Here is a 57,671-nt window from a genome sequence, read left to right on the forward strand (position 1 = left end):
TCACTGAAGGACTGACCTGGTTGAGTACAGGCGTCAGTGTCGGCATCGCGATGGGTGGGGCAGTCGCCGGTATGGTCATCGACCACTTCGGTACTCGCGCCGGATTCGCCGTTGCCATCGGTGCCGGGCTGTTGATGCTGACCGCCGTGCTCACAGGGCTGCGTACGCTGCAGGCAACTTCGGCGAGCGAAGTTGTTACGTCTGGCTGACACCGCATGAAGGGTAATGGGCAACTAGCTGGTAACCGAGCGATTGCCCCGAACCGCTGCGGTGCTCCGGCTAGGGTGGGCCAGCATGACGCCTGTGACCGCGAGAAATAAATCGGAAATTTCGATTGTATATTTATATTCAGCCGCGTAGTGGTGATCTGGACGGTCGAGGACAACTCACACAGTCGGGGTTACTGGAGTTCGTCGAGTTCGTGTTGCAGGTCTGTCTCGACCAAATGGTGTACGTCGAGCACGCCATGGGTCTGGCAACACTGCGCCAGCGCCTGGAACGCGCTGTGACTTTCGAACCACGTTTCGAGCACGCGGGTGTAAAACAAGAAATGGCAAGGGCGCTGCATATTCTGCTTACGCAAGGGGAGGTGTCACGGTCTGACTTCAAGATCTATACAGGCTTGCATGACCGCGTTGCCAGTGGCCAATTGAACAAGCTGGTGACAATGGGCTTGATAGATGCACCGTCAGTCAAATCGAGACAGCTGCATCCAGGCCTTCCCGTCTGGTTTGCGCAGTTGTTGTTCCCCGAACTGCATCGACGGTTCGACCAATGACCGATCGGTGCATTCAATACCAGCCTGCCGGCCGCAGAAACTGTCACACCACAGAACTGCGCTGACCTTCACGCACCTGTCACATCCCCACGCTTACATAGCCCTTTCACTTTCCAAGGGCTATGCCATGACCATGTTCGATCTCAAGCGCCGTCGCCTCGTGCAAGCCGTGGGGGCAGGCTTTCTGTTGCCTGGGCTGGCGCCAGCGGTGATCGCCTCGGTCAAGGACCGGCCGCAATTGACTGACGGCGTGCAGTCCGGCGACCTGATGGGCGACAGGGCCATGGTCTGGAGCCGCTGCGACCGCCCGGCACGCATGGTGGTGGAATGGGATACGCGGAGCATGTTCACCAACCCTCGCCGTTCGGTATCGCCACTGGCCGACGTGGGCAGCGATTTCACCGCGCGGGTCGAACTTAGCGGCCTGCCGGTGGACCAGGCGATCTTCTATCGCGTGCAGTTCGAAGACGCGCAGACCGGCGTCAGCAGCGAGCCGTGGTTCGGCCATCTGCGCAGCGAGCCTTCGCAGCGTCGCGACATCCGCTTCGTGTGGAGCGGCGACACAGTGGGCCAGGGTTTCGGTATCAACCCTGATATCGGCGGCATGCGCATCTACGAAGCCATGCGTCTGCGCCTGCCGGATTTCTTCATCCACAGCGGCGATACCATCTACGCCGATGGGCCGGTGCCCGCCACGGTGACCACCGAGAATGGCCGCGTATGGCGCAACATCACCACCGAAGCCAAGAGCAAGGTGGCGGAAACTCTGGACGAGTACCGCGGCAACTACCGCTACAACCTGATGGATGAAAACGTGCGGCGCTTCAATGCCGAGGTGCCGCAGATCTGGCAATGGGACGACCACGAGGTGACCAATAACTGGTCGCCCAGCAAGCAACTCGACGCGCGCTACCAGAACCGCGACATCCGTCATCTGGTTGGCAACGCGCGTCAGGCATGGCTCGAGTACGCGCCCATGCGCCTGCAGCGCGCCGACAACGGCGGGCGTATCTACCGCAAGCTCAGCTATGGGCCGATGCTGGACATCTTCGTCCTGGACATGCGCAGCTACCGCAGTGGCAACGACGACAACCTGGCGGCCAAGCCCGAAGCCCGCACGGCGTTTCTTGGACAGGCGCAACTGGACTGGCTGAAGTCCGGGCTCAAAGGGTCGCAGGCCCAATGGAAAGTCATTGCCGCCGATATGCCCATCGGCTTGGGTGTCCCGGATGGAGAAATGAGCCCGGGGGTCGGGCGCTGGGAGGCGATCGCCAATGGCGATGATGGGGCCGCCAAGGGGCGCGAGCTGGAGATCGCCGAGCTGCTCGGCTTCGTGCGCCAGCAGAAAGTGGTCAATACGGTCTGGCTGACCGCCGACGTGCACTACTGCGCAGCGCATCACTACCATCCGGACCGCGCCGCCTTCCAGGACTTCGAACCATTCTGGGAATTCGTCGCCGGGCCACTGAACGCCGGCAGCTTCGGCCCCAACCCGTTGGACGCCACCTTTGGCCCACAGGTGGTGTTCCAGAAAGCACCACCGGCCCAGAACACCTCACCGTTCGCAGGTTTCCAGTTTTTCGGCGAAGTACAGATCGAAGGCCAGAGCGGGGAAATGACCGTGCAACTGCGTGATCTGGATGGCGTGGTGGTGTTCGAGAAGAAGCTGCAGCCGGTTTGACGCCCATTGCACCGCACACATCCGGACAAATAGCCGCGGCGGAGGTGGTGCAATGGCTCAACTGCCAAGGCCCGGCAGTACCAGGCACGCGGCCAACCCTATGAGGGCGGTGCCGATCACCCGATCGACAACGTGTTGTTTCTCCAGCATCCGCCGACGCAGCGGCCCGGACGAGAAGAACAGCGCCACGATGCTGAACCACACCCAGTGCGAGAACGACATGAACAAGCCATAGGCAAAGTTCGTCATTATCGAACTGCCCGCCTGTACGACCTGACTGTAAGTGGCTACCACGAACAGCATGGTCTTGGGATTGAGGGCATTGGTGAAGAAGCCTGTCCGAAATGCGCTGGACAATGACGGCGCCCCGCCTCCCACGTTGGCCAATGCCAACTTGGAGGTGTTGAGCAACGAGCGCACGCCTAGGTAGATGAGATAACCGGCACCCAGCCATTTCATGCCCATGAACAACAGTGGCGACTGAGTGATGATCACGGCGATGCCGAACACGGTGTAGAACACATGCACCTGTACACCGCAAGCAATGCCCAAAGCCGCGATCAAACCACTCTGACGCCCGTAGGCATAGCTGTTGCGGGTGACCATGGCAAAGTCCGGGCCCGGGCTGATGACGGCCAATACGGTAATCAGGGCGACTGCCAATAATTCGTTCATGATCACGTCCCGTCAACGTTTCTTGAAAGTGACGACCAGGACATCCCGGTGGGCAGGTCGATCGGGGTGTATGGGGATGACGGCGCTGACGCCGTGTCGAACCTGCTCATCGTTGAGCAGGGCGGCTTCCAGTTCATGGATCATCGAGTGCCTTGCCAGCAGCCGCAGGTCATTGTCGTAGATGGACGTCTCGCCCTCCATCACGTTGACTCGATTGACCAGCAGCATGAACACGAAGTCGACGCCATCGCGGTGCACACCTTCAGGTGTCGGAGACGCCGCTCCGCGGGATGCATAGATACGGAACTGATGCGCTTCGATATGCCAGGCACTTTGCCCAGCGAGGACGCCGAGAAAGGCGCAGCACAGGTCCATCACTGCCGAAAACACCTTGCCTGAGCAGACCTCGGTCGTGAACGGCGCGTAATGCCGGACGATGCCGCCGTTGAGGCCGTTGTGCTCGACGTTCTGGTAATGCGGTCGATGAGCGCAAGCCTGCCAGTGGCGACTGCCTTGCTCGATGGAGAGGGTCGCATGGCGACGCAGGCGATAGGTGCCGCCATCCCCCATGAATGTATCCTGCTGCAGATGATCCCAGCTTTGCCGAAACTGTTCCCAGTCCTGGATGAAGCCAGGCACGACGGTGTCCAGCAAGTGAGCGACCGTGGGAGGCTGCAGAAAGGCGAAGCCACTGTGAGCCACGCTTTCACATACATCGTTGATTGACGGCTCGAAAAGCCTCAGTCCAATGGCGCTGCTCGGCATTGCACGCTTATGCATATCTTCCATGGATTCTCTCCATTTTATTGGTAAGGCTGCCAAAATGCCCGGCAACGAGCGCAATCATGGAGTTTTGCGCAGGCAGGAAAAAACGATTTATAGTCGTCGAAACCTGTGAGATTTCGTCGTTCGTATGAGCCTTCCGCCCCTCGCCTCTTTCCGCTTTTTCAACGCCGCTGCGCAGAACCAAAGCTTCATGAAGGCGGCCGAGCAACTGCACGTGACGCACGGCGCGGTCAGCCGCCAGATTCGCTCGCTGGAAGACGCGCTAGGGGTGGAGCTGTTCGATCGGCGCAATCGTGCGGTCTTTCTCTACCACGCAGGACGGCTGCTGCACGACGTCACGCAGCCGATGTTCGAGCAGTTGGAGCAGGCGGTCCGCCAGGTGCAGCAAAAAGCGCGCGAAGACACGCTGGTAGTGTCCTGCGAACCGACGATTGCGATGAAATGGCTGATTCCCCGCCTGCCTGCCTTCCATCAGGCGCACCCGCAGATCCAGATTCAATTGCTGGCGGCGGGTGGGCCGATCGACTTTTCTCGATGCGGCGCTGACCTGGCCATTCGACGCGACGATTTTCGCTGGGACGATTCAGTCGAAAGTGCTGCGTTGTGTCCTGAATGGGTCGGTCCGGTTTGCGCGCCCGCCTTGGCGGAATCGGTGAGGCGATTGAGTGGTGTGCACGTGCTGCGCAGCAGCACACGACCGGCTGCCTGGGAGCAGTGGCTGCGACTGGCGAAGAAAGTGCCAGGGGAAGTGGCAACCGTCGAGTACGAGCATTTCTACCTGTGCCTGCAGGCCGCTACTGCTGCGTTGGGCGTGAGCGTGGCGTCACTGTTGATGGTTCAAGAGGAACTGGCATCCGGGCAACTGGTAGCGCCCTTCGGCTTCACTCGCGATGGTTCGAAGTACGTGGTGCTGTACCCGCGATTGCCGGAAGAAAGCACGAAGTGCGCCGTCTTCAGACAGTGGCTGAACGAGCAGGCAGAGGCATCGGTTGCCCAGACACTTTCCGACGGACGCTGATCCGGTTTCACCCCACCCTGCACGAATTAAAGGTGACCTCAACGACCTTGGGCTACGCTTTGTCTTATAACGCCCACCGTGGCTGGTTGGGCGTTGCGCTGTGCAATCAGCCTGGCGACAACAACCGCGCTAGCAAGCGTGCGAGGGCGAACATGAGCAATTTCGACAAAAACAGTAGCACCACAAACCCCAAGAGCTTGACCGAAAAACTTCTCAAACTCCTTCCATCGACGGCTGTAAAAGGCTATCTGCAGGGTGCCAGCTCATTCGACAAGGGGCGCCCGGACTACCCGAAGGAACTCGACAACTGGCTGCGCGAGATCATGCAGATCAAGCCGCACAGCAAATGGGACCCACCCCATACAACGGTACTCGACCTGGGCTCGGGGACTGGCAAGTTCATTCCGCGGTTGGTCGACATCGGCGCCGAGGTGTTCGCGGTGGAACCGGTTGCCGCCATGCGCGAAAAGCTGCAGCTCAACTGGGGCGACAAGCCCTACGTGAAGATACTCGAAGGTGCCGCCGAAGAGATCCCGTTGAAAAACGAATCAGTGGATGCAGTGATCTGCGCGCATTCCTTCCACTGGTTTGCCAAACCCGAGGCCATGAAGGAAATCCACAGGGTGCTCAAGCGCGGCGGACGCCTGGGAATGATCTGGAACCTGCGCGATACCCGCGAGGACTGGGTACGTCAGGTGGCGGACGTGGTCAGCGCGGTGGCCGGTGACAGCCCGCGGTTCTACACCCAACAGTGGCGTGAAATGTTCCCGCACAAGGGCTTCGCCCACCCGCTGGTGGAAAAGCACTTCAGCCATTCGCACACCGGCACGCCGGAAGACGTGATTCTCAACCGGGTGCGCTCCATCAGCTTCATCGCCACCCTCCCCCCTGAACAGCAAGAGCCGATTTACCAGAGAGTCCGCGAAATCATTGCCACCCACCCCCAGCTCAAGGACAAGCAGGAAGTAACCGTGCCCTATGACACCGTGGCCTTTCATACCGTGAAGATTCTTTAGACCACCGTTGGCGCCCGGCGTGATCAATGCACCGGCGTAAGCCCGCTTTCCTGAATGGCGAGACGGGCTGCCGGTGTGCTCAGGTACTGCAGCAATGCGGCGGCCTCTTCAGGGTGGGCGCTGGTACGCGTGACACCGCCCGAATACAAAGTCATCTTCTGCACCGCATCTGGAATCAGGCCGACGATATCGATGCCCGGTACCGCCTTGAGCTCGCTCAATTGCTGGAAACCCAGCTGCACATCGCCCCGAGCAACCACGGCACCCACGGGCTCGCTGTCTACCAGGCTGCTTTTGTCGCGAAGCTGTTCGGCCAGTTTCATGCGCGGAAACAGCAGGTGCGACAGGTACAGGCCGCTGGTGCTGTTGGAGTAGGCCAGCGAGCGGGCGTCTATCAGCGTCTTGCGAAAGGCGTCGACACTGCCGATGTCTGGCTTGGCCTCACCTTGGCGTACGGCCATGGCGATGAAGGACTTGCCGACATCCACGCGGGGTTCGCGCTGCACTTCACCCAATTGAATGAGTTTATTCAACGCGGCGTCCTCGGTGAGCACCAGATCGGCTCGCTCACCGCGCTCCAGTCGACTGGAGATGGCCATGGGGTTGTCGCCGATGGCAGGCGAAGGCAGCACGGTGACCTTGATGCCGGTGGCTTTTTCGTATTCGACGACGATGGTCTGCATGGCACTGACCACGCCGCCAGACCCGAGCAGGGATAGCTGCACCGGTGGTGGCGCCTTCTGCGCGTGGGCAGCGCTGGAGCCGAGCAATACACAAGCCAGCAGAGCGCTGGTGAGCCGTTTGGTCATGACGATATGATCCTGAAAGTGAAGATGAAGCCTGGCCGATGACTGGCCAGAGGCACAGCGGACGAGTGCGGTGATGGTCGACCGCCTCGCGAAGAAGGATAAGTTTACGCGCAATCGGCCAAAAGCCAGGATCAGGTTGCCATTTAAAAAGGTGATGTTCGGCAATTGCAACGTCGAGAAACAATTTCAGCCCTGGCCGCGCAAACGTGCGATGCAAGCAATCACGACACTTTGGCAGGATCTGTGGGGTAACTGTCATTTACCCTTTTACCGTTCAGCTCGATGATGCGTGCTCCAGACTGGAGTGACCGTATGTCCAAGGCCTTGCCCCCCGAATTGCAGATTTTCGACCGCCCCTTGCAGGTTGTCATCCTGCTCTACCCCGGCATCGAGATTCTCGACTTCGCCGGGCCGTACGAAGTGTTCAGCGTTGCCAGCCGCGTTGCGCTGCGCGACGGTTTGAGCATTCACGCGCCATTCGTGGTCAGCACGGTTGCGGCCAGTCGCGACCTGCTCACCGCCCGCTACGAGCTGCGGGTGCAGCCCGACGCCCAGTTCGATGAAGAGGTACACAGCGATGTGCTGATCGTGCCGGGGGGCGTGATCGATCAACCTGTAAATGACCCGAATACCCTCGCGTGGGTGCGGCGGATGGCGGCGACGACCGGGTTGCTCACTTCGGTATGCAGTGGCGCGTTGATCCTGGCCAAGGCTGGCCTGCTGGAGGGGCAGAGCGTCACCACCCATTGGGCCGACATCCAGGAGCTGCGCGAGAGCTACCCGGACCTCGATGTGCGGGAGAATGTGCCCTATGTCGATGCTGGCAGCCTGGTCACCAGCGCCGGGATTTCCGCCGGCATCGACATGAGCCTGCATCTGGTGGCACGCCTGCTCGGTGCCGATGCGGCGCGCCTCACCGCTCGGCAGATGCAGTACGAGTGGCACGATATGCCAGGGTAAAGCGTCAGCTCTTGTCGTTGCGAAACATCTGGCGAATGCCACGCACGGCCTGCCGAATGCGATCCTGGTTTTCGATCAGCGCAAAACGTACGTGGTCGTCGCCATAGTCACCGAAGCCGATGCCGGGCGAGACGCAGACCTTGGCTTCGGCCAGCAGCTTCTTGGCAAACTCGAGCGAGCCCATGTGCGCGTAGGCCTCCGGAATCTTGGCCCAGACATACATCGACGCCTTGGGGTTCTCGACCATCCAGCCCAGTTCGTGCAAGCCTTTGACCAGCACGTTGCGGCGCTGGCGGTACTGCTCGGCGATGTCCTTCACACACTGTTGATCGCCTTCGAGCGCGGCGATGGCTGCGACCTGCAACGGCGTGAACGTGCCGTAATCGTGGTAGCTCTTGATGCGTGCCAACGCATTGACCAGCTCGGGATTGCCGACCATGAAGCCGATCCGCCAGCCAGCCATGTTGTAGCTCTTGGACAGGGTGAAGAATTCGACGGCGATGTCCTTGGCGCCCGGCACTTGCATGATCGACGGGGCTTTCCAGCCGTCGTAGACGATATCGGCATAGGCCAGGTCATGCACCACCAACACGTCGTAGCGCTTGGCGAGGGCCACCACCCGCTCGAAGAAATCCAGTTCCACACACTGCGCGGTCGGGTTGGATGGAAAGCCCAGGATCATCATCTTCGGCTTGGGAATGGATTCGCGGATCGCCCTCTCCAGCTCGTTGAAGAAGTCCACGCCCGGCACCAGCGGCACCGAGCGCACCTGGGCGCCGGCGATCACCGCACCGTAGATATGAATCGGGTAGCTGGGGTTGGGCACCAGCACGGTATCACCCTGGTCGAGCGTGGCCAGCATCAGGTGCGCCAGGCCCTCTTTCGAGCCAATGGTGACGATGGCTTCGTCTTCAGGGTCGATATCGACCGCATAGCGGTCCTTGTACCAGCGCGAAATGGCCCGGCGCAGCCGCGGGATGCCGCGGGAAGTGGAGTAGCCGTGAGTATCTTCGCGCTGGGCAACGGTCACCAGCTTGTCGACGATATGGGGTGGCGTGGCGCCGTCGGGGTTGCCCATGCTCAGGTCGATGATGTCTTCGCCGCGCCGACGCGCAGCCATCTTCAACTCGGCGGTGATATTGAACACATAGGGGGGGAGACGATCGATGCGCGCAAAGCGGCGCGGGCGAACAGGTTCGGCCATGACTTCCTCGGATACGTAAGCGCCCGGAACCGTCCGAGCGACGTTGGCCACTGCGGTGGCCAGCCCGAAAGATAACGGGGCCGATGCGGGGATGTAAAGCGCAATATGCGGTGCGGATCCAACCTTTGCCCCAAAAAAAGCCCCGGAACTGTTCGGTCCGGGGCGTTTTTATCGCTGCAGCAGGATCAATGCGCGTAGGTCAGCAACAGCTCGCCCGGCGCCTTGAAATCCAGGGACATCATTACGCTCAACGCGGTGATGGTGAAGATCGAGAACACGAACAGCTTGCGCGCCCAGACCTTGTCATCGACCGCCTTGTAACCTGTCCAGGCCATGTACAACCAGTACATGCCCATGGCTGCGGCAACTGCGAGGTAGCTCATGCCGGCATAGCCACCCAGGGTCAGCATCAGCGTCGCCAGGAGGAAAGCCAGGATGTAGATCAGGATATGCTTCTTCGCCACCACGATACCCCGCTTGACCGGGAGCACCGGAATCGAAGCCGCCAGGTAATCGTTGAAGCGGAAGATTGCGATCGCATACGAATGGGGCATCTGCCACAGGCTGAACATCACCAGCAACGTCAATGCCGCCAGATCGAAGCTGTTGCTCACTGCCACGTAACCGATCACCGGAGGCATGGCACCGGATAGGCTGCCGACCAGGGTGCCGTGCACCGACTTGCGCTTCAGATAAAGGCTGTAGAAGCCCACGTAGATGACGAAGCCGATCAAGCCGCACAGGGCCGCCAGCGGGTTGGCCAATGCGTACAGCATGACCATCCCGGCAACCCCCAGCAGCGTGGCGAAGATCAGTGCGACCTTCACCGAAATCTGCCCCTGAACCAACGCGCGATTCTTGGTGCGCTCCATCTTCACGTCGATGTCACGGTCGATGCAGTTGTTGAATGCACAGCCCGACGCCACTACCAGCGATGTACCGATCACCGTGGCCAGAAACAGCCCGATGTCGACATGCCCTTGAGAGGCCAGGAAGAACCCACCTGCCACGGAAAGCACGTTACCGAAAATGATCCCCGGTTTGGTGATTTGGATAAAGTGCTTTACGGACATGTCCGGGTTCCTTACTTCGCCATCATGAAGTGATGGATGCTGAACATGATCCACAGCGACAGGCCTACCAAGAACGCGATGATCAACGCAGAGAACACGAAGGCAATCACGTTCCAGCGCTGTTCGGACGTGCGGTCCAGGTGCAGGAAGTAGACCAGGTGAACCAGCACCTGAATCACCGCGAAGATCATCACGATCCACAGGGTGGCTTCCTTGGACATGCTCGGAAACATCACCAGGCCGAACGGAATCGCGGTCAGGATGACCGACAGCACGAAACCGATCATGTACGACTTGTAGCTACCGTGGCTGCTACCGGCCGAAGTGGTATGAGGGTTTGCCATTTACAGAGCTCCCATCAGATAGACGACGGTGAACACGCAGATCCAGACCACGTCCAGGAAGTGCCAGAACAGGCTGAGGCAGCTCATGCGCGTGTTGTTGGTTGCGGTCAGGCCTTTGGATTTGACCTGGGCGATCAGCACCGCCATCCAGATCAAACCGCTGGTCACGTGCAGGCCGTGGGTACCGACCAGGGTGAAGAACCCGGTCAGGAAGCCGCTGCGCTGCGGGCCGAAGCCCTCTTCGATCAGCTTGTGGAACTCGTAGATTTCCATCGCGATGAAGCCTGCGCCCAGCAGGAAAGTGACGAACAGCCACTTCATCACACCGCTTTTGTCGTTGCTGTGCAGCGCCAGCATGGCGAAGCCATAGGTAATGGAGCTGAACAGCAGCAGTGCGGTTTCGGCTGCCACGAACGGCAGCTCGAAGATGTCGTGGCCCGAGGGGCCACCGGCAACGTTGTTAACCAGTACTGCGTAGGCGGCGAAGATCGACGCGAACAGGATGCAGTCGGTCATCAGGTAGATCCAGAAACCGAAGACAGTCATGCCCCCGGAATCGTGATGATCGTGATCGTCATGACCGTGCTCGTGCTCGTGAGCCACTTCCGCGTTTAGGGTTGCGTTAGACATTGTTTAAGCCTTCTCCACCGTGGAGTTCAGACGAGAATCAACTCGTGCGGCGTTTGCCAGGCGAGCCATGCGTTCACCTTCGATACGAGCGACTTCTTCAGCCGGTACGTAGTAGTCGATGTCATCGTCATAGCTGCGCACGATCAAGGTGATGACCATGCCGGCCAGACCGATCGCAGCCGCCCACCAGATATGCCAGATGGCAGCGAAACCCAGAATCAGACCGAAGAACGACATCAGCACGCCCATACCGGTGTTGCGCGGCATGTGGATCTGCTTGTAGTCCGCAGCGTTGGCAGTGGCTTCACCACGTTCCTTCATGCCCCAGTAAGCGTCCAGGTCGGAAACCACTGGTTGCTCGGCGAAGTTGTAGAACGGTGGTGGCGACGAAGTCGACCACTCCAGGGTACGGCCATCCCATGGGTCGCCCGAGACGTCCTGGTTCAGATGACGGTCGCGGATCGAGACATAGAGTTGCAGCAGCATGAAGCCGATACCGGCAGCCACGAACAGCGCGCCGACGAAAGCCACGTACAGCCACGGCGTCCAGTCTGGGTTGTCGGTGTGGTTCAGGCGACGGGTCATGCCCATGAAGCCCAGCACGTACAGCGGCATGAACGCCAGGTAGAAACCTACCAGCCAGCACCAGAAGGAGTACTTGCCCAGGCGCTCGTTGAGCTTGAAGCCGAAGGCTTTCGGGAACCAGAAAGTGAAGCCGGCCAGGTAACCGAATACCGCACCGCCGATGATCACGTTGTGGAAGTGAGCGATCAGGAACAGGCTGTTGTGCAACACGAAGTCAGCACCGGGCACTGCCAGCAGAACGCCGGTCATGCCGCCGATGCTGAAGGTCACGATGAAACCGATGGTCCACAGCATCGGAGTGGTGAACTCGATGCGGCCGCGGTACATGGTGAACAGCCAGGTGAAGATCTTCACACCCGTCGGGATCGCGATCACCATCGTCATGATGCCGAAGAAGGCGTTGACGTTGGCACCCGAACCCATGGTGAAGAAGTGGTGCAGCCAGACGATGAACGACAGCACGGTGATGGCGATGGTTGCCCATACCAGCGACACGTAACCGAACAGGCGCTTGCGACAGAACGTTGAAGTGACTTCCGAGAACACACCGAATGCCGGCAGGATAAGGATGTACACCTCGGGGTGACCCCAGGCCCAGAACAGGTTGACGTACATCATCGGGTTCCCACCAAGCTCGTTGGTGAAGAAGTGGAAGCCCAGATAACGGTCAAGCGTCAGCATGAACAGTACAGCGGTGAGGATCGGGAACGATGCAGCGATCAGTACAGCGGTGCACAGGCAGTTCCAGGTGAACACCGGCATTTTCATCAGGGTCATGCCGGGCGCACGCATCTTCAGGATGGTGACGATGAAGTTGACGCCCGTCAGCAATGTACCCAGACCGGATATCTGCAGTGCCCAGATGTAGTAGTCGACACCGACTCCGGGACTGTATTGGATGCCCGCCAGCGGTGGATACGCCACCCAGCCCGTCTTGCCGAACTCGCCGACCCCCAGGGAGATGTTGACCAGCAGCGCGCCGACCACGAACAGCCAGAAGCTGACCGAGTTCAGGAACGGAAAGGCTACGTCACGTGCGCCGATCTGCAGCGGCACGACGATGTTCATCAGACCGATCATGAATGGCATGGCCATGAAGATGATCATGATCACACCGTGAGCGGTGAAGATCTGGTCATAGTGCTCGGGCGGCAGGAAGCCGGTCGAGCCAGCAGTGGCCACAGCCTGTTGCGAGCGCATCATGATGGCGTCGGCAAAGCCCCGCAACAGCATGACCAGGGCAACGGCGATGTACATGACGCCGATTTTCTTGTGGTCGACCGACGTGAACCACTCGGTCCACAGGTACGTCCACTTCTTGTGATAGGTGATCAGACCGAACACCACCGCCCCGAGCAGCGCAACGACGGCAAGTGTCACCATCACTATCGGCTCGTGGAAGGGCACCGCTTCCAGACTAAGTTTACCGAACATCTTTTACTCCTCTGCCCCAGCAGCTGAATTCTTGCCCATGTCCATCCCTTCGTTCGAGGCCTGTTTCCCTTCGTGGCTGACGCCTTTGCCTGGGTTCATCCCTTCATACTTGTCGATGATGGTCTGGAACAGGTTCGGAACGTACGAGGAATACAGCTCGACCGGGTTTTTCTCGCTAGGTTTGGCCAGCGCTTCGTAGGTAGCTGCATCGAGCTGCTTAGGCGCGCTCTTCACTTCACTGACCCATGCATCGAAATCGGCCTGGGTCGTAGCGACTGCTTTGAACTTCATGCCGGTGAAGCCTGCACCACTGTAGTTCGCGGAAATGCCGTCGAACTCGCCATTTTCATTGGCGATCAGGTGCAGCTGCGTCTGCATGCCGGCCATCGCGTAGATCTGGCCGCCAAGCTGCGGAATGAAGAACGAGTTCATGACCGAGTCGGAAGTGATGCGGAAGTTGACCGGTACATTCGCCGGGAAGACGATCTTGTTGACCGTGGCGATGCCTTGTTCCGGATAGATGAACAGCCACTTCCAGTCCAGCGCCACGACCTGGATGGTCACCGGCTTGTGCTCGGATTCCAGCGGACGGTAGGGGTCCAGGTGATGAGTCGACACATAGGTCACGTAACCCAGCGCGATGATGATCAGCAGCGGGATGCCCCATACCACCAGTTCGATCTTGGTGGAGTGCGCCCATTCAGGCGTGTAGGTCGCTTCCTTGTTCGAGGCACGGTACTTCCAGGCGAACGCGAGCGCCATGACGATGACCGGGATCACCACCAGTAACATCAGCCCGGTGGCGATGTAGATCAGGTTGCGTTCGTCGATGCCCACCTGCCCTTTCGAGTCGATCAGGGTCCACTTGCACCCGCCGAGAAAAAGCATGCCTAAAAAGGGCAGTATGCCAAACAGTCTGGGGTAACGCTTTTTACTCATCTCACGACCTCTAGAGCAGCTTGCTTCAATGCAATTGTGTTTTGGTAGCCAACACTTCGACCTGCCAAGCGCCAGCATTTATATCGGGATTGAATACGGACATGCCAGGCTCGCAGTTGCTGCGGGATGACAAGACCGGTCTGGAGCGGTGCAGCTGTCATGACGTGCGCAGCCGAAGGGCTGCATACTCCTTCCCTTGAGTGCACGGACCACGCAAGGGTTCAGCCAGGCAGTGCCAACGGTACGAAAAGTGCCTGTCATTGGTGCATGCGACCACCTGACCTGCCCTTTTTGAGGCACTGACCCACTGAAATTTCCGCGATTGTAGTGAGCCTATTACCCATTGACTACGACTAATCCGGCAACAGGTATTTCCAAATTATGCAACAATCCGACGCACTTTCAAAGCCTTGCGACACGATGTCGCACCCCGGTCAACCCTTGCAAAGGCCCGTAATTACGAGGCTTTTGCAAACTCAAGGGCGACACGTTGCCACATTCGCGCCTTTACCCCATCAACGGGGAATCGGATTCCGGCACGAATAATGACCGGGCGTGCGTGCTGGAATACTCAGCGGCGAGTGCGATTGCGATAGATGCCCAGTGGTACAAGAATAGCCGTCATCACGAAAGCTACCAGCGCCCATTGCGCCAGCGACAGGCCCAGCACCGGTGGATAGGGCGTGGAGCAGAACCCCTGCACCTGAAACACGCTGGGCATCAGATTGGCCAGGGGCAGACCGTCGACGATGGGTTGCAACGTGTCGAGGCCGCAGCTGACCGCTGGATTGGCCAGCACCCACGCATGGCGGCCGGCGGCTGCGATACCGCCCAGCGCACTGAGCACCACCAGCCCTTCGCACAGGGTCACGCCGGTACGGCCGCGCATGGCCGCGCCGATGAACGCGAACAGGGCAATGAACAACAGGGCGTAGCGTTGCAGGATGCACAGCGGGCATGGCGCCTCGCCCAGCACGATCTGCATGTACAGCGCGCCGCCGATCAGGGCCAGGCAGATCACTCCCAGCAGCACCAGGAAACGGCGTTCGCGGTTCAGGCGCAAGTTGACTTCGTTCATTGCAGCTTTCCCTTCACAGGCCAAAACGGGCGGGTTTTCGATGGGCGCCAGTCTACACGCTGACTCGCGCGGACGACTGTAGGAAAAATCCGGAAATACGATGTAACCAGAGATTTCCGCCAACCTCGCTACAGTTATGCTCTGTCGATTAAACCGACGTTAAGACCCTGCTCGCAGCCTGTCGACGATCGCGTTAAAGCCTGCGCACGCCGAGTCGATACATAGGCAACGCACTCGATGGGTCGACTGTTCACGGCCCTGCATCGGTTTCATCAAGAAGGTTCACATGGCATCCCAGAACGCCCGCGCAGATTCCCTTTCGCTGTTGCTGTTCACCTTGCGCAGCGGCAAGTTGATGGCCATCAACCTGCTCAAGGTCAGCGAGATCATCCCCTGCCCTGCCCTGACCCGGCTTCCCGAAGCGCACCCGCACGTCAAGGGCGTGGCAACCCTGCGTGGCCAGGCGCTGTCCGTCATCGACCTGAGCCGGGCGATCGGTGAGCAGCCCTTGCTCGATCCTTCCGGCGGCTGCCTGATCGTCACCGACGTCAGCCGCTCCAAGCAAGGCCTGCACGTGCAGGCTGTCAGCCGCATCGTCCATTGCCTGAGCACCGATATTCGTCCGCCGCCCTACGGCTCGGGTACCAAGTCGTTCATCACCGGCGTTACCCAGGTGGACGGTGCCTTGGTGCAGGTGCTGGATATCGAGAAAGTCATCCACGGTATCGCCCCGGCGCGACTGCAGGGCGACCCTCAACGCTTGAGCGATGCCGACGCGCGCTGCCTTGCCAACGCCAGGATTCTGGTCGTGGACGACAGCCATGTGGCGCTGCAGCAGTCGCTCATCACCCTGCGCACACTGGGCATCGAATGCCGCACGGCGCGCAGCGCCCGCGAGGCGATCGATTGCCTGCTGGAGCTGCAGGGTACCGATGCGCAGATCAATGTGTTGGTATCGGATATCGAGATGTCGGAAATGGACGGCTATGCGCTGACCCGCACGCTGCGCGATACACCGGACTTCAAGGACCTCTACGTCCTGCTGCACACCTCGCTGGACAGCACGATGAACAGCGAGAAGGCGCGCCTGGCCGGTGCCAACGCGGTGTTGACCAAGTTTTCCTCTCCGGAACTCACCGGCTGCCTGATCACCGCGGCGCGCTTCGTCACGGAGCAGGCACGCTGAAACAGCCGGGGCCTGGCGCAGGCGTCCAGGTACGCATATGAACATCAGTTGGGCATAATGGCTGCCTGTTCACAAGGCGCAGGAACCACGACCATGAAAACCTACCTGACCCTGTTGCTCGCACTCGGCGGCTTCACCACCCACGCGATGGCATCGACCGACCAGGCGTGGGCGGAACACGACAAGCGCGTCGCCAGCACCTGCCTGAAAGCCACCACGCTGAAACAGGCCCGAGTGGCCAGCGCTCCCGCCGAGTTCGAAGACCGCGTGGGCTATACCGCAGTGCTCATTCAAGGCCGCTACCCGCAGGCGCACATGAAGAACCAGCCTGGCGCAGAACTCTGCCTGTACCAAAAACAGAGCCGCAAGGCGTTCGTGACCCCGTGGGATTCGGTACAGGGCAAGTAGCGTCACAGCAAAATGAATGCGTAGAGAATACTGATGAACGGCACGTTGCCAGCTTTCTCGTCGAGGGCCTCCAGGGCCGCGAACTTGAGCATGAACGAGGCGACCACCAGCACCCTTACCCACGGCACGCGTGTCGACAGCAACACCAGCATGCCCAGGGCGAGGGCCAGTTGAAATGCACAGCATTTGATCGCCGCCGGCAGCGTGCTGACGTACAGCAACGCCAGCATCACGGGAATCAGACTCGCCAGCAGCAATCCTTTGCCATACTTCACACAGTCCATAACGATCACTGGCCTTCCTTCATTTATCGACTTGTTGTAAGGAAGAAAGTCTCTGGTGATCAACTGGGCGGCGCTATAGGTCTATTCAGCGCAACTCGTAGGAAAAACCCGATAGATACTGTTGGTGTATTTCCAGCGAAGCCGAACGATTTTTTCCCTTCCGAATCAGGAGCGCGCGGCAGGCGTGGCCTGCGCACGACCAATCACGCCGGGGCTTGGGCTTGGCAAGGCGACGCGACTAAGGTCAAACTGCCAGCTCTTCCCCCTGCCGGTGCCCGATACGCATGCGCATAGCCATCCGACCGCTGTTACTGGCAGGCTTGCTGCTTGTCGTCGTGTCAGGCGCGGCCTGGCTGCTGCTTGATCGCACTGCAGCGAACAAGCCAGTGCCGGCAATGCCCATCCCGGTGCGTGTAATCACCGTGGTGCAGGCCGATGTGCCGCGTTATCTCACCGGTATCGGCTCGGTGCTTTCGCTGCACAGCGTGACCGTGCGCGCGCAGGTCGATGGGGTTCTGGCGCAGGTCGCCGTGAAGGAAGGCCAATGGGTGAACAAGGGTGATGCGCTGGCCAGCATCGACGATCGTGCCATTCGCGCCAGCCTTGCTCAGGCGCGGGCGCAAGCCAGCCAGAGCCAGGCGCAGTTGCAGGTGGCAGGGGTCAATCTGCGCCGCTACAAGGACCTGAGTCGCGACAATGGTATTTCGCGCCAGTTGCTCGACGAACAGCAGGCCCTGTTCGACCAGCTCACCGCGACCTTGCAAGGCAATCAGGCCGCCATCGCTGCCGCTCAGGTGCAGTTGTCCTACACCCAGATTCACTCTCCGGTGACCGGTCGGGTCGGTATCCGCCGTGTGGATCCGGGCAACTTCCTGCGTGTCAGCGATGCCGAAGGCTTGTTCACAGTGACCCAGATCGACCCCATCGCGGTGGAATTCTCGCTCCCCCAGCAGGAGCTGGCGACGTTGCAGTCCTTGCTCGACCGGCCGCAGCCGGCAGTGGTGCGCGCCTACCTCGATGGCGATACCGAAACGGGCAAGCTGGTGGGTGAGGGTCACCTGACGCTGCTCGACAATCAGATTGCCGCAAGCACCGGAACCATCCGCGCCAAGGCCGAGTTTCACAACGACCGACACACCCTGTGGCCAGGCCAACTGGTCAGTGTCGGCTTGCAGGTCGGCGTCGAACGCAACGCTCTGGTGGTGCCGTTGCCCGTAGTGCAGCGCGGTATCGAAGGCCATTATGTGTACCGCGTGACAGACGCCAAAGTCGAGCAGGTACCGGTGCAGGTGCGCTACCAGACGTCGACCCAAAGCTTGATAGACGGCGTCGCTGCGGGCGACGTGCTGGTCAGTGACGGGCAATCGCGGTTGAGGCCGGGAGCCCGCGTACAGGTGCTCGAGCCAACGGTGGACAACGCAGCGACCTTGCGATGAGCACCGGGCGCTCGATCAGCGCCTGGTGCATCGACCATCCGGTGGCCACCGTGCTGTTGACCCTGGCGCTGGTGTTGCTCGGTGGCCTGGCTTTCACCCGGCTGGCGATCGCGCCACTGCCCGAAGCGGACTTTCCGACCATCCAGGTCAACGCGCAACTGCCCGGCGCCAGTCCACAGACCATGGCGTCTTCGGTGGCCACGCCGCTGGAGGTGCAGTTCAGCGCCATTCCCGGCATGACCCAGATGACCTCCAGCAGCGCCCTGGGCTCGACCAACCTGATCCTGCAGTTCAGCCTGAGCAAAAGCATCGACACCGCCGCCCAGGAGGTCCAGGCGGCGATCAACACGGCAGCCGGACGCTTGCCGCAGGACATGCCCAACCTGCCTACCTGGCGCAAGGTCAATCCGGGGGACAGCCCGGTGCTGATCCTCAGCGTGAGTTCGGCGCAGATGCCCACCCACGTGTTGAGCGACTACACCGAAACCCTGCTGGCCAGGCAACTGAGCCAGATCGAGGGCGTTGGCCAGGTCTACATCACCGGCCAGCAACGCCCGGCGATCCGTGTGCAGGCAGCCCCAGAGCGCCTCGCAGCGCTGGAGCTGACGCTTGCCGACCTGCGGGGTGCCATCCAGCAGACCAGCCTGAACCTGGCCAAGGGTGCTCTGTACGGTGACACCAGTGTGTCCACATTGACCACCAACGACCAGCTCTTCGAGGCTCATGAGTACGCGCAACTGGTGGTGGCCTACCGTAATGGCGCACCGGTACAACTCAAGGACGTCGCAACCGTGATCAAGGGTGCGGAGAACGCCTATGTGCAATCCTGGTCGGGTGATCAGCCAGGCTTGAACCTGACGATCTTCCGCCAGCCCGGTGCGAACATCGTCGACACGGTTGACCGCATACTGGCCGCCATGCCACGCCTGCAGGAGATGCTGCCGGCAAGCGTGGATGTCACCGTACTCAACGACCGCACCCAGACCATCCGTGCATCACTGCACGAAGTGGAGCTGACGCTGCTGATCGCCGTGCTGCTGGTGGTGGCCGTCATGGCCCTGTTCCTGCGCCAGTTGTCGGCCACGCTGATCGTGTCCAGCGTGCTGGGCGTTTCGCTGATCGCAACGTTCGCCGCCATGTACCTGATGGGTTTCAGCCTGAACAACCTGACCCTGGTGGCCATCGTCATCAGTGTCGGTTTCGTGGTCGACGATGCGATCGTGGTGGTGGAGAACATCCATCGCCATCTGGAGGCTGGCGATGGCATGCGTGAAGCGGCGATCAAGGGTGCCAGCGAGATCAGCTTCACGGTAGTGTCGATCAGCTTTTCGCTGATCGCCGCGTTCATTCCATTGCTGTTCATGGGCGGCGTGGTCGGGCGCCTGTTCAAGGAATTCGCGCTGACGGCCACCTCTACCATCCTCATTTCGGTGGTGGTTTCCCTGACCCTGGCACCGACGCTATGCGCGCTGTTCATGCGCCGCCCCGCACACGCCGCGCGCGAGGGCTTCAGTGAGCGCCTGCTGGCCTGGTACGACAAAGGTCTGATCCGCGCACTGGCTCACCAGCGCGTCACCCTGGCCGTGTTCGGCTTGACCGTTGCCTTGTCGGTGGCGGGCTACGTGCTCATCCCCAAGGGGTTTTTCCCGGTGCAGGACACCGGCTTCGTTCTCGGCACGACCGAAGCGGCCGCCGACATTTCCTACAAAGACATGCAGGAAAAACACCTTGCCCTGGCCCGTATCGTCGGTGCAGATCCGGCGGTCAGGGCCTATTCCCACGCCGTGGGCGTAACCGGCAGCAACCAGACCATCGCCACCGGGCGATTCTGGATCGGCCTCAAGGAACAGAGCGAACGCGACGTGTCGGCCAGCGCATTCATCGACCGCTTGCGGCCCCAGCTCGCCCAGGTGCCTGGCGTGGTGCTTTACCTGCGCGCCGGACAGGACATCAACCTGAGCGCCGGGCCAAGCCGCAGCCAGTACCAGTACGTGCTCAAGAGCAACGACGGGCCGAGCCTGAGCCTGTGGACCGAACGCCTGACCGAACGACTGCGTGCCAACCCGGCCTTTCGCGACCTGTCCAACGACCTGCAGCTGGGTGGCAGCGTGACCCACATCAGCATCGATCGGGTGGCAGCTTCGCGTTTCGGCCTGACCACCAGCGACATCGACCAGGCGCTGTACGATGCATTCGGTCAGCGCCAGATCAACGAATTCCAGACCGAGACCAACCAGTACAAGGTCATTCTGGAACTCAAGGCCGATCAGCGCGGCAAGGCGCAGAGTCTGCAGTACTTCTACCTGCGCTCGCCCCTGACCAACGAAATGGTGCCGCTGTCGGCCGTGGCCAAGGTCGAGGCACCCACTCAGGGCCCGCTGTCGATCAGCCACGATGGCCTGTTTCCGGCAGCCAACCTGTCGTTCAATCTGGCGCCCGGCGTGGCCTTGGGCGAGGCCGTCGGTTTGCTCGAACGCACGCAAGCCGAATTGGCCATGCCCGCTTCTATCTCCGGCAGCTTCCAGGGCGCTGCCCAGGCTTTCCAGAGTTCGCTGGCCAGCCAGCCCTGGCTGATTCTGGCCGCACTGGTGGCGGTCTACATCATTCTCGGCGTGCTGTACGAAAGCTTCGTTCACCCGCTGACCATCATCTCGACCCTGCCATCGGCTGGGCTGGGTGCCTTGTTGCTGCTATGGCTATGGGGACAGGATTTTTCCATCATGAGCTTGATTGGCCTGGTCTTGCTGATCGGGATCGTCAAGAAGAACGGCATTCTGATGATCGACTTCGCCCTGCATGCGCAGCGCAGCGAAGGGCTGGACGCGCGTGAAGCGATTCACAAAGCCTGCCTGACGCGCTTCCGCCCGATCATCATGACCACACTGGCCGCACTGCTGGGCGCATTACCCCTGATGTTCGGCTATGGCGCCGGTGCCGAACTGCGCCAGCCACTGGGCATCGCCGTGGTGGGGGGACTGCTGATCAGCCAAATGCTGACGCTGTTCACCACCCCTGTGATCTATCTGCAACTGGAGCGGCTGTTCCATCGCACCGACGGTTCCAGAACACCGGCATTGCCGGCCAGCCACTGAACATCGACCAACAAAAAACGCCCGATGCGGGCGTTTTCTTTACAGCGACAGCGTGACTGCTCAGCTGCTGGCGCGAGCGATGTTGCGCAGGGCTTTGACCTGATCATGGTTGCGCTGCACACCTGCAAGCTGACGCTCGACGATGGTGAAGATGTTGGCCGGCAGCGCCTCGGTCAAGGCTTCCTTGTAAGCTTTCAAAGCCACATCTTCGCCGCGCTCGGCTTCGTTCAGCACCGCTTCTTCATCCTTGCCGGTGAAGATCGATTTGACGTCGACCCAGCGACGATGCAGGTCACCGCTCACGCTGGTGGAGTCTTCCGGAGTGCCGCCCAGTGCAATGACCTCGGCCTGCAGTTCACCGGCCGCTTCGGCGCATTCCTGCGAATGCTTGGTGAACAACGCCTTGAGTTCCGAGTTCTTGATGTCTTCGGCACAGGTCTTGAAGCCTTCCTCGCCGTCCTTGCAGGTCTCGATAAGCTTGTTCAGGATGGAAACAACCGTCTTGGCAGAATCATTCATCTTTTTGAATTCCTGTGGAAATCGGAAACCGCGTTGGGATGCTGTCAATACAGCAGCCTTCGTGCCAGCTTTCAAAGCAAACAAAAATCATCTATATCAAAGAGTTAACGTAGCCTGCGATTTCCCGAAGCTGTCTTTATGCATGATCGACGACTTTGTGACCGTGCAGAATGCATGTAACCTCGCGCAACGCCGTTTTTGCAGACCCACACCCTTGTGAATACTCAGTCATGAACCCCGAAAAACTTGAATCGCTGGTGACCTTCGTAATGCCCTTCGGCAAGTACAAGGGCCGAGTAATCGCCGACCTGCCGGGGCATTACCTGAACTGGTTCGCCCGAGAAGGTTTTCCTAAAGGTGAACTGGGTGGGCTGCTGGCGCTGATGCAGGAAATCGATCACAACGGCTTGTCCGACCTGCTCGATCCGCTGCGGGTCAAGCATGGCAAGCCGCGCATCGCCGATGGGCGCTGAACCGCCTGGCAACTTTCTTTCAGGCAAAAAAAAGTGCGCCGACCGAGCGCACTGAAAGACAACCGTGAAGCGCCTAACGAAGTCGAATCAGTCGAGCAGAGCCAGCGCCTGCGCGCTGCACTCCTGAATGCGTGCCCAATCGCGGTTTTCAATCCACTGGCTGTCGAGCATCCACGAGCCGCCCACGCACATCACATTGGATTGAGCCATGTAGCTGTTGATGTTGCCCGGGCCGACGCCGCCAGTCGGGCAGAAGCGCACTTCCGGGAAGGGCCCGCCGAGCGCCTTGATGGCAGCCACGCCACCGCTCACCTCGGCCGGGAACAGCTTGAAGCGGCGATAGCCCAGCGCGTAACCCATCATCAGTTCGGACGGGCTGCTGATGCCCGGCAGCAACGGCAACGAGCTTTCCACACCGGCCTCGAGCATGTCCTGGGTCACGCCGGGGGTGACGGTGAACTGCGAGCCGGCCTGCTCGGTTGCGGCGAGCATTTCGCGGGTCAGCACCGTGCCAGCGCCGACCAGCAGCTCCGGGCGTTGCTCGCGCAGCACCTGGATCGCCCTGAGCCCGAGTGCCGAGCGCAGGGTCACTTCTAGTACGGTCAGCCCCCCGGCTGCCAAGGCATCGGCCAGGGGCAGAATGTCTTCTTCACGGGCAATGGTGATGACCGGCAGAATTCGCGCACGCGCCGCCAGGGCGTCGATCCGGGCAACCTTGTCGACCATGCGTTGCTGTTGTTCGGTGGTGATCATAGCGGCGGTTCCTTGATTCATTGACACCAGTAGATATCCAGCGCGGAGTGCAGGAAGGCGCGGATAGGCATCTGCGCCACGTCGTCGCCGGCCAGTGCAGTGCGCAGCGTGGTCAACTTGCTTTCGCCCTGCACCGACAGCACTTTGAAGCGGGCCGAGGCCAGCAACGCACGGCTCATACTCAGGCGTTGATGCGGTACGCTCGGCGCCAGCATGGGCCAGCAGCGGCGCTCGCTGTTCAGCGCCAGAGCCTGTTCAAGGTTGGGGCTATCGGGAAACAACGAAGCGGTATGCCCGTCATCGCCCATGCCCAGTACCAGCACGTCGATCGGCGGCAATTGGCCGAGCAGGTCATCGGCGACTGCGGCGGCCTCCTCCTGGCTGGACGTGGTGTGGTACAGGCTGACGAAACGTGCCTGCTCGACCGCGCCTACCAGCAGGTGGCGCTTGAGCAGGCCGGCATTGCTGTCGGCGTGCTCGATCGGCACCCATCGCTCGTCGGCCAGGGAGATCACTACCCGTGACCAGTCCAGGCTCTGACGCGCCAGGCACTCCAGGAAAGCCACCGGGCTGCGCCCGCCGGAAACCACCAGGGTTGCCACGTTCTGGCGCTCGATCGCCTCGCGCAGTTGCTCGGCGACCTTGCCGGCCAGGGCTTCGGCCAGCAACGGTGCGCTCACGCAATCGTGAACCTTGATCCCCTCGGGGAACTGCAAATCAGATATCGCCATACCAAGATCTCCCATCGCGTGTGATCAGGGCAATCGAGCTCATCGGCCCCCATGAACCTGCCGCGTACGGCTTGGGAGCATCGCCGGATTTCTTCCAGCCGGCGATGAGCTGATCGCACCATGTCCACGCATATTCGATTTCATCTTTACGGACAAACAGGTTCTGATTGCCCTGCATCACCTCCAGCAGCAATCGCTCGTACGCATCTGGAATGCGCGCACTGCGATAGGTGTCGGAGAAATTCAGTTGCAGCGGCCCGCTGCGCAGTTGCATGCCCTTGTCCAGGCCTTGCTCCTTGGTCATCACGCGCAGCGATATACCTTCGTCCGGTTGCAGGCGGATGATCAGCTTGTTGCTGATCTGCAGGCGCTGCTCGGGCGCGAAGATATAGTGCGGCGGTTCCTTGAAGTGGATGACGATCTGCGACAGCTTCTGTGGCATGCGCTTGCCGGTGCGCAGGTAGAACGGCACGCCGGCCCAGCGCCAGTTGCGGATATCGGCACGCAGCGCGACGAAGGTCTCGGTATCGCTCTGGGTGTTGGAGTTTTCTTCTTCCAGATAACCCGGCACCGGACGGCCTTCGCTGTAGCCCGCGATGTACTGGCCACGCACGACCTGCTGGGTCAAGCCGTCGGCAGTGAATGGCGCGAGCGCCTTGAGCACCTTGACCTTCTCATCGCGAATGCTGTCGGCGGACAGGTCGGCCGGTGGGTCCATGGCGATCAGACAGAGCAGCTGCAGCAGGTGATTCTGGATCATGTCGCGCAGCTGGCCGGCCTGGTCGAAGTAGCCCCAGCGCCCTTCGATACCCACTTTTTCCGCGACGGTGATCTCAACGTGGGAAATGTAGTTCTGGTTCCACTGGGTTTCGAACAGGCTGTTGGCGAAGCGCAGGGCAATGAGGTTCTGCACCGTCTCCTTGCCCAGGTAGTGGTCGATTCGGTAGACCCGATTTTCCGGGAAGTACTGCGCGACGGCATCGTTGACCCGGCGCGAGGATTCCAGGTCGTGGCCGATAGGCTTTTCCAGCACGGCGCGGGTGCGCGCGGTCAGGCCGACCTTGTGCAGGTTTTCGCAGATGGCGCCGTAGACCGCCGCCGGTGTGGCGAAGTAGGCGATCAATTGTTCGGCGTCACCGACTTTCTCGGCCAGTGCGACGTAGGTGTCGGCATCCAGAAAGTCCACGTGCACATAGCTCAGCCGCGCCAGAAAACGCTGCACCGCGTCGGGCTCGAGCTGGGCGTCGGAAACGAACTTGCGCAACCCTGCCTCGATGACACCCAGGTGATGGGCTTCATCGCCGGGCTCGCGGGCCAGGGCGAGAATGCGTGTATCGGCGTGCAGCAACTGCGCGCGATCGAGTTGATATAGAGCCGGAAACAGCTTGCGCAATGCCAGGTCGCCCAGGGCGCCAAAAAGAGCAAAGGTGCATGATCCTGCGGTCATTGAGGGCATGATGTTTGTTCTTCTATCAAGTTGACGTAGAAATACCCTTTTTCAGGGGACGATTCAAGGCAGAATGTAGTAATAACCACAACATCTACCCATTCAGACAGATACGGGTGGTGGCGCACTGCGCCCCCCAGTAGGATAAGCCACCCGTGAAGACAGCCTGGCCAGACATGCTCGCTGGCGCTGCAGTAGACCCAAGGACATACCATGGACCGTGTGCGAAATCTTCTGGAACAGATCCAGAGCCGCCTCGATGAGCTGAACAAGGCCGAGCGCAAGGTGGCCGAGGTCATTCTGCTCAATCCGCAGCAGGCGACCCGCTTCAGTATTGCCGCTCTGGCGCAGGCCGCCAAGGTCAGCGAGCCGACGGTGAACCGCTTCTGTCGTTCCTTCGGCGTCAGCGGCTACCCCGAGCTCAAGCTGCAACTGGCGCAAAGCCTGGCCAGTGGCGCAGCCTACGTCAGTCGCGCGGTAGAAGCCGACGACGACCCGGCGGCCTATACCCAGAAGATTTTCGGCAGTGCCATCGCTTCGTTGGACAGCGCCTGCCAGCAACTCGATCCGGCGCTGGTCAGCCGCGCCGTGGACATGTTGATCCAGGCACGCCAGATCCACTTCTTCGGCCTCGGCGCGTCGGCGCCGGTGGCGCTCGATGCCCAACACAAGTTCTTTCGCTTCAACCTGGCGGTGTCGGCCCATGCCGATGTCCTCATGCAGCGAATGTTGGCGTCGGTTGCCCATACCGGCGAGCTGTTCGTGATCATCTCCTACACCGGGCGCACGCGCGAACTGGTGGAAGTCGCCCGCCTGGCACGGGAAAACGGTGCATCGGTGCTGGGGCTGACGGCAGCAGGCTCGCCCTTGGCCAAGGCCAGCAGCGTGAGCCTGAACATACCCCTGCCTGAAGACACGGATATCTACATGCCGATGACATCGCGCATCGTGCAATTGACTGTGCTCGATGTGTTGGCCACGGGCATGACGCTACGGCGCGGCGTGGATTTCCAGCCGCACCTGAGGAAGATCAAGGAAAGCCTGAACGTGAGTCGCTACCCGGCAGGGGATGGCCTGGACTGAATGCAGGCAAAGGACCTGAATCTGTAGGAGCGGTCAGTGGCCGCGAAAAAACGCTGCGGTGGATCAGATTCACCGCAGCGAGCCTTTCGCGGCCGATGACCGCTCCTACGGTCAAACCGCAGGTAAATGGGATGGATAAGCCCCTGATCCCACGTAGGAGCGGTCAGCGACCGCGAAAAGAACACCGCGGTGTGCCAGTTTCACCGCGGGGCAGCATTCGCGGCCGATGACCGCTCCTACGGTGAGCCCGTTACTGGGTCGAAAAAAAGGGCGACCTGAGTCGCCCGGAAAGCGCACACCACAAATCAGAACTTGGACTGGATCTTCAACCCGGCCACCAGTGCGTCATCCACCTGGTTCACGCCGCCAGGATGCTTGATGTACTGCACGTTGGGCCGCACCGTCAGCCAGTTGGTCACATGGAAGCCGTAGTAGATCTCGGCGTTGTACTCGGTGTCCTGGATCGGCAGGTATGACGGATTGTCGTAGTCTTCGATGTTGTTCAGATCATTGACCAGGCGGCGATTCTTGCGCACGTCGTCGTTGACGTGGATGCGCGCGATGCCCACACCGATGTCGTCCTTGGGCCGGGCGTCGAAGGGCCCCATGTAGGTCAGGCCGATCTGCTGATAGTTGTCGACAAAGTTGGTGTCCTTGTCGTGCACGGTGGCGTTGGCGAAGATGCTCAGGCCACGCGCGGCGCTGCCGTTGTGACTGGTCAACTGTTGCTGGGCGACGATCCAGGCGCCGTGCTTGCTGCTGTGGGACTTGTAGCTTGCGCCGGAGACCGCAGCCGCCTGGCCATTGCCATCTTCATACACATCGTCGGCCTTGGCCGTGCTGTAGTAGTAGCCCAGGCGATACTCGCCCGGCAGGTCGTTGAGCTTGGGCGTCCATACCAGTTCAACCGGCAGGATCATGCCCTTGGTGCCGCTACCGCTGAGCTTGAAGCCGTTACCGGTTTCCAGGTACGAGGGGTTCTGCTCGAACACGCCCACCTGCGCATACACTTCCGGGGTGATGTTGTACTTGATACGCAACGCCCACTGGCTGACCGGCCAGTTGTACCAGATGTTGCCAACCCAGTTGCCGACCTGCGAACCGCAGAACGCCAGGTTCTGGAAGTCGCACGGGAAGCTGTTGAAGTCTTCGCCAGGGCCGAAGCGGCCGATCTTGACGTTGAGCTTGTCGTCGAAATAACCCTGCTTGTACCACATCTGGGTAAGCCGCCAGGTCTGGCCCCTGCCCCAGACTTCCTGGGATGAACTCAGGGTGCCGGCACGCGGGTCGCCGATCCGGTCATTGGAGATGTTGCGGCCGCTACGCTCGGTGATGGCCAGCTTGAACTCCGCATCCTTCCACCCCAGAATCTTTTCCAGATCCATCTTCACGCCCAGGGCGAACTGGTCGCTGTAGCGTGCGGTGGTGTCGTCGTTGTAGCCACCGTCGAGATTGCTGCCAACTTCCCCTACGTATTCCAGCGAAAAATCGTAGCCCTTTTCCAGCAACTCCGTACGCGCCCCACCCCAGTCACCGGTCATCCACGGCGACTCTTCGGTAAAAGCCCCAGCGGCATGCACGCTGCCGGCCAGACTCAAGGCGCCGAGCATCGACAACTGGCCGATCAGTCTGGGTTTAGTGATAAGTCTGCTGTTCATCCCTCTTCCTCTTTTATTGTTATTGACGTGTTGTACAGTCTTGCCAATGGCAGGCGACAGGCCGCCCGCCGATATCGCTATTCAGCGTCCTTTGAACTGGGTCACGTTGCCCAAGGGTGCAGCTTCCTGCGCGATTCGCGTGGCGCCGAGGCGCGCACCGCTGGCCGCATCGAAAATCAGGACCTTGCTCGGGTCCAGCAGCAGGTTCAAGGTGGCGCCTATGGCCGGCGCAGCATCCGGCGCCATGCGGCAGCACACCTTGGTCTGGTTCACGGTGACGAACACCAGCGTGTCCGGCCCGGTCGGCTCGGTGATCTGCACTTCGGCACGCAGGGTGGGCAAACCCGTGACCTGCTCGTTGGCCAGGGCGATCTGCTCGGGGCGGATGCCGAGGATGATCTCGCGATCCTCCAGCCCCGCGTCGGCGATGCCCAGCGGCAGTTCGCAACGCGCCTGGCCGCTCTCGAGCAGCGCCACCAGGCGGCCGTCCTGGCGGGTCAGGCGCAGCGGAATGAAGTTCATCGGCGGCGAGCCGATGAAGCTGGCCACGAACAGGTTGGCCGGATCGTTGTAGATCTGCTGCGGCGTGCCGAACTGCTGGATGATGCCGTCCTTCATCACCGCCACCTTGTCACCCAGGGTCATGGCCTCGATCTGGTCGTGGGTCACGTAGACCGTGGTGGTCTTCAGGCGCTGGTGCATCAACTTGATCTCGGTGCGCATCTCCACCCGCAGCTTGGCGTCGAGGTTGGACAGCGGCTCATCGAACAGGTAGATCTTGGGCCGCCGCGCCAGTGCGCGCCCCATCGCCACACGCTGCTGCTGGCCACCGGAGAGCTGGCCGGGCTTGCGTTCGAGCAGATGCTCGATCTGCAGCAGCTTGGCCACCCGCGCTACTTCTTCGTCGATCGAAGCCTGGGGCATCTTGCGGATCTTCAGGCCGAAGCAGATGTTCTCGCGCACCGTCATGGTCGGATACAGCGCGTAGCTCTGGAACACCATGGCAATGTCCCGGTCCTTGGGGCTCATGCCGCTGATGTCTTCGCCGTCGACCAGGATCGCCCCGCCGGAGATGTTCTCCAGGCCTGCAATACAGTTCATCAGGGTCGACTTGCCACAGCCCGACGGCCCCACCAGGATCAGGAATTCCCCCGAGTCGATCGAAAGCTCGATGTTCTTCAGCGTGTCCGGCAAGCCGCTGCCGTAGGTCTTGATTACGTTGCGCAGTTCCAGCGTTGCCATGTTGCTACCCCTTGACCGCGCCGGCCGTGAGCCCGCGCAGGAAATACTTGCCAGCGAAGATGTAGACCAACAGCGTCGGCAGGCCGGCGATCATTGCCGCTGCCATGTCCACGTTGTATTCCTTGACCCCGGTACTGGTGTTGACCAGGTTGTTCAATGCCACGGTGATCGGCTGTGCATCGCCGCTGGCGAACACCACGCCGAACAGAAAGTCGTTCCAGATCTGGGTGAACTGCCAGATCAGGCAGACCATGACGATCGGGATCGACATGGGCAGCAGGATCTTGCCGAAGATGGTGAAGAACCCGGCGCCATCCAGGCGTGCGGCCTTGACCAGTGCGTCCGGCACGCTCACGTAATAGTTGCGGAAGAACAGCGTGGTGAATGCCAGCCCATACACCACGTGCACCAGCACCAGCCCGGTGGTGGTGTTGGCCAGGCCGAACTTGCCCAGGGTGAATGACGCCGGCAACAGCACGGTCTGGAACGGCAGGAAGCAGCCGAACAGCAGCAGGCCGAAGAACAGTTGCGAGCCGCGAAACTTCCACATCGACAGCACATAGCCGTTCATGGCACCGATGAAGGTGGAGATCAGCACGGCAGGAACGGTGATCATCACCGAGTTCCAGAAGTACCCACCCACCGAACCCCAGGCCTTGACCCAGCCGATGGCAGTGAACACTTCCGGCAGGCTCAGCAGGTTGCCGGTGCGGATGTCGTCGGGTGTCTTGAAGCTGGTCAGCAGCATCACCACCAGCGGCACCAGGTAGATGGCCGCGGCCAGCAGCAGCACGGCGTAGATCGCCACGCGACTGAAGGTCAGGGCCGGTTTGCCGGTCATAGGGTTCATTGACGTTTGCCCCGCAGTTCGGAGTACAGGTAGGGCACCAGGATGGCCAGGATCGCGCCGAGCATCAGCATGGCGCTGGCCGACCCCTGCCCCATCTGGCCCCGGCTGAAGGTGAAGGCGTACATGAACATCGCGGGAAGGTCCGACGAGTAGCCCGGCCCTCCCGCCGTCATCGCAGCTACCAGGTCGAAGCTCTTGATGGCGATGTGCGCAAGAATCATGAAGGCGCTGAAAAACACCGGACGCAGGCTCGGCAGGACGATGCGCAGGTAGATGGTGGGCAGGCTGGCGCCGTCCACCTGGGCGGCACGAATGATCGACTGGTCGACGCCACGCAGGCCGGCCAGGAACAGCGCCATGACGAAGCCCGAGGCCTGCCAAACGGCCGCGATCACCAGGCAGTAGACCACCCGGTCCTGGTCAACCAGCCAGTCCAGGCGAAAGCCTTCCCAGCCCCAGTCGCGCAGCAGTTTGTCCAGGCCCATGCCCGGGTTGAGCAGCCACTTCCAGGCGGTACCGGTGACGATCATCGACAGCGCCATGGGATACAGGTAGATGGTGCGCAGGAAGCCTTCGCGGCGAATGCGCTGGTCCAGCAGCACTGCCAGGAATACCCCCAGCACCAGGCTGATGAAAATGAACAGGCCACCGAAGACCGCGAGGTTCTTGCTCGCGACCCACCAGCGATCGTTGTCCATCAGCCGCGCGTACTGCGCAAGGCCCGCCCACTTGTAGTTGGGCATGAAGCTCGAAGTGGTGAAGGACAGCACCAGGGTCCACAGGATGTAGCCGTAGAAGCCGACCAGCACGATAAGCATGCTCGGTGCCAGCACCAGCTTGGGCAGCCAGCGCTGCAGGGCGTCCAGGGGCGAAGCCCTGCGCATGACAGCAGTTGAGCTCATGTTGAGATGTCCGCTTCGTTGGATAGTGTGTAGCAGCGGCGCAAGCCGCGTCCGGCAGCGCCGCGAATGCATGATGCAACGGCGGCGATCGGGACCCGGCTTGCGCCGGTGCTACAGGGCTGGGTGTGTCAGCCTGATGTTCACTTGGCCGAACTGATGGCCTTGGCCAGCTGCGAGGCGGCCTTCTGCGGATCAGCCTGGGGATTGTTGATGTAGTTGGTCACCACATCGAAGATCGCGCCCTGCACCGCCAGCGTCGTGGCCATGTTGTGCGCCATGCTCGGCTGCAGGCCGCCGGTCTTGTCGTCGGCCAGGAAGTCCTTGGCCGCCGTCTGGGCGCAGGCGTCGAAGCCCAGCTTGTCCATCTCGGCGAGCATGTCGGTACGTACCGGGATCGAACCCTTGTTCATGCTGAAGACTTTCTGGAAGTCGGTGCCCAGTGCAACCTTGGCCAGGTCTTGCTGCGCGGCCATGTCGTCCTTGTTCTTGAGTTCGAACACGGCCAGCGAGTCGATGTTGTAGGTGAAGGCTTTCTCGGTGCCGGGGAAGGCCACGCACTGGTAATCCTTGCCGGCCACCTTGCCTGCCGCGGTCCACTCGGATTTGGCCCAGTCGCCCATCATCTGCATGCCGGCCTTGCCATTGATGACGTCGGCAGCCGCGATGTTCCAGTCACGCCCGGCACGGTTGGGGTCCATGTAAGTTGCGACCTTCTTCAGCTCGGTGAACGCCTTGACCATCTGTTCACCCGTCAGGGTGCTCTCATCGAGGTCGACGAAGGCTTTCTTGTAGCCGTCTGCGCCCATGACCGACAACACCACGTCTTCGAACACGGTGCTGTCCTGCCATGGCTGACCACCATGGGCCAGCGCGATGAAGCCCTTGGCCTTGAGCTTGTCGCCGGCTGCATAGAATTCTTCGAGGGTAGTCGGCGCCTTTTCGATACCAGCTTTCTTGAACACCTCGGGGTTGATCCACAGCCAGTTCACCCGGTGGATGTTCACGGGAACGGCCACATACTCGCCGTCGTACTTGACGGTGTCAGACACCTTCTTGACCAACAGGCTGTCCCACTTCTCATCCACGGCAACCTGCTTCAGGGCTTCGGTGCTGAGCAGCCCGGTGCTGCCCCATTCCTGGATGTCGGGGCCTTTGATCTGGGCAACGCCAGGAGGATTGCCAGCCATGGCGCGGCTCTTGAGCACGGTCATTGCGGTGGAACCGCCGCCGCCGGCCACGGCGCCGTCCTTCCAGGTGAAACCGTCTTTCTCCACCTGCGCCTTGAGCACGTCGACTGCTGCTTTTTCACCGCCGGACGTCCACCAATGCACCACTTCTACCGAACCTTTGGAGTCGGCAGCCAGGGCACTGAGCGGGAACACGGAGGCAAGGGAAACGACGATGGCGAGGCGGGAGAGCGAGTTCATGGGACATCCTTTTTTGTTGTTATGCAGATGCAAGTCTGATGCTTGCGTTGCATGAGAGTGTAAACATCGCCACAGGGGCGCAGGTAACGAAGGGATGGGGAAATGTCACCGACTGGTGACATTCGATCGGCTGGCGTGAGCACGCATGAACGTCTCACACCGCCTTGCGTGGCAACACCAGGGTCACGCGCAACCCGCCAGCCGGAAGATTCTGCAAGGTCACCTCGCCGCCATGGCTGTGGGCGATATTGCGTGCGATGCCCAGGCCCAGGCCGTAGCCCTGCTGAGTGCCGGCCAGACGAAAGTGCGGCTCGAAGACTTTCTGCAGCCGTTGCTCCGGCACCCCAGGGCCTTCGTCGTCGACGTACAACACGAAGGCCTCGGCGTCGTCATGGATGGACAAGTGCGCGCGGTCGCCGTACTTGAGTGCGTTGTCGATCAGATTGCCGATGCAGCGCTTGATCGCCAGCGGCTTGCCGGTATAAGCCCGGCGCGCCTTGCCTTCCAGGGTCACTCGGCCGTTGCCGTGCGGCGCCAGATAGGGCTCTACCAGGCAGTCGAGTACCTGATCGAGATCGACCCGTTCGATGTTTTCGTGGATGTCGGTGTCTTTGACGCATTGCAGCGCGCCCTTGACCAGCAATTCCAGCTCGTCCAGGTCACGGCCGAACTTGGCTTCCAGGGCTGGATCGTCGAGCAGTTCGACGCGCAGCCGCAGGCGCGTGATGGGCGTGCGCAAGTCGTGGGAAATCGCACTGAACAGCTGGCTGCGCTCGGTCAGGTAGCGACTGATGCGCTCACGCATGGCATTCAGTGCACGGGCCACTTCCACCACCTCGCTGCCACCGCCGTCCATGGGCGGTTCGTTGCTCACCTCGCCCAACGACAGCTCGCGTGCGGCGCGGGCCAGGCGTTTCAGGGGCCGGCTTTGCCAGTGCACGAGCACGCCAATGAACAGCAGCAGGAACCCGCTGGTCAGGGCGATGAACCAGATCTGCTGGGCAGGCAGGCCCTCTTCCTCGAGCGTGGTATAGGGTTCGGGCAACAGCGAAGCGATGTACAGCCATTCGGTGGGTCCCAGGCGAATCTGGGTGACCAGCACCGGCGGGTTGACCGGTTCCAGGGTCAAGGCGTAGTGCGCCCAGGAGCGCGGCAGCTCGTCGAGCTTCAGGCCGCTATTGAAGATGCGCAGGTCGTCGGGGCTGACGAAGGCCACCGAGATATCCACGTCGACGCCCAGCTGGGTGCGGAGCACTGCAGAAACCGCATCGATCACTGCAGTCTTGCGCGCAGTCGATTCGAGCAGTTGCATACCCAGTGGCTTGTCGTTGAGCGAAACGAAAAAGCGCGTACCGCCCATGCTGCGCAGCTGATCCAGGACCAGCGGCCGATAGGCCAGTGGCAACGAACGGAAATAGCTGACGCTGGCCGCCATCGAGTGGGCCAGGCTGCGGGCGCTGGTCACCAACCCTTCGAGCTGGGTGGCACGCAGCTGCGACAGCCAGATGACGCTGGACAAGCCCTGCGCCAGCAGCACCGCCAGCAGTGTCAGCAACAGCATGCGACCCAGCAGTGAGCGCGGCTTAAACAGGCGCAACGTGGGCCGCCAGCAAGTAGCCGCTACCACGTACCGTGCGGATCAGCCGCGAGGGCTTGTCATTGTCGCGCAGGCGTTGGCGCAGGCGGCTGACCGCCATGTCGACGATGCGATCCAGCGGCATCGGCTCGCGCCCGCGAGTGGCGTTGCCGATGGTATCGCGGTCGAGGATCTGCTGCGGATGGTCGAGGAACAGCTTGAGCAAGGCAAAGTCGGCACCGGAGAGGAACACCTCTTCCCCGTCGGTGTGAAACAGGCGGTGGCTGACGGTATCCAGCCGCCAGTCGTCGAAGCCGAGTACTTCGCCACTGCGCTCGCTGGCGAACTGGCTGCGTCGCAGCAACGCCTTGATGCGCGCCTGCAGCTCGCGCGGGCTGAACGGCTTGCCCAGATAGTCATCGGCTCCCAGCTCGAGGCCGATCACGCGGTCGGCTTCGTCGGAGCTGGCGGTCAGCATGATGATCGGCACCTGGGCCATGCGCGGATGCTGGCGGATCCAGCGGCACAGACTGAAGCCATCTTCGTCGGGCAGCATGACGTCGAGAATCACCAGGTCGGTGCCGACCTCGGCGCCAAGCGCTTCGCGAAAGCCCGCGCCATCGGCCGTGGTGCGCACGGCGAAACCGGCGCGGCTAAGGTAGGTGTCCAGCAGTTCGCGGATGTCCTGATCGTCATCGACCAGCAGGATCGATTTGCCGACAGTGCTCACGTGGGCGTCCTTGTTGTCATTGCCGGGTCGATACGCCCGGCTTTTTTCAAGGGCTGATTAAACGCTCAAGCCTGCGCCTGTTGCAAGGCCACGCCTGCGCCCAACAGCCCGGAGAACTCGGCCGTGACCACCCACACCGGGATGCCCTTGAAGTAATCGCTCATGCAGCCCTTGTCGGCGAAGCTCTCGGCGAAACCGCTTTGCATGAAGATGTCGAGAAAGCGCGGGATCACGCCACCGACGATGTACACGCCGCCCCGGCCGCCCACGGTCAGCACGTTGTTGCCTGCCACCCTGCCCAGGAAGCGGCAGAATTGCTCCAGGGTTTCCCGAGCGACGGGGTCGCCGGCAAGCCCGGCGTCGGTAACCTCCGCAGGCGAAGTGCAGGAAGGCGTGTGGCCGTCCACTTCGCACACAGTTTGATACAACCGTAACAACCCACCACCGCTGAGAATCGTCTCGGCGCTGACGTGACCGATCTGCGCTTCGATGTGCGCGCGCAGTTGGGCTTCGCGCGCGCTGCCGACGGGCAGGTCGACATGGCCGCCCTCACCCGGCAATGCCATCCAGCCGTTGCGCAGGGCGATCAACGTGCCCACGCCCAGCCCCGTGCCTGGGCCGATTACCACTGCCGGACGTGCGGGATCCGCTTCGCCCTCGCAGACCAGCTGGTATTCATCGGGCTGTAGACGGGTCATGCCCAACGCCATGGCGGTGAAGTCGTTGATCAGCAGCAGGTGCCCGATCTGCAGGCTTGCGCAGAATGCCTTGCGGCTCAGGCGCCAATGGCTGTTGGTGAAGCGGAACTCGTCACCGTCCACCGGGCCCGCTACCGCCAGGCACGCGGCGCCGATGTCGCCCTTCTGCAGCTTGAGGTCGGCCATGTACACACCGATGGCGTGCTCGGGGCTGGTGTAGTCTGCCGTGGGGAAGACCCGAACCGAATGCAGTGCATCGTTTTCCCAGAGGGCGAAACGTGCGTTGGTACCGCCGATGTCGCCGATAAGGGCGAGTGTCATCGCAAAATCTCCAACCCCGAAGTGAAGGCACTGGCGCCTTGCTCGGCCGAGCTGAAGGCTTGGCGCATGAACCCGAACAGTTCACGCCCGCACCCTACGCCATTGGCCAAGGTGCCGACCGCCGGGGTGCGGCTGGCCAGCGTCTGGGCATCGACGCGTACCTGCAAGGTACCTTCGACACCGTCGACCCGGATGATATCGCCATCGCGCACCAAGGCCAACGGGCCACCGCTGGCCGCCTCGGGACTGACGTGAATCGCGGCGGGAATCTTGCCGGACGCGCCGGACATGCGCCCGTCGGTGACCAGCGCGACCTTGAAGCCGCGATCCTGCAGCACGCCGAGAAAAGGCGTCATCTTGTGCAGTTCCGGCATGCCGTTGGAGCGCGGCCCCTGGAAGCGCATGACCGCGACGAAATCCTTTTCCAGTTCGCCGGCCTTGAACGCATCGGCCAGCTCCTGCTGGTCCTGGAACACGCGGCACGGCGCCTCCACTACTTGGTTCGCCAACGCCACGGCAGACACTTTCATGACGCCCCGACCCAGATTGCCTTCCATCACGCGCAATCCACCCTCGGCCGAGAAAGGCCGTGCCACGGGGCGCAGGATGGTTTCGTCGAGGCTCGCCTCGGGACCCTCGCGCCAGACCAGCCGACCCTCTTGCAGAAACGGTTCGCGGGTGTAGCGGCTCAGGCCATGACCGGCCACCGTGTTCACGTCCTCGTGCAACAGGCCCGCTGCGAGCAACTCGCGAATCAGGAAAGCCATGCCGCCAGCTGCCTGGAAATGGTTGATGTCAGCCTTGCCGTTTGGATAGACATTGGACAGGGTGGGCACCACTTCGGACAAATCGGCCATGTCCTGCCAGGTCAGGATGATGCCCGCAGCCATGGCGATCGCCGGCATGTGCAGGGTGTGGTTGGTCGAACCGCCCGTCGCGTGCAGGGCGACGATCGAATTCACCAGCGACTTTTCATCGACGATGCGGCCGATGGGCGTGAACTCGCCGTTGGCCTTGGTCAGGCGTGTCACCTGATGGGCTGCCTCGTGAGTCAGCGCATCGCGCAGCGGTGTGTTGGGATTGACGAACGAGGCCCCCGGCAGGTGCAACCCCAGCACTTCCATGAGCAACTGGTTGGTGTTGGCCGTGCCGTAGAACGTGCAGGTGCCCGGACTGTGGTAGGACTTCATCTCCGATTCGAGCAATTCTTCACGGCTCGCCTTGCCCTCGGCATAACGCTGGCGAACATCGGCCTTCTCCTTGTTGGAGATGCCCGACGGCATTGGCCCGCCGGGGACGAAGACCATCGGCAGATGGCCAAAGCGCAGCGCGCCCATCATCAGGCCCGGAACGATCTTGTCGCAGATGCCGAGCATCAGGGCGCCATCGAACATGTTGTGGGACAAGGCCACGGCCGTGGACAGCGCGATGGTTTCACGACTGGCCAGGCTCAGTTCCATGCCGGCCTCGCCCTGGGTCACGCCATCGCACATGGCCGGCACGCCACCGGCGAACTGGCCGACCGAGCCGATCTCGCGCAACGCCTGCTTGAGCTGCTCCGGGTAGGTTTCGTAGGGCTGGTGCGCCGAGAGCATGTCGTTATATGACGAAACGATTGCGATGTTGGTCGCATTCATCATGCGCAGTTGGTGCTTGTCTTCGGTGCCGCACCCCGCTACTCCGTGGGCAAAGTTCGCACACTGCAGCTTGCCGCGCATGGGCCCGTCGCTGGCAGCGCTGTCGATCAGTTGCAGGTAGTGCTTGCGGGTAGCTTGGCTACGCGCAATCAGCCGTTGGGTGACCTCAAGGACGCGGGGATGCATGTGAAGAACTCCAGGCTTTGGGGGCGACCTCTGCAACACTCTGTCCGAACTACGACCCGTGTCAGGGCTCAAAGCCCTGCAGGCAAGAATCGATGTGAAGGAAGGGTTGTACCGGTCACTCGTTGTAGATAGAACAAAATATTGCCACTAAAAAGGCTTGTTTTCTATTTCTATGCGAATAATCTTGTAATTCCAACAACAAAACAGATTACGTGACCTGCTTGCCCGGACCTGATCCAAGGGGAATCACCCAATCTGATCACAGGAATCACTCATGACCATTCGCATAGCAATCAACGGTTTTGGCCGCATCGGCCGCAATGTCCTGCGGGCACTCTATACCCAAGGTTACCGCCAGGACCTGCAGGTCGTCGCCATCAACGACCTGGGTGACAGCGCGATCAACGCTCACCTGCTCAAGTACGACACGGTGCATGGCACTTTCGACGGCACGGTCGAGCACGACAAGGAAGGCCTCACGGTGAATGGCGACCGCATCTCGGTCAGTGCCATCCGCAACCCGGCGGAACTGCCGTGGAAGGCCGAGAACATCGACGTGGTGTTCGAGTGCACCGGCCTGTTCACCGACCGTGAAAAGGCTGCCGCGCACCTGACGGCCGGCGCGCGCAAGGTGATCATCTCGGCACCGGCCAAGGGCGCCGATGCCACCGTGGTGTACGGCGTCAACCACGACGTGCTGCGTCAGTCCCACGACGTGATCTCCAACGCTTCTTGCACCACCAACTGCCTGGCCCCGGTGGCCCAGGTGCTGCACCGCGAGCTGGGCATCGAGCAGGGCCTGATGACCACCATCCACGCCTACACCAACGACCAGAACCTGATCGACGTGTACCACAGCGACCCCTACCGCGCCCGCTCGGCGACCCAGTCGATGATCCCCAGCAAGACCGGCGCTGCCGAAGCCGTTGGCCTGGTGCTGCCGGAGCTGGCCGGCAAGTTGACCGGCATGGCGGTGCGCGTGCCGGTGATCAACGTCTCGCTGGTCGACCTGACCTTGAACCTTTCGCGCGAAGCCAGCCGCGACGAGATCAATGCGCTGATGCATGCCGCGGCCGAGCAGTCCAAGGTGCTGGGCTACAACACCCTGCCGCTGGTTTCCACCGACTTCAACCACAATCCGCTGTCGTCGATCTTCGATGCCAACCACACCAAGGTCAACGGCAAGCTGGTCAAGGTCATGGCCTGGTACGACAACGAGTGGGGCTTCTCGAACCGCATGCTGGACAACTGCCTGGCGCTGATCAACGCCAAGTAAGGCCCCATAGCGGCTGGATACGGTGGATGCCGTCTCCAGCCGCGATACCTCTTGCAAAGATCGCGACTTGACCAGGCGCACAGATGAGAAGCATTATCATCTTCTGCTTTCCGTCCGGGCAATTCCGTGAGTCAATCACGCTTCAATTCCGTTTTTCTCTCCCAACGCTTGAGTCTGCTGCGCACCCTTCAGCGCATGGTACGCAACCCCAGCACCGCCGAAGACCTGCTTCAGGAAACCTACCTGAGGGTGAATCGTGCCCTGGGTGAGCGACGCATCGAGCACCTCGAACCCTTCGTCTTTCAGACAGCACGCAATCTGGCCCTGGATTACCTGCGCTCACGGCGGGTGCACGAGCGAACCATGGTCGAAGATGTGCCCCTCGACGTGCTACAAAGCATTGCAGCAGTGGCCAGCAGTCCGGACGAGGTCGCCCATGCGGAGCGCCTTCTGGCCAGGCTGACCATCAGCCTGGCTCGACTGACGCCGCGCCAGCAGCGGATTTTCATCCTGAGCCGAGTGCATGGCAGCAGTTATGTGGAAATTGCCCATGAGCTGCACGTCTCGGCAAGCACCGTGCAAAAGGAATTGAAATTGATCATGGCGATCTGCATCGGTGTCGCCCAGCGCCTGGAGGAGCATCCGTGAATCGGCAGCATCTACCAGAGCGAGCGCCACCGACGCCTGCCATGGAGCAAGCCATCGATTGGTTGATTGCCCAGCCTTGCACCGACCCCACCGAGCAAAGGGCATTCGAGGCCTGGCTGCTGGCCGACCCCGAACATGCCGCGGCATTCGAGCAGGCCCGCGCGGTATGGCACGGCGCGCCGGTTCACCAGGCCGCCGTCGCCCTGCAAACGCGGCGCCGACTGCCGGCCTGGCGTCGGCATTGGAAACCACTGGCTAGCGCCGCAATGCTGGTGGTAGGCGTATTGAATTTCACCCACCTGCCGCTGCGCGTACAGGCCGCTCATCTGACCCAGGTCGGCGAACGGCAACACCTGCAACTGGAAGACGGTTCCAAGGTACTGCTCAACACCGATTCGGCTTTCTCCAGCCGCATCGACACCCGGCAACGCAGCGCACGCCTGTACGAAGGCGAAGCCTTTTTCGAGGTGCCTCCCAGCCGTCGGCAACCCCTGAAGGTGCAAGCAGGCCCGGTGCGTGCCGATGTGCTCGACAGTGCCTTCGCCGTGAGCTACCACGATGGCCAGGCACAAGTGCGGGTGCAGCGCGGCAACGTCGACCTCAGCGCCAGCCACGACGAGACGGTGCGCCTGAACGCCGGCGACAGCATACGCATCGGCCCCAGGGGATTCGGCACGCGTGAGCGGCTCGATCCACAGAAGGATCTGGCCTGGGTCCACGGCCGTTTGATCTTCGAGAATTGCCCAATGGGCGAGGTGCTTGCCGAACTTCGGCGCTATTACCCGGGGTGGATCATCAACACCGACAAGAAGCTCGAGCAGGTGGCAGTGACCGGCAATTACCGCCTGGACAACCCGCTCGAAGTGGTTCGCTCGTTGGCTCAGGTGACGTCGGCACAGGTGCGGGAGTTTCCGGCGCTGGTCATCCTGAACTGACGGATACGTCATTGCCATGAACCGAGACACCGCATAATTATTTTTACGCTGTAGCGCTTCCCCATCCGTCTAGTCATAGCCAATGCAACTGATTCGCATTCGGATCAGTAACACTATAACGATACGCGACAGGGAGCGCTTTCGATGTCCAAAGGTTTCACTCGTCCTCAGTTTCACCACTCGGTGCTCACCGCTGCCCTGCTGCTGGCCGCCGTGCCGGCCGTGGGCAGCGCTGCGGAGCTGACACCGAACAGCGCCCGCATCAGCGTCAATCACGCCTTCAGCATCGCTCGGCAGCCTCTGGCGTCGGCCTTGAACGGCTTCAGCACCACGACGGGATGGCAGGTCGGACTGCCCGCCGAGCTTGCCCAGGACGTCATTTCACCCGGTGCGCGCGGTAACCTGACGCCGGAACAGGCACTGGATCGGCTGCTCGCGGGGACACCCTTGCGCTACCGAAAAATCAGCGCCAACAACGTTGTACTCGAGCGCAGCTCGCCGGGCGCCGTGATCGCCCTGCAACAGATGACCGTCAGCGCCACACGCCAGGAACAAAGCGCCGACAGCGTCCCGAGTACCGTCAGCGTCCAGGGCCGCACGCAGCTGGACCGTGACAACGTCAACACCCTTCAGGACCTGGTGCGTTACGAACCGGGCGTCTCCGCAGGCGGCACCGGTTTGCGCAGCGGCCTTACCGGCTACAACATTCGTGGTATCGACGGCGACCGTGTGCTCACCCAGGTCGATGGCGTCGAGGTGCCGGATAGCTTCTTCAACGGCCCCTATGCGCAAACCGAGCGCAATTACGTCGACCCGGAAATCGTCAAGCGGGTGGAAATCCTGCGCGGGCCGGCGTCGTCGCTCTACGGCAGCAGTGCCATCGGTGGGGTGGTCAGCTACTACACCCTGGACCCGGAAGATATCATCAAACCCGGCAAGGATGTCGGCGCACGCCTGAAGACCGGTTACAGTTCGGCAGACGAAAGCTGGCTGAACTCGGCTACCGTGGCCGGCCGTTCGGGTGACTTCGATGCCCTCCTGCACCTGAGCCAGCGCAATGGCCACGAGACCGAATCCTACGGCGACCATACCAGCACAGGGCTGAGCCGCACCGCAGCCGACCCCAAGGACGTGCGCTCGACCAATGTCCTGGCCAAGCTGGGCTGGAACTACGCCGACGATGCTCGATTCGGGCTCACCTACGAAAAGTACAAGGACGACCGCGATGTTGATTTGAAAAGTGCCTATGGCGGCCCCTATGCAAATGGCAGGCCGCTGAATTTCTATCAGTCGCGCGGTGGCAACGACACGATCACCCGCGAGCGCTTCGGCTTGAATCACGACTTCGAGCTGGACAGCGTCGTGGCCGATCACATCAAGTGGAGCTTGAACTACCAGATCGCCAAGACCGACCAGCACACCGAAGAGCACTATGTCGTCCCGCGCGCGCGCGATGTGTTGCGAGCGCGTGACACTTTTTACAAAGAGCGCCAGTGGGTGTTCGACCTGCAACTGGACAAGGCCTTCGAGTTGGGACAAACCGATCACCTGCTGACCTACGGCACCAACATACGCCAGCAGAAGGTTACCGGCTCACGCAGCGGCTACGGGACCTGCTTGACCGTGATGGGCAGTTGCCGAGCCATCGGCGCCGACAGCGCGGCCGATCGCCTGGTCAAATCCAGCGACTTCCCCGACCCGACCATCAACACCTACAGCCTGTTCGTCCAGGACGAGATTCGCTGGAACCAGTGGACCTTGCGACCCAGCGCCCGCTATGACTACACCCAGCTCAAGCCCCGCCTGAGCGATGAGTTCCTGCGCACGGTCAACCCCACTGGCGAGTACACCGTGGCCGACAACGACCGGAACTGGCACCGGTTGTCACCCACGCTGGGCGTGACCTACGACTTCGATGACCACTACACCTGGTATGGGCAGTACGCCGAAGGCTTCCGCACACCTTCGGCCAAGGCGCTTTATGGCCGTTTCGAAAACCTTGGCGCAGGCTATACGGTCCAGCCCAATCCGGATCTGGAACCGGAAAAAAGCAGAAGTTATGAAACCGGCCTACGCGGCAAGTTCGAGGCAGGCACCTTCGATATCGCGGTGTTCTACAACCAGTACCGCGACTTCATCAACGAGGATGCGGTCAGCCCCGGGGCGACGTCCGCCGTGTTCCAAAGCAACAATATCAAGCATGCCACCATCAAGGGCGTCGAGCTCAAGGGCCGCTTGAACCTGGACAGCTTCGGTGCACCGCAAGGTCTCTACAGCCAGGGCTCCATCGCGTACGCCCATGGCAAGAACGAAGACAACGGCCAACCGATCAACAGCGTCAATCCTCTCAAGGGCGTATTCGGCCTGGGCTACGAGCAGCAGCAGTATGGCGGCCTGCTCAGTTGGACACTGGTCAAGCGTCAGAACCGAGTGGACAGCAGCGCGTTCAAGTCGCCGGACGGCAGCGGTGTGTTCAAAACGCCTGGCTTCGGCATCCTCGACCTGGCCGGTTACTACAAGGTCACCGACGACGTCACGGTCAACGCCGGCCTGTACAACCTCACCGACAAGAAATACTGGCTATGGGACGACGTGCGCAGTTATGACGGCGTGGGCGAAGCGGCGGTGACATCACCCGCCAACCTCGACCGCCTCACTGCTCCCGGTCGTAATTTCGCGATCAATCTGGTTTGGGACATCTGATAATGGCACTGTAGGGGCAGATAACCGCTGCCCCTGTGGTGGGATTTTTTTACGGTCCGCTGTGAGTTGATTCGTCTCGTCTAAACAGCACCGCATTTTTCAAGGAACTCGCAATGACCGTCACCGAGCACATTCAGGACCACGCCCCACTGCGCTCCGCTCGCTTGCGCGCGATCAGCCAGGCGTTGCACGACAGCCTGGAAAACACCGTGGCCCGCTACGCGCCATTCGATACGCCGCAAAGCTATGCGCGCTTTCTGCAGATGCAGTACCTGTTCCAATCCGAGTTGCAACACCTGTACAACGACCCGGCCCTGATCGCCTTGTTTCCCGATCTGCCCGAGCGATGCCGCGCAGAGGCGGCCAAGGCCGATCTGATCGATCTGGGCGTGGCCATTCCGCAACCTGTTCCGGGCGCCCTCAGCGAGCCCAGTCAGGCCACGGCGCTCACCTGGATTCGCGTCTCCGAAGGGTCTAAACTCGGCGCCGCCATCCTGATCAAACGGGCTAACGCCTTGGGTTACACCGCCAGTTTCGGTGCTCGCCATTTGGCCGAACCCGAGGGCGGGCGCGGCAAGGGCTGGAAAGCCTTCAACGCGATCTTCGACGCCCTGCCGTTCAGCGCGGCTGAAGAAGCGCAAGCTGATCAGGCGGCCAACGATGCGTTTGCGCGCTTGCAGGTGCTGCTGCAACACACCTACGCCGACCACAAGGAAACGGCGCCGGCCTGACCCCCACTGTATGGAACTCATGGACAACCCTCGCCCGCTCCCCTCAAAGCTGGCCCGCGTGCTTTACGGCCTGCTGGCCTATACCAGCCTGATCATCGGGTTGATCGCCATCGTGGTGCCGGGGTTGCCCACCACCGAGTTCATCCTGCTGGCCGCGTGGGCGGCGACCAAAAGCTCACCGCGGCTGAGCGCCTGGCTGGAGAACCACAAGCTGTTCGGCCCGATGTTGCGGAACTGGCGCAATGGCAAGGTGATAACCCGTCGAACCAAGGTCAGCGCAACCGTCAGCATGGTCCTCTGCTCAGTGCTCATGTGGTTCACCCTCAAGCAGCACTGGCCGGTGTACGCGGCGATCTCCGGCATGGTGCTGGTCAACCTGTGGATCTGGTCGCGGCCCGAACGCATCAACCCCCAGCGCTGAGCACGCCCGCGTAGGTGCTACAGCTTTCCACGATGGCAAGGCATACTGCGTCCCTCCGCTGTCCGGAATGCTCGAGACCCCATGCGTATCCACGTCAGCTTCATCGATCGTGTCGGCATCACCCAGGAAGTGCTGGCCCTGCTGGGGGCGCGCAACCTCAACCTCGACGCAGTCGAGATGGTCCCGCCCAACGTCTATATCGACGCACCGACCCTCAGCCCGCTGGTGCTGGAAGAACTGCACGATGCGCTGTTCCGGGTGCGGGGCGTGGAGGACGTGCGCGTGGTCGATATTCTTCCAGGACAACGTCGGCACCTGCAGCTTGAAGCCTTGCTGGCCGCCATGGGCGATCCAGTGCTGGCACTGGACAGTGCCGGCAATGTGCTGTTGGCCAACCCGGCTTTGGTCGAGCTGTACGGCCGCGAGCCCGCCGGACAGTCGGTGGCGGACCTGTTCGCCGATCCTGCCTTGCTCGGCGCCTTGCTCGAACAAGGGTTCCGTCTGCCACTGCGCGAGGTCAACCTGAATGGCCAGACGCTGTTGCTCGATGCCACACCCATCACCGACGCCGGTGCCCTGCTGACGCTATACCCGCCCAACCGCATGGGTGAGCGACTGGCCGCCCTGCACCACGACCACGCCGAAGGGTTCGATTCGCTGCTGGGCGACTCCGCACCGATCCGTGCGCTCAAGGCCCGGGCGCAACGTGTTGCGGCGCTGGATGCGCCGCTGTTGATCCAAGGCGAGACGGGCACGGGCAAGGAGCTGGTGGCGCGGGCCTGCCATGCCGTCAGCGCGCGCCACGGCGCGCCGTTCCTGGCGCTCAACTGCGCCGCCCTGCCAGAAAACCTCGCCGAGAGCGAGCTGTTCGGCTATGCCCCCGGTGCATTCACCGGCGCCCAGCGCGGCGGCAAGCCAGGGCTGATGGAACTGGCTCACCAAGGCACGGTGTTTCTCGACGAAATCGGCGAGATGTCGCCGTACCTGCAGGCCAAGCTGCTGCGGTTCCTCAACGATGGCAGCTTTCGCCGGGTAGGCGGCGACCGTGAGGTCAAGGTCAACGTGCGCATCCTCAGCGCCACCCACCGCAACCTGGAGCAGATGGTGGCCGAAGGCGCCTTCCGCGAAGATCTGTTCTACCGCCTGAACGTGCTCAACCTGAACGTGCCACCCCTGCGCGAGCGCGGTGAAGATATCCTGCTGCTGGCCCGTTATTTCATGCAGCAGGCCTGCACGCAGATTCAGCGACCGATGTGCCGGCTGACGACGAGCACCTATCCGGCCCTGCTGGGCAACCGCTGGCCGGGCAACGTTCGGCAGTTGCAGAACGTGATCTTTCGCGCAGCCGCCGTCTGCGAAAGCAACACAGTCGACATCGGCGATCTGGACATTGCCGGCACCAGCGTGAGTCGACGCAACGACGGCGACGTCGTCAGCCTGGAGCAGGCCGTTGGCGCCTACGAAAAAGCACTTCTGGAAAAGCTGTACCCCAGTTACCCATCCAGCCGGCAACTGGCCAGCCGTCTACTGACATCTCACACGGCCATTGCCAACCGGTTGCGCAAGTATGGAATCGGTGGCGCGAACTGATACCGCAGACGAACTGGCCTGTATCGTTTTAAATACATCGTACGTAATTCGATACGACTCCTGTAGCAGCGGCGCAAGCCGCGTCCGGGCTCGCTGGGGTCCATGCAATAGACCGCGTCTACCGCCGACGCGGCTTGCGCCGCTGCTACAAGGGAGGCGGATCTGGGTGTTTCGTAGCGTTTTCGTTACAACCGTTGCGATCCTTGATGGGGGTGATTTGCCTGGAGCCCTTGCAGCCTGTGACTTTGGGAAATCTGGCAACCATCTTGCTAAGTAACCCTCATTGCTGAACCCCAAATCATTGCGGAGTTTCCATGAGCGAGTTGCGTTTCACCGTCGAACACGAATGGCTACGCCTCGAAGCCGACGGTAGCGTCAAGGTCGGTATCACCCCATTTGCCCAGAATGCTTTGGGCGACGTGGTCTTCGTGCAGTTGCCCGAACTGGCCCGCCATGCGCGCGATGCCGAGGTTTCGGTGCTGGAATCGGTGAAGGCCGCCAGCAGCATCAACATGCCCCTGGATGGCGAGATCGTCGAAGTCAACGCTGCACTCGATGCGGCTCCGGAACTGGTCAACCAGGACCCACTGGCCCGGGGCTGGTTCTTCCGGTTCATTCCCGACGACCTCGAACAGGTTCGCGCCTTGCTCGACCAGACCGCCTACGACAACCTGATCGCCGCCCAAGGCTGAGGACCCACCATGACTCGCGCCATTGCATTGCACACCGACAACGAATTCATCGCCCGCCACATCGGCCCGGGCCCGGCCGACGAGCAGGCCATGCTCGACTTCCTGGGCTTCGACAGCCTCGATGCCCTGAGCGCCAGCGTTATCCCCGAAAGCATCAAGGGCACCAGCGTGCTCGGTCTCTCTGCCGGGCAGAGCGAAGCCGATGCCCTTGCCGCGATCAAGGCCATCGCCCAGCAGAACCAACTGTTCAAGAACTACATCGGCCAGGGCTACTACAACACCCACACGCCGGCGCCGATCCTGCGCAACCTGTTGGAGAACCCCGCCTGGTACACGGCCTACACGCCGTATCAGCCGGAGATTTCCCAAGGCCGTCTGGAGGCGCTGCTCAACTTCCAGACCTTGATCAGCGACCTGACCGGACTGCCCATCGCCAATGCCTCGTTGCTCGATGAAGCGACCGCCGCCGCCGAGGCCATGACCTTCTGCAAACGGCTGAGCAAGAACAAGAACAGCCAGCGCTTCTTCGCCTCCAGCCATTGCCATCCACAGACCCTGGCCGTGCTGATCACCCGCGCCGAGCCGCTGGGTATCGAAGTGGTCATCGGCGACGAGCATGAGCTCGCCGACACCGACGGTTTCTTCGGCGCTCTGCTGCAGTATCCCGCCAGTAACGGCGACATTTTCGACTACCGTGAACTGGTAGAGCGCTTTCATGCTGGCAATGCCCTGGTAGCCGTAGCGGCTGACCTGCTCGCCCTGACGCTGCTCAGCCCTCCGGGCGAATTCGGTGCCGACGTCGCCATCGGCAGCGCCCAGCGTTTCGGCGTGCCACTGGGTTTCGGTGGCCCACACGCGGCGTACTTTTCCACCCGCGACAGCTTCAAGCGCGACATGCCTGGGCGCTTGGTCGGCGTGTCGGTGGATCGCCATGGCAAGAGCGCGCTCCGCCTGGCCATGCAGACCCGTGAACAGCACATCCGTCGCGAGAAGGCCACCAGCAACATCTGCACGGCCCAGGTGCTGCTGGCCAACATCGCCAGCATGTACGCGGTCTACCACGGCCCGGCCGGCCTGATCCAGATCGCGCGACGCACCCACCAGCTCACTGCCATCCTGGCACGTGGCCTGACCCAATTGGGCGTGCGCGTGGAGCAGCAACACTTCTTCGACACCCTGACCCTGGCCACCGGCGGCGCGACCGAGCGCCTGCACGAGCAGGCCCGGGCTGCAGGCATCAACCTGCGCGAAGTCGACGCGCAGCGCGTGGGCATCTCGCTGGACGAAACCACCCGCCAGGCCGACGTGGAAGCCTTGTGGCAGCTGTTCCACAACGCAAGCACGCAGGTGGTATTCCAGACCCTGGCCGATGAGGTCGGCGATCAACTGCCCGAGCCGCTGTTGCGCCAGTCGGCGATCCTGCAGCATCCGGTGTTCAATCGCTATCACTCGGAAACCGAGCTGATGCGCTACCTGCGCCGCCTGGCCGACAAGGACCTGGCCCTGGATCGCACCATGATCCCACTGGGCTCCTGCACCATGAAGCTCAATGCCGCCAGCGAAATGATCCCGGTGACCTGGGCCGAGTTCGGCCAGTTGCACCCTTTCGCACCGGCCGCGCAGAGCCGGGGCTATCAGTTACTGACCGACGAACTGGAGAGCATGCTGTGCGCGGCCACCGGCTACGATTCCGTGTCACTGCAACCCAACGCCGGCTCCCAAGGTGAATACGCCGGCTTGCTGGCCATTCGGGCCTACCACCAGAGCCGCGGCGAAGCGCACCGCGACATCTGCCTGATTCCATCCTCGGCGCACGGCACCAATCCGGCGACCGCGCACATGGCCGGGATGCGCGTCGTGGTCACTGCCTGCGATGCACGCGGCAACGTCGACATCGAAGACCTGCGCGCCAAGGCCATCGAGCACGGTGACAAGCTCGCCGCACTGATGATCACCTACCCGTCCACCCATGGCGTGTTCGAGGAAGGCATCCGCGAGATCTGCGCGATCATTCATGACCACGGTGGCCAGGTGTACATCGATGGCGCCAACATGAACGCCATGGTCGGCCTGTGCGCACCGGGCAAGTTCGGCGGCGACGTGTCCCACCTGAACCTGCACAAGACCTTCTGCATTCCCCATGGCGGTGGCGGCCCAGGTGTCGGCCCGATTGGCGTGAAAGCGCACCTGGCGCCGTTTCTGCCCGGCCATGCCGCGCTGGAGCGCAAACAGGGCGCGGTCTGCGCGGCCCCGTTCGGCAGCGCCAGCATCCTGCCGATCACCTGGATGTACATTCGCATGATGGGCGGCGACGGTCTCAAGCGTGCTTCCCAGGTGGCCATCCTCAACGCCAACTACATTGCCCGGCGCCTGGAACAGCACTACCCGATCCTCTATGCCGGCAGCAACGGACTGGTGGCCCACGAGTGCATCCTCGACGTACGCCCGCTCAAGGACAGCAGCGGCATCAGCGTCGACGACGTCGCCAAGCGCCTGATCGACTTCGGCTTCCATGCTCCGACCATGTCGTTCCCGGTGGCAGGTACCTTGATGATCGAGCCGACCGAAAGCGAGTCGCTGGAAGAACTCGATCGGTTCTGCAACGCCATGATCCAGATCCGCGAAGAGATTCGCGCGGTCGAGGAAGGCCGTCTGGATCGCGAAGACAATCCGTTGAAGAATGCGCCGCACACCGCCGCCGAACTGGTCGGTGAGTGGACCCACGCCTACAGCCGCGAACAGGCGGTCTACCCGCTGCCGACGCTGCAGGAAAACAAGTACTGGCCACCTGTAGGTCGGGTCGACAACGTTTTCGGCGATCGCAACCTGGTGTGCGCCTGCCCTTCCATCGAAGCCTATCAGCAAGCGTGACGACTGCGGCGCGCAGCGTTTATCGCTGCGCGCCCCGCCTCGCAAGGAACGAAAAATGTCCGATGCCACTCTGCAAAAAACACCCCTGCACGCGCTGCACCTGGAACTGGGCGCGCGCATGGTGCCGTTCGCCGGCTACGACATGCCGGTACAGTATCCGCTGGGCGTGATGAAGGAGCACCGCCACACCCGTGCCCAGGCCGGGCTGTTCGACGTGTCGCACATGGGCCAGATTCGCCTGACCGGCGCCGATGCCGCCAAGGCACTGGAGACGCTGGTGCCGGTGGACATCATCGACCTGCCCGTGGGCATGCAGCGCTATGCCATGTTCACCAATGAACAAGGCGGCATTCTCGACGATCTGATGGTGGCGAACCTGGGCAACGACACCTTGCTGCTGGTGGTCAACGCCGCCTGCAGGGATCAGGACCTTGCCCATCTGCAACGCCATCTGCACGGTCACTGCGAAATCGAGGCGTTGTTCGACGCACGCGCGCTTTTGGCACTGCAGGGGCCAGCAGCGGTAACGGTGCTGGCACGCCTGGCGCCGGAAGTCGCAGACATGACCTTCATGCAGTTCGCCAGCGTGAAGCTGCTGGGCGTTGAGTGCTACGTGAGTCGCTCGGGCTACACCGGCGAAGACGGCTTCGAGATTTCCGTGCCCAGCAGCGAGGCAGAAGCGCTTGCGCGCGCCTTGCTGGCCGAGCCTGAAGTGGAACCGATCGGCCTGGGCGCACGCGATTCGCTGCGCCTGGAGGCGGGCCTGTGCCTGTATGGCCATGACATGGACAGCGAGACATCGCCGATTGCGGCCAGCCTGCTGTGGGCCATCTCCAAGGCGCGCCGTGCCGAGGGTGCGCGCGCCGGTGGCTTCCCAGGTGCTGACATCATCTTTGCCCAGCAACGCGAAGGCGTTGCACGCAAGCGCGTCGGCCTGCTGCCGCAGGATCGCACTCCAGTGCGCGAAGGTGCGTCGATCATCAACGCTCAAGGAGTGGAAGTCGGCCGCGTGTGCAGCGGCGGGTTCGGCCCGACACTGGACGCGCCGGTTGCCATGGGCTACGTCGACGCCAGCGCCGCTGCCTTGGATAACGAACTGCAGGCCATCGTGCGTGGCAAGCCTGTGCCCTTGAAAGTTGCCAAGATGCCCTTCGTTGCTCAACGCTATTATCGTGGGTGAATGAAAGACCGGATATCCCTGCGAGTGCGCAAACAGTCGCTGCTGGTAGATAAAAACTATGACGCATCTATAAAGCGTCATGGTTCCACCGCAATTCGGCCCATGATTGCCACTGCTTGAATCCATTGGCGTCAAGGGAATACAACGTCGTGCACGATCGTGGAGCAACGCGGCGGATACGGCCTTAAATGCGGCAAAAAAAGCTCGAAATGCGCAGGTTGCGAGGGCTTGTTTTTCTCGCTGAAGTTAGCGTAAAGTTTCTCCACTGTGTTTGCATGGGTCGCTTGGATCGTGACCTGGGCAGTAGCTCTGATCATTGCTACAACCCGTTCGACGTCTCTTACTTTCCTGCAAATCAGCCCAGTACTCTTTCATGTGAAAGACGCTGTTAATAATTCTAGGTTTCAAGGAAATTAAGCTATGTCGAATCGTCAAAGCGGTACCGTCAAGTGGTTCAACGACGAAAAAGGTTTTGGTTTCATCACCCCTGAGAGCGGCCCGGACCTGTTCGTACACTTCCGCGCCATTCAGGGCAACGGCTTCAAAAGCCTGAAGGAAGGCCAGAAGGTCACCTTCGTTGCCGTGCAGGGCCAGAAAGGCCTGCAGGCTGACGAGGTTCAAGCCGAGGCTTGATTCGAGCGTCGCCGAAAAGCCCCAGCGCTGATAGCCTGGGGCTTTTTTTGTGGCCGCTCGGCCGACGTGACCGGCCAATTCTGCCCAAGGATCTTCGATGGCGCCCATTGCAGCGCACAACCTGCAGCCGATACCGGCGAGCCTGGCTCGGCGCCTGGCCGCAGCGACCTACGACCTGATCCTGTGTCTGGCGCTGCTGATGGCTGCCGCCGCGCTGTACAAGCTGGCCCAGATGGGTTGGTACGGTGAGGCCCGTCTGCGCGTCCTTTCCGAGGCGGGTGCGCTGGATCGCGATCCATGGCTGTCGCTGCTGCTGACGAGCCTGTCGTTCGCCTTCTTCGCTCGTTTCTGGACCCATGGCGGACAGACCTTGGGTATGCAGGCCTGGGGCATTCGCGTGCAGAACGTCGACGGCAGCACCGTCAGCCTCGGCCAGGCGCTGCTGCGCTTCGTGCTGGCACTGCTGTCCTGGCTGTGCCTGGGGCTCGGTTGGTGGTGGATGCTGATCGAGCGCCGCCAGCGCACCTGGCACGACCTGGGTTCAGGTAGCCAGGTCGTGCGGGTTGCCAAAGAAAAAACCGGCCACTGAGGGCCGGTTCGAAGGTGATCGCCAGGCGCTAGCCGGCGCGTCGCAGCAGCCAGAGTCCCGCCACCGCGCAGATCGCCGCAGGCAACACCACCGCCAGTAGCGGCGGAAAGCCAAACACCAGGCTCGAAGGCCCGAGCAGGTCCTGGGCAATGCGGAACACGAAGCCCACCAGCACACCGGTGAACACGCGCTGGCCCAGGGTGACCGAGCGCAACGGACCGAAGATGAAGGAGATGGCCATCAACACCAATGCCGCCGTTACCAGCGGCTGCAGCACCTTGACCCAGAACGCCAACCAGTACTGACCGTTGTTGAGGCCCTGGTCGGCTAGGTAGTGGATGTACCCCCACAGCCCGGAGATGGACAACGCTTCGGGTGCGACGATGACGGTGCTGAGCAACTGAGGTGTCAGGGAAACATCCCAGCGCTCCTCGGGAGCCTTGACCACTTCGCTGCGATCGGCGTGAAACAGCGTGGTGGTGACCTCGCTCAACTGCCAGTGATCGCCGTCGTATTGCGCCTTGCGGGCAAAGCTGGCGCTGAGCATGTGGCGCTGATCATCGAAACGGTAGCGCGTCACCCCGTACAGCAGGCCGCGTGGCTGCACCGTGTTGATGTGGATGAACTCGTCACCCTGGCGGTGCCACATGCCGTGCTTGCCGCTTTGCGCATCGCCACTGCCCAGGGCCAGCGAGCGCTCGGCCTGAGCCTTGTTCTCTGCCGGCGGGGCGACGTATTCGCCCACCAGTACGCCGACCACCATCAGCACCAGCATCGGCTTCATCACGGCCCAGACGATGCGCCCCACCGAGACGCCCGCCGCACGCATGATGGTCAACTCGCTGCTGCTGGCCAGGCTGCCGAGGCCGATCAGGCAGCCGATCAAAGCCGCCATCGGCAGCATGTCGTAGACCCGCCGCGGCGCGGTCAGGGCAACGTACTTGCCGGCATCGAACAAGGTGTAGCTGTCGCTGATGTCGCCCATTTCGTCGATGAAGGCGAACAGCGAAGCCAGCCCGAGAATGATGCCCAGCACCGCGAGGATGGCGACCGCCACGCTCTTGCCGATGTAGCGATCAAGCTTGACCATGGGTCACCCCCTTGGCGCGACGGCTGGCACGGGCCAGCTTCATCGGTTCCCAGTACATCAGCAGCAGGCCGATGGCCAGGAACAGCACGTGCACCCACCACATGCCCAGTGCTGCAGGCAGGCGGCCTTTTTCCATGGCGCTACGCGCGGCGATGAGCAGAGTCAGGTAGGCCATGTACAGGAGGATCGCCGGCAGCAGTTTGAGGAAGCGGCCCTGGCGCGGGTTGACCCGTGACAACGGGACCGCCATCAAGGTCACGATGAATACCAGCACCGGCAGTGACAGGCGCCACTGCAGCTCGGCGCGCGGCCGTGGATCGGTGCTGCCCCATAGCTCGCCGGTGGGGATGGCTTCGCGGTCGGTGATGTCGCTGCTCACGTCGGGCTTGGGCAGGAGCACGCCATAGGTGTCGTACTGGATGGCGCGGTAGTTGGCCTCGCCCGGATTGCCGTCGTAGCGGAAGCCGTTTTCCAGGATCAGGTAGCGGTTGCCGTCGGCGCGCACTTCCTGGCGGCCCTTTTCAGCCACCAGCACGGAGATCCCGCGGTCCTTGGCCTTGTCCTGGGACATGCGCTTCTCGGAAATGAACACGCCGCTGAGATCGACGCGGTTTTCCGAGAGGCTCTGGGTGTAGGTCACCCGTGTGCCATCGCGCAGCGCCTGGAAGCGACCGGGCACCAGGGTGTCGAATTCGGTCATGGCGTCCTGCTGGTTGATGATCGTGGCGACCTGGGCAACGCCCTGCGGAGCCAGGCTCAGGCTCAACCACGCCACCAGCAGGGCGACCAGCGTCGCCGGAGCCAGGGTGATGGCCAACAGGCGCTGCTGGCTCATGCCGGTGGCGGAAAGCACGGTCATCTCGCTTTCCAGGTACAGCCGCCCATACGCCAGCAGGATGCCCAGGAACAGGCCCAGCGGCAGGATCAGTTGCAGGAAGCCCGGCAGGCGGAAGCCCATGATCATGAACAGCACGCCGGGGTCCAGGATGCCGGACGCCGCCTGGGCCAGATACTTGATGAAGCGCCCGCTCATGATGATCACCAGGAGCACGGCACTCACGGCGCTCATTGTGATCATGACCTCACGGGACAGATAACGGAAAACGATCAAACCAGACACTCCAGGGTCGTCGCGCGCAGGCAGCCCGACAGGGGAACGTAGCAGCCAGGACAGGGGCCGGCCCGCTTGAGCGGGCCAGGTAAAAAGTCGCCGCATTATCCTGTGAAAGGCTGTGCCTGTCACTTAACAGCGGCATCGGGTGGACAATTACCGCCATGCAAAGGTTGCGAGCGGGCTGGGGCTGGGGTCAAACTGGCTGCTTTCGCGCGAACCGTCTTGCGCAAGCATCGACCTAGAATCAGGGGTTCTGGATATGGAATTGGTTGTAAAGAGCGTTGCTGCCGAATCAGTTAAAACCGCGACCCTGGTCGTCGCCATTGGCGAAGAACGCGCCCTAGGCGCCATTGCCAGCAAGATCGACGGCCTGAGCGGCGGCTTGATCAGCGCTGCACTCAAGCGCGGCGACATCGCCGGGCGTGCGGGCCAGACCCTGTTGCTGCCGGGCGTGCCAGCGCTCAAGGCCGAGCGCCTGCTGCTGGTGGGCAGCGGCAAGGACGACGAACTGGCCGACCGCCCGTGGCGCAAACTGGCCAGCGCAGCCTACGGCGTACTGAAGAACCTGGGCGGCAGCGATGCCGTGTTTGCCTTCGACGAACTGACCGTCAAGGGCCGCGATGCCTATGGCAGAACGCGCCTGTTGGCAGAAACCCTGCTCGATGGCGAGTACGTGTTCGATCGCTTCAAAAGCAAGAAGGCCGATCCACGTGCCTTGCAGAAGATCACCCTGCTGACCCAGAAATCCAGCCAGGCCGACGTCGAACGCGCCGTTGCCCACGCCAAGGCGATTGCCAGTGGCATGAGCTTCACCAAGGATCTGGGCAACCTGCCACCCAACCTGTGCCACCCCAGCTTCCTGGCCGAAGCCGCGAAGAGCCTGAGCAAGGCGCACAAGAACCTCAAGGTCGAGATTCACGACGAGAAGAAGCTCAAGGAACTGGGCATGGGTGCGTTCCTGGCCGTAGCCCAGGGCAGTGCGCAGCCACCGCGGTTGATCGTGCTCAACTATCAAGGCGCGAAGAAATCCGAGCAGCCGTACGTGCTGGTCGGCAAGGGCATCACCTTCGACACCGGCGGCATCAGCATCAAGCCAGCCGCCGGCATGGACGAGATGAAGTACGACATGTGCGGTGCTGCCAGCGTGTTCGGCACCCTGCGCGCCGTGCTGGAGCTGGAGCTGCCGATCAACCTGGTGTGCCTGATGGCCTGCGCCGAGAACATGCCCAGTGATCGCGCGACGCGCCCTGGCGACATCGTCGAAACCATGAGCGGGCAGACCGTGGAAATTCTCAACACCGACGCCGAAGGTCGTCTGGTGCTGTGCGACGCGCTGACCTACGCAGAGCGCTTCAACCCGCGCGCGGTGATCGACATCGCGACCTTGACCGGTGCTTGCGTTGTGGCTCTGGGTGGCCATACCACGGGCCTGATGAGCAACAACGAGGCCTTGGTCGGCCAACTGCTGGAAGCCGGCAAGCAGGCCGACGACCGCTGCTGGCAGCTGCCGCTGTTCGAGGAATACCAGGAGCAACTGGACAGCCCGTTCGCCGACATCGCCAACATCGGCGGGCCCAAGGGCGGCGCCATCACCGCGGGCTGCTTCTTGTCCCGGTTCACCAAGGCCTACGAGTGGGCGCACCTGGACATTGCCGGCACGGCATGGGTCAGTGGCGGCAAGGACAAGGGCGCCACCGGTCGTCCGGTGCCTCTGCTCACCCAGTACCTGCTGGACCGCGCCGGGGTGTAATTGCCTACAGCCCGCGTCGCCCTCTGCTCTCGAAGAGGGCAACGCGGTCTCCCGCCCCAGGAACACACCATGCCCCAAGTCGACTTCTATGTTCTGCCCACTCCCCTGCCCGCCGCACGCCTGGATTTCGCCTGCAAGTTGGCTGAAAAAGCCTGGCGGTTGGGCCACCGGGTGTACGTTCATTGCACCGACGCTGCCCAGCGCGAAGCACTGGACGCACGCCTGTGGAGTTTCAAGGGTGAAAGCTTCGTGCCCCACAGCCTTGAAGAGGATGGCCCTCACGCGCCCGTCACATTGGGCATCGCAGCCCAGGCGGCAGGCCATGACGATCTCCTGATCAATCTGGCCTTGAACGTTCCAGGCTTTGCCAGCCAGTTCGCGCGCGTTGCCGAAATCGTCGTCGAAGACCCTGCTATTCGTCAGGCCGCCCGGGAGAGTTTTCGTTTCTACCGTGAACAAGGCTATCCTCTGCAAGACCACCGCTTATCGCGACTTTGAGCCCAAGATGGACAACAACACCAAGCCTTTGCCCAAATCCGTACACCTGCTGGACGACCTCGAGTCGATCCGCAAGCTGCTCGGCGACGACACTCTGCAACCACCGTTGCTGACCGACGCCGTGGTTCGCAGCGAGCCCGAGGTGCCGTTGCTGTTCGAACTGCACGACGAACCCGTGGCCACTGCACCGGCGGCCCTGCCGTCGGAACCGGCAGCGGCACCCAGCCCGGCGCAGAATCGCCAGGATACCTTGTTGCACCTGGACGCCGAACTGCGCGCCGCGGCCCAGTTGATCATGCAGGATGTGATCGACGACTTCGCGCCTCACATCGAAACCGAAATCAAGCGCCGCCTCGAAGCGCGCATGGAAAGGTTGCTCAACCAGGGCTGATACCCTCCCCCGCGCCTTCGTGGCCACGGACCGCTCGCCTACCACCGTAGGAGCGGTCATCGGCCGCGAAACAGGCGCTGCGGTGTGTCAGACATACCTGGTCGCGCCTTTCGCGGCCACCGACCGCTCCTACAGGGTGCGCGTCCCTCCCATACCTGCCATATCCCCGCTATACTTCCCGGCTTTCTTTGAATAAATGCCTTATAGGGTCCCGCCGCGCATGGATAAGACCTACCAGCCGCACGCTATCGAAACTTCCTGGTACCAGACCTGGGAGGCCGAGAACTATTTCGCCCCGCAAGGTGCCGGCGACTCCTACACCATCATGATTCCGCCGCCGAACGTGACTGGCAGCCTGCACATGGGCCACGGTTTCAACAACGCCATCATGGACGCGCTGATCCGTTTTCGTCGCATGCAGGGTCGCAACACCCTGTGGCAGCCGGGTACCGACCACGCCGGTATCGCCACGCAGATGCTGGTCGAGCGTCAGATCGAAGCCCAGGGGCTGAACCGCCATGATCTGGGCCGGGAAAAATTCCTGGAAAAGATCTGGGAATGGAAAGACCAGTCCGGTGGCAACATCAGCCGCCAGATCCGCCGCCTGGGTTCGTCGGTCGACTGGAGCCGCGAACGCTTCACCATGGATGACGGCCTCTCCGAAGCGGTCAAGGAAGCGTTCGTGCGCCTGCACGAAGACGGCCTGATCTACCGCGGCAAGCGCCTGGTCAACTGGGACACCAAGCTGCACACGGCGATCTCCGACCTGGAAGTGGAAAACCACGACGAAAAAGGTTTCCTCTGGAACCTCAAGTACCCGCTGGCAGACGGCGCCAGAACGGCCGAGGGCAATGACTTCCTGATCGTCGCCACCACGCGTCCGGAAACCATGCTCGGTGACGCCGCCGTC

At 61.7% G+C, this 57,671-nt stretch carries 53 protein-coding genes and 1 pseudogene (2 of these 54 only partly in view); 28 read left to right on the top strand and 26 right to left on the bottom strand.

All coding sequences use genetic code 11. The annotated features are described in order from the left end of the window. The 3 genes from H7993_RS08975 to H7993_RS08985 all read left to right on the top strand — a co-directional run. Nucleotides 1-209, top strand: the 3' portion of a protein-coding gene (locus H7993_RS08975; protein WP_185794088.1) for an MFS transporter. It extends 997 nt beyond the left edge of the window; 209 of the gene's 1,206 nt are visible here — the last part of the coding sequence; its start codon lies off the left edge, out of view; the stop codon is at nt 207-209. A gap of 125 nt (nt 210-334) precedes the next feature. After that, the gene (locus tag H7993_RS08980) at nt 335-778 is read left to right on the top strand and encodes a hypothetical protein (protein ID WP_185794089.1); all 444 of its coding nucleotides are present in this window, start codon (nt 335-337) and stop codon (nt 776-778) included. A gap of 127 nt (nt 779-905) precedes the next feature. Next, a complete protein-coding gene (locus tag H7993_RS08985) occupies nt 906-2,459 on the top strand; it encodes an alkaline phosphatase D family protein (protein WP_185794090.1) in 1,554 nt (517 codons plus the stop codon). 57 nt (nt 2,460-2,516) lie between these two features. Here H7993_RS08985 and H7993_RS08990 read toward each other — a convergent pair whose 3' ends face one another. Both H7993_RS08990 and H7993_RS08995 read right to left on the bottom strand, forming a co-directional pair. Next, nucleotides 2,517-3,134, bottom strand: a complete 618-nt coding sequence (locus tag H7993_RS08990) for a LysE family translocator (protein ID WP_185794091.1) — start codon at nt 3,132-3,134, stop codon at nt 2,517-2,519. A gap of 12 nt (nt 3,135-3,146) precedes the next feature. Beyond that, a complete protein-coding gene (locus H7993_RS08995) occupies nt 3,147-3,923 on the bottom strand; it encodes a 2OG-Fe dioxygenase family protein (RefSeq protein WP_185794092.1) in 777 nt (258 codons plus the stop codon). Nucleotides 3,924-4,047: 124 nt separating this feature from the next. Between H7993_RS08995 and H7993_RS09000 the strand changes: the two are divergent. Together H7993_RS09000 and H7993_RS09005 are read left to right on the top strand one after the other, a co-directional pair. Then, nucleotides 4,048-5,008 (top strand): annotated as a pseudogene (locus H7993_RS09000) (LysR substrate-binding domain-containing protein). An 82-nt stretch (nt 5,009-5,090) separates the two neighbouring features. Then, the gene (locus H7993_RS09005) at nt 5,091-5,954 is read left to right on the top strand and encodes a class I SAM-dependent methyltransferase (RefSeq protein ID WP_185794094.1); all 864 of its coding nucleotides are present in this window, start codon (nt 5,091-5,093) and stop codon (nt 5,952-5,954) included. 23 nt (nt 5,955-5,977) lie between these two features. Here H7993_RS09005 and H7993_RS09010 read toward each other — a convergent pair whose 3' ends face one another. Beyond that, nucleotides 5,978-6,763, bottom strand: a complete 786-nt coding sequence (locus tag H7993_RS09010; RefSeq protein WP_122479580.1) for a substrate-binding domain-containing protein — start codon at nt 6,761-6,763, stop codon at nt 5,978-5,980. Nucleotides 6,764-7,075: 312 nt separating this feature from the next. Here H7993_RS09010 and H7993_RS09015 point away from each other — a divergent pair, with 312 nt between their 5' ends. Continuing rightward, entirely contained in the window at nt 7,076-7,723 is a 648-nt protein-coding gene (locus H7993_RS09015) for a DJ-1/PfpI family protein (RefSeq protein WP_185794095.1), read from the top strand. A 4-nt stretch (nt 7,724-7,727) separates the two neighbouring features. On the opposite strand, the gene alaC is transcribed toward H7993_RS09015, so the two are convergent. From alaC to H7993_RS09050, 7 genes are all read right to left on the bottom strand, one after another. Continuing rightward, entirely contained in the window at nt 7,728-8,927 is a 1,200-nt protein-coding gene (alaC, locus tag H7993_RS09020; protein WP_122479582.1) for an alanine transaminase, read from the bottom strand. A 185-nt stretch (nt 8,928-9,112) separates the two neighbouring features. Continuing rightward, entirely contained in the window at nt 9,113-10,000 is an 888-nt protein-coding gene (cyoE, locus tag H7993_RS09025; RefSeq protein WP_122479583.1) for a heme o synthase, read from the bottom strand. A gap of 11 nt (nt 10,001-10,011) precedes the next feature. Continuing rightward, nucleotides 10,012-10,344: a cytochrome o ubiquinol oxidase subunit IV gene (gene cyoD / locus H7993_RS09030; RefSeq protein WP_122479584.1), complete on the bottom strand. Its 333-nt coding sequence runs from the start codon at nt 10,342-10,344 to the stop codon at nt 10,012-10,014. Further along, nucleotides 10,345-10,974, bottom strand: coding sequence for a cytochrome o ubiquinol oxidase subunit III (locus H7993_RS09035; RefSeq protein WP_122479585.1), 630 nt, complete (start codon nt 10,972-10,974; stop codon nt 10,345-10,347). A gap of 3 nt (nt 10,975-10,977) precedes the next feature. Continuing rightward, nucleotides 10,978-12,993 (bottom strand): cytochrome o ubiquinol oxidase subunit I, encoded by a 2,016-nt coding sequence (gene cyoB / locus H7993_RS09040; RefSeq protein WP_122479586.1) that lies wholly within the window; start codon nt 12,991-12,993, stop codon nt 10,978-10,980. A 3-nt stretch (nt 12,994-12,996) separates the two neighbouring features. Further along, nucleotides 12,997-13,932 carry a ubiquinol oxidase subunit II gene (cyoA, locus tag H7993_RS09045; RefSeq protein WP_122479587.1) on the bottom strand — a complete coding sequence of 312 codons (936 nt, stop codon included), beginning with the start codon at nt 13,930-13,932 and terminating at the stop codon, nt 12,997-12,999. Between the two features lie 571 nt (nt 13,933-14,503). Further along, complete coding sequence (locus H7993_RS09050) at nt 14,504-15,010, bottom strand: disulfide bond formation protein B (protein WP_122479588.1); 507 nt, start codon at nt 15,008-15,010, stop codon at nt 14,504-14,506. A gap of 286 nt (nt 15,011-15,296) precedes the next feature. Between H7993_RS09050 and H7993_RS09055 the strand changes: the two genes are divergently transcribed. Together H7993_RS09055 and H7993_RS09060 are read left to right on the top strand one after the other, a co-directional pair. After that, the gene (locus H7993_RS09055) at nt 15,297-16,196 is read left to right on the top strand and encodes a chemotaxis protein (RefSeq protein ID WP_122479589.1); all 900 of its coding nucleotides are present in this window, start codon (nt 15,297-15,299) and stop codon (nt 16,194-16,196) included. A gap of 93 nt (nt 16,197-16,289) precedes the next feature. Further along, entirely contained in the window at nt 16,290-16,604 is a 315-nt protein-coding gene (locus tag H7993_RS09060; protein ID WP_122479590.1) for a hypothetical protein, read from the top strand. A gap of 2 nt (nt 16,605-16,606) precedes the next feature. Here the strand turns inward: H7993_RS09060 and H7993_RS09065 are convergent, their stop codons facing one another. Next, nucleotides 16,607-16,897 carry a hypothetical protein gene (locus tag H7993_RS09065; RefSeq protein ID WP_163007611.1) on the bottom strand — a complete coding sequence of 97 codons (291 nt, stop codon included), beginning with the start codon at nt 16,895-16,897 and terminating at the stop codon, nt 16,607-16,609. Nucleotides 16,898-17,172: 275 nt separating this feature from the next. Between H7993_RS09065 and H7993_RS09070 the strand changes: the two genes are divergently transcribed. Continuing rightward, nucleotides 17,173-18,324: an efflux RND transporter periplasmic adaptor subunit gene (locus H7993_RS09070; protein ID WP_185794096.1), complete on the top strand. Its 1,152-nt coding sequence runs from the start codon at nt 17,173-17,175 to the stop codon at nt 18,322-18,324. Further along, the gene (locus H7993_RS09075; RefSeq protein WP_185794097.1) at nt 18,321-21,416 is read left to right on the top strand and encodes a multidrug efflux RND transporter permease subunit; all 3,096 of its coding nucleotides are present in this window, start codon (nt 18,321-18,323) and stop codon (nt 21,414-21,416) included. Before H7993_RS09070 ends, H7993_RS09075 begins: the two co-directional genes overlap by 4 nt. A gap of 60 nt (nt 21,417-21,476) precedes the next feature. Here H7993_RS09075 and H7993_RS09080 read toward each other — a convergent pair whose 3' ends face one another. Beyond that, nucleotides 21,477-21,935, bottom strand: coding sequence for a ferritin-like domain-containing protein (locus H7993_RS09080; protein WP_185794098.1), 459 nt, complete (start codon nt 21,933-21,935; stop codon nt 21,477-21,479). Nucleotides 21,936-22,165: 230 nt separating this feature from the next. Here H7993_RS09080 and H7993_RS09085 point away from each other — a divergent pair, with 230 nt between their 5' ends. After that, nucleotides 22,166-22,408, top strand: a complete 243-nt coding sequence (locus tag H7993_RS09085; RefSeq protein WP_122479595.1) for a DUF3820 family protein — start codon at nt 22,166-22,168, stop codon at nt 22,406-22,408. An 87-nt stretch (nt 22,409-22,495) separates the two neighbouring features. Here H7993_RS09085 and H7993_RS09090 read toward each other — a convergent pair whose 3' ends face one another. The 3 genes from H7993_RS09090 to zwf are packed head-to-tail and all read right to left on the bottom strand — an operon-like array spanning nt 22,496 to nt 25,348. Continuing rightward, nucleotides 22,496-23,182 (bottom strand): bifunctional 4-hydroxy-2-oxoglutarate aldolase/2-dehydro-3-deoxy-phosphogluconate aldolase, encoded by a 687-nt coding sequence (locus H7993_RS09090; RefSeq protein ID WP_185794099.1) that lies wholly within the window; start codon nt 23,180-23,182, stop codon nt 22,496-22,498. Next, nucleotides 23,179-23,892, bottom strand: coding sequence for a 6-phosphogluconolactonase (pgl, locus tag H7993_RS09095; protein ID WP_185794100.1), 714 nt, complete (start codon nt 23,890-23,892; stop codon nt 23,179-23,181). The genes H7993_RS09090 and pgl overlap by 4 nt, the downstream gene beginning before the upstream one ends. Continuing rightward, entirely contained in the window at nt 23,879-25,348 is a 1,470-nt protein-coding gene (gene zwf / locus H7993_RS09100; RefSeq protein WP_122479598.1) for a glucose-6-phosphate dehydrogenase, read from the bottom strand. The genes pgl and zwf overlap by 14 nt, the downstream gene beginning before the upstream one ends. A gap of 213 nt (nt 25,349-25,561) precedes the next feature. Here zwf and hexR point away from each other — a divergent pair, with 213 nt between their 5' ends. Next, nucleotides 25,562-26,422: a DNA-binding transcriptional regulator HexR gene (hexR, locus tag H7993_RS09105; protein ID WP_185794215.1), complete on the top strand. Its 861-nt coding sequence runs from the start codon at nt 25,562-25,564 to the stop codon at nt 26,420-26,422. Nucleotides 26,423-26,727: 305 nt separating this feature from the next. Here the strand turns inward: hexR and H7993_RS09110 are convergent, their stop codons facing one another. From H7993_RS09110 to edd, 9 genes are all read right to left on the bottom strand, one after another. Further along, on the bottom strand, nt 26,728-28,032 hold the full coding sequence (locus H7993_RS09110; protein ID WP_244646990.1) for a carbohydrate porin: 1,305 nt from the start codon (nt 28,030-28,032) through the stop codon (nt 26,728-26,730). A gap of 129 nt (nt 28,033-28,161) precedes the next feature. After that, nucleotides 28,162-29,322 carry an ABC transporter ATP-binding protein gene (locus tag H7993_RS09115; protein ID WP_185794102.1) on the bottom strand — a complete coding sequence of 387 codons (1,161 nt, stop codon included), beginning with the start codon at nt 29,320-29,322 and terminating at the stop codon, nt 28,162-28,164. Nucleotides 29,323-29,326: 4 nt separating this feature from the next. Further along, the gene (locus H7993_RS09120; protein ID WP_163007624.1) at nt 29,327-30,163 is read right to left on the bottom strand and encodes a carbohydrate ABC transporter permease; all 837 of its coding nucleotides are present in this window, start codon (nt 30,161-30,163) and stop codon (nt 29,327-29,329) included. A 5-nt stretch (nt 30,164-30,168) separates the two neighbouring features. Then, nucleotides 30,169-31,074 (bottom strand): carbohydrate ABC transporter permease, encoded by a 906-nt coding sequence (locus H7993_RS09125; RefSeq protein WP_122479603.1) that lies wholly within the window; start codon nt 31,072-31,074, stop codon nt 30,169-30,171. Between the two features lie 140 nt (nt 31,075-31,214). After that, nucleotides 31,215-32,501 (bottom strand): ABC transporter substrate-binding protein, encoded by a 1,287-nt coding sequence (locus H7993_RS09130; RefSeq protein WP_185794103.1) that lies wholly within the window; start codon nt 32,499-32,501, stop codon nt 31,215-31,217. Between the two features lie 154 nt (nt 32,502-32,655). Next, nucleotides 32,656-34,062, bottom strand: coding sequence for an ATP-binding protein (locus H7993_RS09135; RefSeq protein ID WP_122479740.1), 1,407 nt, complete (start codon nt 34,060-34,062; stop codon nt 32,656-32,658). 22 nt (nt 34,063-34,084) lie between these two features. Then, nucleotides 34,085-34,807 carry a response regulator gene (locus tag H7993_RS09140; protein ID WP_122479605.1) on the bottom strand — a complete coding sequence of 241 codons (723 nt, stop codon included), beginning with the start codon at nt 34,805-34,807 and terminating at the stop codon, nt 34,085-34,087. Between the two features lie 65 nt (nt 34,808-34,872). After that, complete coding sequence (locus H7993_RS09145; protein WP_122479606.1) at nt 34,873-35,826, bottom strand: glucokinase; 954 nt, start codon at nt 35,824-35,826, stop codon at nt 34,873-34,875. Then, entirely contained in the window at nt 35,823-37,649 is a 1,827-nt protein-coding gene (gene edd / locus H7993_RS09150) for a phosphogluconate dehydratase (RefSeq protein ID WP_122479607.1), read from the bottom strand. Before edd ends, H7993_RS09145 begins: the two co-directional genes overlap by 4 nt. A gap of 274 nt (nt 37,650-37,923) precedes the next feature. Between edd and gap the strand changes: the two genes are divergently transcribed. From gap to H7993_RS09210, 12 genes are all read left to right on the top strand, one after another. Continuing rightward, the gene (gene gap, locus H7993_RS09155) at nt 37,924-38,925 is read left to right on the top strand and encodes a type I glyceraldehyde-3-phosphate dehydrogenase (RefSeq protein ID WP_122479608.1); all 1,002 of its coding nucleotides are present in this window, start codon (nt 37,924-37,926) and stop codon (nt 38,923-38,925) included. A 126-nt stretch (nt 38,926-39,051) separates the two neighbouring features. Further along, on the top strand, nt 39,052-39,573 hold the full coding sequence (locus tag H7993_RS09160; protein ID WP_185794104.1) for a sigma-70 family RNA polymerase sigma factor: 522 nt from the start codon (nt 39,052-39,054) through the stop codon (nt 39,571-39,573). A 41-nt stretch (nt 39,574-39,614) separates the two neighbouring features. Next, nucleotides 39,615-40,508, top strand: coding sequence for a FecR family protein (locus H7993_RS09165; protein WP_185794105.1), 894 nt, complete (start codon nt 39,615-39,617; stop codon nt 40,506-40,508). A gap of 144 nt (nt 40,509-40,652) precedes the next feature. After that, nucleotides 40,653-43,211 carry a TonB-dependent receptor gene (locus tag H7993_RS09170; protein ID WP_185794106.1) on the top strand — a complete coding sequence of 853 codons (2,559 nt, stop codon included), beginning with the start codon at nt 40,653-40,655 and terminating at the stop codon, nt 43,209-43,211. Between the two features lie 113 nt (nt 43,212-43,324). Next, the gene (locus H7993_RS09175; RefSeq protein WP_185794107.1) at nt 43,325-43,942 is read left to right on the top strand and encodes a biliverdin-producing heme oxygenase; all 618 of its coding nucleotides are present in this window, start codon (nt 43,325-43,327) and stop codon (nt 43,940-43,942) included. Between the two features lie 19 nt (nt 43,943-43,961). Continuing rightward, complete coding sequence (locus H7993_RS09180) at nt 43,962-44,363, top strand: YbaN family protein (RefSeq protein ID WP_122479741.1); 402 nt, start codon at nt 43,962-43,964, stop codon at nt 44,361-44,363. Nucleotides 44,364-44,444: 81 nt separating this feature from the next. Continuing rightward, nucleotides 44,445-45,953, top strand: coding sequence for a sigma-54-dependent transcriptional regulator (locus H7993_RS09185; protein ID WP_122479613.1), 1,509 nt, complete (start codon nt 44,445-44,447; stop codon nt 45,951-45,953). Between the two features lie 314 nt (nt 45,954-46,267). Beyond that, nucleotides 46,268-46,645 (top strand): glycine cleavage system protein GcvH, encoded by a 378-nt coding sequence (gene gcvH / locus H7993_RS09190; RefSeq protein WP_185794108.1) that lies wholly within the window; start codon nt 46,268-46,270, stop codon nt 46,643-46,645. Nucleotides 46,646-46,654: 9 nt separating this feature from the next. After that, entirely contained in the window at nt 46,655-49,516 is a 2,862-nt protein-coding gene (gene gcvP / locus H7993_RS09195) for an aminomethyl-transferring glycine dehydrogenase (RefSeq protein ID WP_185794109.1), read from the top strand. Nucleotides 49,517-49,571: 55 nt separating this feature from the next. Continuing rightward, complete coding sequence (gene gcvT, locus H7993_RS09200; RefSeq protein ID WP_185794110.1) at nt 49,572-50,696, top strand: glycine cleavage system aminomethyltransferase GcvT; 1,125 nt, start codon at nt 49,572-49,574, stop codon at nt 50,694-50,696. Nucleotides 50,697-51,116: 420 nt separating this feature from the next. Further along, complete coding sequence (locus H7993_RS09205; protein WP_122479618.1) at nt 51,117-51,329, top strand: cold-shock protein; 213 nt, start codon at nt 51,117-51,119, stop codon at nt 51,327-51,329. Between the two features lie 97 nt (nt 51,330-51,426). Continuing rightward, nucleotides 51,427-51,918 (top strand): RDD family protein, encoded by a 492-nt coding sequence (locus tag H7993_RS09210; RefSeq protein ID WP_185794111.1) that lies wholly within the window; start codon nt 51,427-51,429, stop codon nt 51,916-51,918. A gap of 28 nt (nt 51,919-51,946) precedes the next feature. On the opposite strand, the gene lptG is transcribed toward H7993_RS09210, so the two are convergent. Both lptG and lptF read right to left on the bottom strand, forming a co-directional pair. After that, nucleotides 51,947-53,008 (bottom strand): LPS export ABC transporter permease LptG, encoded by a 1,062-nt coding sequence (gene lptG, locus H7993_RS09215; protein ID WP_185794112.1) that lies wholly within the window; start codon nt 53,006-53,008, stop codon nt 51,947-51,949. Next, complete coding sequence (gene lptF, locus H7993_RS09220) at nt 52,995-54,119, bottom strand: LPS export ABC transporter permease LptF (RefSeq protein ID WP_122479621.1); 1,125 nt, start codon at nt 54,117-54,119, stop codon at nt 52,995-52,997. Before lptF ends, lptG begins: the two co-directional genes overlap by 14 nt. Nucleotides 54,120-54,381: 262 nt before the next feature. On the opposite strand from lptF, the gene H7993_RS09225 reads away from it, so the two are divergent. The 4 genes from H7993_RS09225 to H7993_RS09240 form a co-directional block, all read left to right on the top strand. Then, the gene (locus tag H7993_RS09225) at nt 54,382-55,872 is read left to right on the top strand and encodes a leucyl aminopeptidase (protein ID WP_122479622.1); all 1,491 of its coding nucleotides are present in this window, start codon (nt 54,382-54,384) and stop codon (nt 55,870-55,872) included. Nucleotides 55,873-55,941: 69 nt separating this feature from the next. Beyond that, nucleotides 55,942-56,370: a DNA polymerase III subunit chi gene (locus H7993_RS09230; RefSeq protein ID WP_122479623.1), complete on the top strand. Its 429-nt coding sequence runs from the start codon at nt 55,942-55,944 to the stop codon at nt 56,368-56,370. Nucleotides 56,371-56,377: 7 nt separating this feature from the next. Next, the gene (locus H7993_RS09235; protein ID WP_122796079.1) at nt 56,378-56,761 is read left to right on the top strand and encodes a DNA polymerase III subunit chi; all 384 of its coding nucleotides are present in this window, start codon (nt 56,378-56,380) and stop codon (nt 56,759-56,761) included. A gap of 220 nt (nt 56,762-56,981) precedes the next feature. Beyond that, nucleotides 56,982-57,671: the 5' portion of a valine--tRNA ligase gene (locus H7993_RS09240; protein WP_122479625.1), read on the top strand. Its footprint extends 2,157 nt past the window's final position; only the first 690 of its 2,847 coding nucleotides appear in the window; its start codon is at nt 56,982-56,984; the stop codon falls past the right edge of the window.

Source organism: Pseudomonas baltica (assembly GCF_014235765.1).
GTDB classification, from domain to species: Bacteria; Pseudomonadota; Gammaproteobacteria; order Pseudomonadales; family Pseudomonadaceae; genus Aquipseudomonas; species Aquipseudomonas baltica.

Bases quoted from the DNA above. Each gene is read 5' to 3' on its own strand.
- H7993_RS08985 (WP_185794090.1), top strand. From the start codon at position 906: ATGACCATGTTCGATCTCAAGCGCCGTCGCCTCGTGCAAGCCGTGGGG.
- H7993_RS08990 (WP_185794091.1), bottom strand. From the start codon at position 3,134: ATGAACGAATTATTGGCAGTCGCCCTGATTACCGTATTGGCCGTCATC.
- H7993_RS08995 (WP_185794092.1), bottom strand. From the start codon at position 3,923: ATGGAAGATATGCATAAGCGTGCAATGCCGAGCAGCGCCATTGGACTG.
- H7993_RS09005 (WP_185794094.1), top strand. From the start codon at position 5,091: ATGAGCAATTTCGACAAAAACAGTAGCACCACAAACCCCAAGAGCTTG.
- H7993_RS09010 (WP_122479580.1), bottom strand. From the start codon at position 6,763: ATGACCAAACGGCTCACCAGCGCTCTGCTGGCTTGTGTATTGCTCGGC.
- H7993_RS09015 (WP_185794095.1), top strand. From the start codon at position 7,076: ATGTCCAAGGCCTTGCCCCCCGAATTGCAGATTTTCGACCGCCCCTTG.
- alaC (WP_122479582.1), bottom strand. From the start codon at position 8,927: ATGGCCGAACCTGTTCGCCCGCGCCGCTTTGCGCGCATCGATCGTCTC.
- cyoE (WP_122479583.1), bottom strand. From the start codon at position 10,000: ATGTCCGTAAAGCACTTTATCCAAATCACCAAACCGGGGATCATTTTC.
- cyoD (WP_122479584.1), bottom strand. From the start codon at position 10,344: ATGGCAAACCCTCATACCACTTCGGCCGGTAGCAGCCACGGTAGCTAC.
- H7993_RS09035 (WP_122479585.1), bottom strand. From the start codon at position 10,974: ATGTCTAACGCAACCCTAAACGCGGAAGTGGCTCACGAGCACGAGCAC.
- cyoB (WP_122479586.1), bottom strand. From the start codon at position 12,993: ATGTTCGGTAAACTTAGTCTGGAAGCGGTGCCCTTCCACGAGCCGATA.
- cyoA (WP_122479587.1), bottom strand. From the start codon at position 13,932: ATGAGTAAAAAGCGTTACCCCAGACTGTTTGGCATACTGCCCTTTTTA.
- H7993_RS09050 (WP_122479588.1), bottom strand. From the start codon at position 15,010: ATGAACGAAGTCAACTTGCGCCTGAACCGCGAACGCCGTTTCCTGGTG.
- H7993_RS09055 (WP_122479589.1), top strand. From the start codon at position 15,297: ATGGCATCCCAGAACGCCCGCGCAGATTCCCTTTCGCTGTTGCTGTTC.
- H7993_RS09060 (WP_122479590.1), top strand. From the start codon at position 16,290: ATGAAAACCTACCTGACCCTGTTGCTCGCACTCGGCGGCTTCACCACC.
- H7993_RS09070 (WP_185794096.1), top strand. From the start codon at position 17,173: ATGCGCATAGCCATCCGACCGCTGTTACTGGCAGGCTTGCTGCTTGTC.
- H7993_RS09075 (WP_185794097.1), top strand. From the start codon at position 18,321: ATGAGCACCGGGCGCTCGATCAGCGCCTGGTGCATCGACCATCCGGTG.
- H7993_RS09080 (WP_185794098.1), bottom strand. From the start codon at position 21,935: ATGAATGATTCTGCCAAGACGGTTGTTTCCATCCTGAACAAGCTTATC.
- H7993_RS09085 (WP_122479595.1), top strand. From the start codon at position 22,166: ATGAACCCCGAAAAACTTGAATCGCTGGTGACCTTCGTAATGCCCTTC.
- H7993_RS09090 (WP_185794099.1), bottom strand. From the start codon at position 23,182: ATGAATCAAGGAACCGCCGCTATGATCACCACCGAACAACAGCAACGC.
- pgl (WP_185794100.1), bottom strand. From the start codon at position 23,892: ATGGCGATATCTGATTTGCAGTTCCCCGAGGGGATCAAGGTTCACGAT.
- zwf (WP_122479598.1), bottom strand. From the start codon at position 25,348: ATGCCCTCAATGACCGCAGGATCATGCACCTTTGCTCTTTTTGGCGCC.
- H7993_RS09110 (WP_244646990.1), bottom strand. From the start codon at position 28,032: ATGCTCGGCGCCTTGAGTCTGGCCGGCAGCGTGCATGCCGCTGGGGCT.
- H7993_RS09115 (WP_185794102.1), bottom strand. From the start codon at position 29,322: ATGGCAACGCTGGAACTGCGCAACGTAATCAAGACCTACGGCAGCGGC.
- H7993_RS09120 (WP_163007624.1), bottom strand. From the start codon at position 30,163: ATGACCGGCAAACCGGCCCTGACCTTCAGTCGCGTGGCGATCTACGCC.
- H7993_RS09125 (WP_122479603.1), bottom strand. From the start codon at position 31,074: ATGAGCTCAACTGCTGTCATGCGCAGGGCTTCGCCCCTGGACGCCCTG.
- H7993_RS09130 (WP_185794103.1), bottom strand. From the start codon at position 32,501: ATGAACTCGCTCTCCCGCCTCGCCATCGTCGTTTCCCTTGCCTCCGTG.
- H7993_RS09135 (WP_122479740.1), bottom strand. From the start codon at position 34,062: ATGCTGTTGCTGACACTGCTGGCGGTGCTGCTGGCGCAGGGCTTGTCC.
- H7993_RS09145 (WP_122479606.1), bottom strand. From the start codon at position 35,826: ATGACACTCGCCCTTATCGGCGACATCGGCGGTACCAACGCACGTTTC.
- edd (WP_122479607.1), bottom strand. From the start codon at position 37,649: ATGCATCCCCGCGTCCTTGAGGTCACCCAACGGCTGATTGCGCGTAGC.
- gap (WP_122479608.1), top strand. From the start codon at position 37,924: ATGACCATTCGCATAGCAATCAACGGTTTTGGCCGCATCGGCCGCAAT.
- H7993_RS09165 (WP_185794105.1), top strand. From the start codon at position 39,615: ATGGAGCAAGCCATCGATTGGTTGATTGCCCAGCCTTGCACCGACCCC.
- H7993_RS09170 (WP_185794106.1), top strand. From the start codon at position 40,653: ATGTCCAAAGGTTTCACTCGTCCTCAGTTTCACCACTCGGTGCTCACC.
- H7993_RS09175 (WP_185794107.1), top strand. From the start codon at position 43,325: ATGACCGTCACCGAGCACATTCAGGACCACGCCCCACTGCGCTCCGCT.
- H7993_RS09180 (WP_122479741.1), top strand. From the start codon at position 43,962: ATGGACAACCCTCGCCCGCTCCCCTCAAAGCTGGCCCGCGTGCTTTAC.
- H7993_RS09185 (WP_122479613.1), top strand. From the start codon at position 44,445: ATGCGTATCCACGTCAGCTTCATCGATCGTGTCGGCATCACCCAGGAA.
- gcvH (WP_185794108.1), top strand. From the start codon at position 46,268: ATGAGCGAGTTGCGTTTCACCGTCGAACACGAATGGCTACGCCTCGAA.
- gcvP (WP_185794109.1), top strand. From the start codon at position 46,655: ATGACTCGCGCCATTGCATTGCACACCGACAACGAATTCATCGCCCGC.
- gcvT (WP_185794110.1), top strand. From the start codon at position 49,572: ATGTCCGATGCCACTCTGCAAAAAACACCCCTGCACGCGCTGCACCTG.
- H7993_RS09205 (WP_122479618.1), top strand. From the start codon at position 51,117: ATGTCGAATCGTCAAAGCGGTACCGTCAAGTGGTTCAACGACGAAAAA.
- H7993_RS09210 (WP_185794111.1), top strand. From the start codon at position 51,427: ATGGCGCCCATTGCAGCGCACAACCTGCAGCCGATACCGGCGAGCCTG.
- lptG (WP_185794112.1), bottom strand. From the start codon at position 53,008: ATGGTCAAGCTTGATCGCTACATCGGCAAGAGCGTGGCGGTCGCCATC.
- H7993_RS09225 (WP_122479622.1), top strand. From the start codon at position 54,382: ATGGAATTGGTTGTAAAGAGCGTTGCTGCCGAATCAGTTAAAACCGCG.
- H7993_RS09230 (WP_122479623.1), top strand. From the start codon at position 55,942: ATGCCCCAAGTCGACTTCTATGTTCTGCCCACTCCCCTGCCCGCCGCA.
- H7993_RS09235 (WP_122796079.1), top strand. From the start codon at position 56,378: ATGGACAACAACACCAAGCCTTTGCCCAAATCCGTACACCTGCTGGAC.